The sequence below is a fragment of the Dietzia psychralcaliphila genome (assembly GCF_003096095.1).
In the GTDB taxonomy this organism is placed as follows: domain Bacteria; phylum Actinomycetota; class Actinomycetes; order Mycobacteriales; family Mycobacteriaceae; genus Dietzia; species Dietzia psychralcaliphila.
On sequence record NZ_CP015453.1, the window covers coordinates 975842 to 1031766 of the forward strand.

Here is a 55925-nt window from a genome sequence, read left to right on the forward strand (position 1 = left end):
ATGCTCCTACTCGGGGAGGCCAACTGGTGGGCGCCGCGGCCGCTACGGGTCGTCTTTGACCGACTGCGGATCCGGGAGAGCTGATCGCGGGGGACCCCGTCCCATACACCCGCGCCCCAGCGACTGTTCGCCGTAGGTTCGGGGCATGATCCTGGACGACCTCCGTGCCCGCCTCCACAGTGCCTCCGTGCTCACCGACACGGACGTACTGGAGGGATACCGCCAGGACTGGGCCAAGGCCCCTGATCCGGGGATGCCACTGGCCGTGGTGCGGGCACGGTCGACCGAGGACGTGCAGGAGGTCATGCGCTGGGCGAGCGCGCACGGCGTGCCGGTGGTGCCGCGGGGAGCCGGTTCGGGACTGTCCGGGGGAGCGACGGCGGTAGAGGGCGGGATCGTGCTGTCCACCGAGCTCATGCGCGACATCGACGTCAACCCGGTCACCCGAACCGCCACCGTCCAGCCGGGTCTGCTCAACGTCGAGGTCAAGCAGGCCGTCGCCGAGCACGGGCTCTGGTATCCGCCGGATCCCTCGTCCTACGAGATCTGCTCCATCGGCGGCAACATCGCCACCAACGCCGGCGGTCTCTGCTGTGTGAAGTACGGAGTGACCACCGACTACGTGCTGGGGTTGACGGTGGTGTTGGCCGACGGCACCGCGGTACGCCTGGGCGGCGCGCGACTCAAGGACACCGCCGGATTGAGCCTGACCAAGCTCTTCGTGGGCAGCGAGGGCACGTTGGGGATCGTCACCGAGATCATCGTGCGGCTCATCCCCGAACAACCGCCGCGCTCCACCGTGGTGGGGATCTTCCCCGACGTGGTGGCGTGTAGCGACGCCGTCCTGGCCATCACGCGCCGGATCCGCCCGGCGATGCTCGAGTTCATGGACAACGTCTCGATCCGGGCCGTGGAGGCGGACCTGAGGATGGGGCTGGACATCTCTGCCGGCGCGATGCTGCTGGCCCAGTCCGACTTGACCGGACCCGATCGCGCGGCCGAGACGGAGTTCATGGCGGAGGCGTTCCGTACCCACGGCGCCACCGAGGTGTTCGCCACCGACGATCCCGACGAGGGGGAGCAGTTCACGGTCGCGCGTCGGGCCGCGTTCACCAGCCTCGGCAAGACCGGAACCCTGCTTCTGGAGGACGTCGGCGTACCACTGCCGGCGCTGCCCGATCTGGTCGCCGGGATCGAGGAGATCTCTGCCCGACGCGACGTGCCGATCGCCCTGGTCGCCCACGCCGGCGACGGCAACACTCACCCGATCATCGTGCTGGAGGACGACGACCCGGACCGCGCCCAGCGCGCCCAGTCGGCATTCGGCGAGGTGATGGAGCTGGCCATCGGCATGGGCGGGACGATCACCGGCGAACACGGCGTGGGACGACTCAAGGCGCCGTGGCTGCCCGCCCAGTTGGGTGAGGACGTGATGGAGTTGAATCGCCGCATCAAGACCGCGCTGGACCCACAGGGGATCCTCAACCCGGGGACGATGTTCTGACGGAGCTAGTGCGTGACCTCGTCGTCGTCGTTGGTCGGGACACGGACCCGCACCGCCGCCGCCACCGGTGTGCCGACCGGCACCACACGTCCGTCCAGGGCCACGGTGATGATCCCCAGCTCGACCTGTCGGGAGACCACCTCGACCGGCGAGTCGGGCCGCAGGCCGATCTCGGCCAGGTGCCGCAGGACGGAGTTGTCCCGGTCGGACACCCGCGTGACGACGCCGGTTCCGCCCTCGGGAACGCGGTCCAGGGGAACGTCGGCGAGCTGGTCCAGGCGCCCGTCGCGGGTGGGGATGGGATCGCCGTGCGGGTCGCGGCGCGGGTGGTCGAGGAAGCCGTCCAGGGCGTCGACGAACCGGTCGGAGACCACGTGCTCCAGGGCATCGGCCTCGGCGTGGACCTCGTCCCACGGATACTCGAGACAACGGGCGAGGAACGTCTCGAGGATCCGGTGACGGCGGACCATCGCCACAGCGAACGACTGCCCGGTCTCGGTGAGCTCGACGGGAGCATAGGGGCGGTGCTGCGCCAGCCCCATGGCGGCGAGCTTGCGGACGCCCTCGGTGACGGAGGAGGGGGAGGCGCCGAGGCGGTCGGCCAGCGCGCCCGGGGTGACGGGCTCGCCACCGGCACCCAGGTGGTGGGCGGCCATGAGATAGGCCTGGATGGTCGGGGAGAGATCGGCGAGGCCTCGGGGGGTATCAGCGCGGGGTGTATCGGCGCGGGGTGAATCAGCGCGGGGTGAATCAGCGCGGGGCGGGTCGACGCTCATGCCGCCATCATCCCCGATCGCCGTGCCCGGGCGCCCGCCGCGGCCCGCGGGATCACGCCGCGCCGGGGGGCGAACAGCTGCGCCGCGGTGAAGATGACGGCCTGCGCGAGGACCACCACCGGACCCGGGGGGAGGTCGGCGTAGTAGCCGGCGTACAGGCCTGTGACGCCACCGACCAGGGCGACGACGACGGCGAGGATCATCGTCCCCCGCATGGTGTCGGCTACCAGTTGGGCGGTCGCGCCGGGGATGATGAGCGTGGCCACCACCAGGATCACGCCCACCGACTGGACTCCCGCCACGGTCGCGGTGGCGAGGGTGGCGAGCAGCAGTCCGGTCAGCGCTCGCGTCCTCAGCCCCATGGTGTGGGCGTGCAGCCGGTCGAAGGCCAGCATGATCAGGTCGCGGCGGAAGACCAACAGCACGATCACCGTGAACGCCGAGACCGCCAGCACCTGGACGAGGTCGGAGTCGCGCACCCCGAGAACGCTGCCGAACAGGATCGAGTGCAGGTCCTGTTGGCTGGGGAACCGGGCGATGAGGACCAGGCCGAGCGAGAACAGTGCGGTGAACACGATGCCCATGGCCGCGTCCTCCCGCACCGTCCCGCTCTCTCGGACCGCGCCGATCAGCGTCACCGCGACCAGGGCGGCGACGAGAGCACCGACCGCGAACGGGATGCCGATCAGGGCGGCGATCACCACACCGGGCAGGACGGCGTGGGAGACGGCGTCACCCATGAGAGACCAACCCATGTGGACCAGCCAGCAGCTCAGCAATGCGCCGGCCACACCAGAGGCGGCCACCACGAGCAGGGCACGCCGCATGAACTCGTAGCTCATGGGTTCGACGAGCAGGTCGATCACGACAGGACTCCCAGGGTGGCCGCGCGGCCGGTGGTGGGGTCGGGGTCACCGGGCAGGCGCGCCCCGAGCAGGGTGGACAGGATCTGTGGGGTGGTGGTCTCGGCCACGGGGCCGTGCGCCACCAGCCGGCCGTTGAGCAGGGCGACAGAGTCCGCGAGCCGTTCGACCGTGGCCAGGTGGTGCGTGGAGACCAGCGCGGTCCGCCCCGAGGCGGTGAGGTCGCGCAGCACGTCGATGTAGACCTCCTCGCTGCCGGCGTCCATGCCACTGAACGGTTCGTCGAGCAGCAGCAGCTCGGCCTCCTGGGCCAGGCAGCGGGCCAGCAGGACCCGGCGGCGTTGCCCGCCCGAGAGCTCGCCGATGCGCCGTCCCGAGATCGCGGACAGCCCGACCCGCTCCAGGGCGTCGTCGACGGCCAGACGGTCGGTGGCGGACGGGCGGCGCCACGGTCCGGTGAAGCGGCGGCGGCCCTGCATGACCACCTCACCCGCGGTGACCGGGAAGCGCTCGTCGAGTCCGTCCGACTGGGGGACCGCCGCCACCCGGCCGGTGCGCAGCGCGCGGCGCACCGGGGAGCCGAGGAGGCGCACCGAGCCGGCGGTCGGGGTGACCAGCCCGAGCAGTGACTGCAGCAGGGTGGACTTCCCGGACCCGTTGGGGCCGAGGAGAACGGTGATCTCCCCGGTCGGCACGGACAGGGACACCGAGTCGAGGGCGCGGATCTGGCCGCGGTCGACGGTGAGGTCGGTGACGACGACGGCGGGGGGTCCGGTGTGCGCGGAGAAGGGCAGTGGCCGGTCGGTCATGACGTCAGCTCCCGGGTGATGATCTCGAGGTCGTGGTCGAGCAGATCGAGGTAGGTGGGCACCGGACCGCTGGGGGCGGAGAGGGAGTCGACGTACAGCAGCCCGGCGACCCTGCTGCCGGTCTCGGACGCGACCTGCTGCATCGCCGCATCGGAGACCGTCGACTCGCAGAAGACGGCGGGGATCTCGCGATCGCGCACCTCGTCGATCAGGGCGGTGACCTGACGCGGGAGCCCCTGGGACTCGCTGTTGACCGGCCACAGGTAGAGCTCCTCCAGGCCCAGGTCGCGGGCCAGGTAGGAGAACGCGCCCTCGCACGTGACCAGGACGCGGCGCTCCTCCGGGACCTCCGCGACGGCCGCACGGGCACGGGAGGCCAGGTCGTCGAGTTCGGCCACGTAGGTCTCGGCGCGGTCGAGGTACTCGTCGGCGCCGTCCGGGTCGAGGTCGGCCAGAGCGAGCGCGATCGTCCGGATGTATCTCGTTCCCTCGTCGGGCGACATCCACGCGTGGGGGTTGGGCCGGCCGGTGTAGTTGCCGGAGCGCACAGGTAGGGGGTCGACCCCCTCGGAGGTAACAACGTGTCGTGCGTCGGTCCCGTCGATGAAGCGCAGCAGCCAATCGTCCATGCCGAGGCCGTTGCTCACCACCAGGTCCGCGCCCTCGACGCGCTTGAGGTCATCGACCGACGGTTCGTACTGGTGCACGTCCGCGCCGGGGGTCGTGACCGACTCCACGCGCACGCGGTCCCCACCGACCCGTCGCGCCATGTCCGCGAGGATGGTGAAGGTCGTGGCCACCACGACCCTGTCGCCGGCCTCCTGGTCGGCGAACCGGGGCCGGTCGTCCACGGCAGCCGCACCCGTGAGTCCGGTGGTGCACGCGGCCGTCACGATCGCCGTCGCGAGGGTCACGACGATCGCGGTCACGGGGGCGACGGACCTTCGGCGCCCGCCCCGGGGATTGCGGCCGCCGACCGGATGAGATTTCGGCATACCGAAATATTAAGTCAAGATGTCGGAATTTCCATACCGCCTGGGTAGCCCTGCTGTCTCCAGGCCTCGTAGACCGCCACGGCTGCGGCGTTGGACAGGTTCATCGAGCGACGGCCGGCCAACATGGGGATGCGCACCGTCGCCGTCACACGCTCGTCGGCCAGCACGTCCTCGGCCAGGCCGGTGGGCTCGGGGCCGAACAGCAGGACGTCACCGGGGGAGAACCTCACCTCGGGCAGGGAGAGGTCGGCCCGTACGGTGAACGCCCACACCCGCGCCGGGAGCAGTCGCGCGTACGCGGCCTCCAGGTCCTCGTGGACCTCCACGTGCGCCAGATCGTGATAGTCGAGCCCTGCCCGCCGCAGCTGCGGTTCGGTCAGGTCGAATCCCAGTGGCCCGGCCAGATGGAGCTCGCACCCCGCGCCCGCGGCCAACCGGATCGCGTTGCCGGTGTTGGGCGGGATGCGGGGACGGTCGAACAACACACGCACGCCGGCTCCGGTCATGGCGGCCATTCTCGCAGTGCGCTGGCGACGTGGCCGCTCCGGAGTGGGATACTGGCGCCCGTGACCGCTATCAAGCTGGACGGAAAGCTCACCCGCGACGAGATCGTCGCCGACCTCACCGACCGGGTCGCCGCGTTACGCGACAAGGGCATCACCCCGGGACTGGGGACGGTCCTGGTGGGCGACGACCCGGGCAGCCACTCCTACGTCAAGATGAAGCACCGCGACTGCGAGCAGGTCGGCATCGCCTCCATCCGTCGTGACCTGCCCGCCGAGACCGATCAGGCCGAACTCGAGGCCGTGATCGACGAGCTCAACGCCGACCCCGCGTGCACCGGGTACATCGTTCAGTTGCCCCTGCCGAAGCACCTCGACGAGAACGCGATCCTCGAGCGCATCGACCCGGCCAAGGACGCGGACGGGTTGCATCCCGTCAACCTCGGCAAGCTGGTCCTCAACGCGACTGCCCCGCTGCCGTGCACCCCCAATGGCGCCATCCACCTCCTGCGGCGATTCGGTGTCGACCTCGACGGCGCGCACGTGGTGGTGATCGGCCGCGGGGTGACCGTGGGGCGGCCGATCGGGCTGATGCTCACCCGCCGCAGCGAGAACTCGACCGTCACCCTGTGCCACACCGGCACGCGTGACCTGGCCGCCGAGACGCGGCGTGCCGACGTGATCGTGGCCGCCGCGGGCGTCGCCCACATGCTCACCCCGGACATGGTCAAGCCGGGCGCCGCGATCCTCGACGTGGGGGTCTCCCGGCTCGACGGGAAGCTCGCGGGGGACGTCCATCCCGACGTCTGGGACGTCGCGGGCGCGGTGTCCCCGAACCCGGGCGGGGTCGGTCCGCTCACGCGGGCGTTCCTGCTGGCCAACGTGGTCGAGCGGTGCGAGCGACTCGCGGCCGACACCTGAGGCCGATATGACCCACCCCGCCCCCGACCGGCCCCGGCCGACCGACGCCCGGCCGCGACGCACCAGGCCCGCACGGCTGCGGTGGTCGCAGATCCGGGCCCAGTGGCCGCTCGCGCTGGTGCTCGCCGGGTTGGCGGTGGCGCTGGGGTTCGTGATGTTCGAGCGGTGGCGCCGCGGGGCGTTCCTGCTGGGGCTCATGGCCCTGGCCGCCGGGGTCCTGCGGGGCGTGGTTCCGGACGAGCGCGCACGGCTCCTCGGCGTGCGGAGCAAGGGCTTCGACGTGGCCTTCTACGTGGCGATCGGCGCGGTCGTCCTGTGGCTCGCGACGTCCATCGACTCCCTCGGGACGGGCTGAGCGCGAGGGGCTGAACGCGACGGGCTGTGCTCGGGACGAGAAGAGCTCGGGACGGGCTGATGACGGCCAGTCGCGCGCCGGACTAGTTCAGTCGCAGCGGCACGCCCTCGCGGACGTGCTCGCGGACGCCGCTCGATGCGAGCAGCACGCCCATCGCCACCAGTGCGCACAGGGAGAGCACGCTACCCAGCACCGAGATGAACGTGACGCTGTCCACCACCATCCGGGCGATCGAGCTCATGACCAGTAGCGCCACCGCCACCCCGATGACGACGCGGGCCGCTCGGTGGGCGCGCCAGAGCAACACCGCGCCGGCGATCAGCAGCAGCCCCAGCACGAGTGACGACACGGCGGTGACCGCCATCGGGCCGTAATCGGTGGTCTCGTCGCCTCCGCTGGCGGTGGCGGTGAGTCCCAGCAGCGTGGCGAAGCCGATGGACACACCGATGATGCCGAGCCCCACTGCCAGTCCCGTCAGGCCGAGGGCAGCGGGCCGGGGGGTGTGGTCGTGGTCCGTCATGCGTGTCCTCGTGTTCGGTCAGGGGAGCCCTGCGCGGCGAGTTCCATGGTCCTGACGAGCATGGGGCCCACCACGTCGGACTCGGTGAGGAATCCATCGTGGCCGGCCGGGCTGTCGATCACCACGAGTGGATCGGCGCCGGGGAGGAGCTCGGCGAGTTCCTCCTGTTGACGCAGGGGGTAGAGGCGGTCGGTGGTCACACCACCGATCACGCACGGGACGGGACACGAGCGCAGCGCCTGCTCGACCCCGCCGCGGTCCAGACCGACGTCGTGGCGGTTGAGCGCGTCGGTGAGCAGGACGTAGGTGCAGGCGTCGAAGCGTGAGACCAGCTTGCCGGCCTGGTGGTCGAGGTAGGACTGCACGGCGAACCGCCCCGACATCGACAGGTCTTCGCCCCGTGGGTCCTCCCCGGGCTGCGGTCGGTTGGCGAAGCGCTCGTCCAGTTCCAGCTCGCCCCGGTAGGACAGGTGCGCGATGCGCCGGGCGATTCCCAGACCGGCGACGGGGGTGCGACCCGTGCCGTGGTACCCCCCCTGCTGCCAGTGCGGGTCGGAGGTGACGGCCATGATCTGCGCCGTCTGGACGCCGATCTGGTCGGCGGAGGCGCGAGCCCCGACCGCCAGTACACAGCCCGCCCGGACGCGTTCCGGGTAGGTGACCATCCATTCGAGCGTCCTGGCCCCGCCCATGGAGCCGCCGATCACCGCCGCCCAACTCCCGATCCCCAGCAGGTCGGCCAGTACCCGCTCGGCCTCGACCATGTCGCGGACGGACACGGCGGGGAAGCGGGCGCCCCAGTAGTGGCCGTCGGGATGGAGTGAACTGGGGCCCGTCGAACCGCGGCATCCTCCGAGCACGTTGACGGACAGGACGCAGTAGCGGTCGGTGTCCAGCGGCAGTCCGGGTCCGACGAGTCCGTTCCACCATCCGGGTGTCGGGTGCAGCGAGTCGACGGAGCCGACGACATGCGAGTCGCCGGTGAGGGCGTGCTCGACCAGGACGATGTTGGACAGATCCTCCGCGAGCCGTCCCCACCGCTGCACCGCGAGGGTCACCCCCGGGAGTACGACACCCGTGACCAGCGTGAGGTCGCCGATGGCGACGCGGCCGAGGGTGCCGTCGCCCGGGGGCAACAGCGCGAGTGGATCGGTGGGGCGGATCATGCGGTCGGGCGTCAGGAGAGCGCGGCGAAACCGAGCTCGAGGTCGCCGATGATGTCATCGACGGCCTCGATGCCCACCGACAGGCGGATGGTCGCGATGGTGACCCCCGCGATCGCGTTGGCCTCGGGGGTGCCCTGTGAGTGGGTGGTGGTGGCCGGGTGGCACACCAGCGAGCGGACGTCACCGATGTTGACCAGGCACGAGTGCAACTTGAGCGCGTCGATGAACTTCCAGGACTGCGCCTTGACGTCCTCCTCGGAGGCGCCCTGCGGCACCGCGAGGTCGAACGTGACGATCGCGCCGGCACCCTTGGGCGACAACTTCTTCTGCAGCCCGTTGTAGGGCGAGGAGGTCAGGCCGGCGTACTGGACGGCTGCCACGTCCTCGCGCGCCTCGAGCCACTCGGCGACCCGCTGCGCGTTGGACACGTGGCGCTCGATCCGCAGGCTCAGCGTGTCGATGCCCTGGACCAGTGTCCAGGCGTTGAACGGGGACGCGGCCGCACCGGTGTCGCGAAGGAGCGTCACGCGGGCCTTGAGCGCCAGCGCGGGCGCTCCGAGATCGGCGTAGACGAGGCCGTGGTACGCGGGGTCAGGGGTGGTGAAGGACGGGAACACATCCTCACCGTCGCGCTGCACGCGCCAGTCGAACTTTCCGCCGTCGACCAGGACGCCACCGAGGGAGGCTCCGTGGCCGCCGAGGTACTTGGTGGCCGAGGAGACCACGACGTCCGCGCCCAGCTCCAGCGGGCGGATGAGGTACGGGGTGGCCACCGTGTTGTCGATGACGAGCGGAACCTGGTTGTTGTGCGCGACCTCGGCGATGGCCGGGATGTCCAGGATGTCGTTCAGCGGATTCGAGATGGACTCGCCGTAGAACAGCTTCGTGTTCGGTCGCACCGCTGCCTGCCAGGAGGCGGGGTCGTCCGGGTTCTCCACGAACGTGGTCTCGATGCCGTACTTGGGCAGCGTGTGCCGGAGCAGGGTGTCGGTACCGCCGTAGAGGCGGGGGGAGGCCACCACGTGGCCGCCCGACTGGGCGATCGCCTGGATGGCGGCGGTCTCGGCGGCCTGGCCGGACGCGAACAGCAGACCGGCGACGCCACCCTCGAGCGAGGCGATGCGATCCTCCGCCGCGGCGACCGTCGGGTTGGTGATCCGGGTGTAGATCGGACCCATCTCGGCGAGCGCGAACCGGTCCGCAGCCTGCTTGGCGTCCGCGAAGACGTAGGAGGTGGTCTGGTAGATCGGCAGATTGCGAGCTCCGGTGTCGGAGTCGACGGGCTGCCCCGCGTGGATCTGACGGGTCTCGAAGGCCCAGTCGGGATTGCTGTTGTCGTACGTCATAGGGGCGGAGCCCCTCCTCTCGTCAGAAGGGTCCGGCCGCTTGACGACAGCGGACCCGCGCTTGCCTGTCACCCGGGTGGGTGGTGGCCAGGTCGTCTCCCGGGGCACCCCACCGCGGTGGAGGGTTGCCGTCCAACGAGCCGGGGCTTGTCGCTGGAACTCATGACCTGGGGAGAGGTTAGCCTAAGCCGCTCGGCGGCGGCAACGAGGGGTAACGGGATCGAGCGGCCCCTGACGGACCGGACGGGTCCGTAAGATGAGGCGTACGTCACAATGTTCGCCGACAACGCCGGCCCCAGCAGGGCGAGCGGAGAAAGAGGGCCCGATGTCGAAGATCAAGGTCGAGGGGACGGTCGTCGAACTCGACGGCGACGAGATGACCCGCATCATCTGGAAGTTCATCAAGGACGAGTTGATCCATCCCTACCTGGATGTGGATCTCGAGTACTACGACCTCGGCATCGAGAACCGTGACGCCTCGGACGACCAGGTCACCGTGGATTCCGCCAACGCCATCAAGAAGCACGGCGTGGGCGTCAAGTGCGCCACCATCACTCCCGACGAGGCTCGCATGGAGGAGTTCGGACTGAAGCGGATGTACCGCTCGCCGAACGGCACCATCCGCAACATTCTCGGCGGGACGATCTTCCGCGCACCGATCATCATCTCCAACGTCCCCCGCCTGGTGCCGGGCTGGACCAAGCCGATCATCGTGGGCCGCCACGCCTTCGGCGACCAGTACCGCGCCACCGACTTCAAGGCTCCCGGCGCCGGCAAGGTCACCATCACGTTCACGCCGGCCGACGGTTCCGAGCCGATCGAGCACGAGATCGTCGAGATGCCGGAAGACGGCGGCGTGGTCATGGGCATGTACAACTTCACCAAGTCGATCGAGGACTTCGCACGCGCCTCGTTCAACTACGGGCTGCAGCACGACTACCCGGTGTACCTGTCCACCAAGAACACCATTCTCAAGGCCTACGACGGCGCCTTCAAGGACATCTTCCAGGACGTCTTCGACCGCGAGTTCAAGGCCGAGTTCGATGCCGCCGACCTGACCTATGAGCACCGCCTCATCGACGACATGGTCGCCTCCGCGCTCAAGTGGGAGGGCGGGTATGTCTGGGCCTGTAAGAACTACGACGGCGACGTGCAGTCCGACACGGTGGCCCAGGGCTTCGGTTCGCTGGGCCTCATGACCTCCGTCCTGCTCACCCCGGACGGTAAGACCTGCGAGGCCGAGGCCGCCCACGGAACCGTCACGCGCCACTTCCGGCAGCATCAGCAGGGCAAACCCACCTCCACCAATCCGATCGCCTCGATCTTCGCCTGGACCCGTGGGCTCGAGCACCGGGGCACGTTGGACAACACCCCAGAGGTCATCGAGTTCGCGCACCAGCTCGAGGACGTCGTCATCACGACCGTCGAGGGTGGCCAGATGACGAAGGATCTGGCCCTCCTCGTCGGGGAGGACCAGGACTACCTCACCACGGAGGACTTCCTGGCGGCACTGGACGAGAACCTGAAGCGCGCTCGCGCCTGAGCCGGGATCCCCGCAGCCTGAACCGTGGCCCCCGCGCCTGGACGGTGTGGGGGCCGCGGCCGTCGCCGGTGGGATAACGTGACCGGACAGTGGTCCAACTCACATATGGACCGGCCCCCGTTCGCCCGATGACCCCAGGAGCCCCTCGTGGACCAGAGTCCCCTGATCGATATCGGCCTACCGGTCGCCCTGGCCATCATCATGATCGGCATCGGACTCAGCCTCACCAGGGAGGACTTCGCGGTCCAGGCCAGGTCGCCGTGGGCCACGATCGTCGGACTGTTCGGCCAGCTGGTCCTGGTGCCGTTGATGGGTGTGGGCGTGGCCCTGTTGTTCGGGCTCTCCCCGATGTTGGCCCTCGGTGTGGTGCTCGTGGCGGCGACGCCCGGAGGGGCGACGTCGAACCTCATCACCTACCTCGCCCGTGGCAACGTCGCGTTGTCGGTCATCCTCACCGCACTCACCTCCGTGGCCGTCATCCTCACCCTCCCGATGTGGTTCGGCATCGGCGCGCGGATCATCCCGGGAGCCGCCGACGCCGAGGTCACCGTCCCGCTCGGCCAGACCTTCGGGCTCCTGCTGGGGGTCATCCTCATCCCTGTGCTCCTCGGCATGGTCCTCCGTGCGCGGAAGCCCGCACTGGCCGCCCGCATCGAGCGCTTCGTCGGCATCGTCGGGCTCGTCGTGCTGGTGTTGCTCATCGTGGGCATCGTCCTCGGCGAGAGGGACCGGATCGTAGACCTCATCGTGGCGGTGGGGCCGGCGGTGGTCGTCCTGAACCTGGCACTGATCGTGGTGGGTGGACTGCTCTCCTGGGTGTGCCGTCTGCGCCGTGCCGAGCAGATCGCAATCGCGGTCGAGTTCGGCATCAAGAACACCACCCTGACCCTGCTCATCGCCTTCACCGTGATCGGCGACGAGGAGGTGGGCCTGGCGGCCGCCGTCTACAGCATCGTGATGTACGTCACCGCGTTCCTGGTGGTCTACATCGGCCGGCGCCTCATGCGCACCGCCCCCTGATCGGGCCGGGAACGGCAGGCCGTCTCCGGGGTGGGCGTAGCCTGCTCCGGTGACCACGAGCCCCACTACCGGTGCCGCGCCCACCGCCCGGCGCGTGCAGATGGCCATCCTCGCCCTGGCGCTCGGCGGGTTCGGCATCGGCGTCACCGAGTTCGCGGCGATGGGGCTGTTGCGGTCGATCGCCGACGACTTCGGGCTCACCGAACCACAGGCGGGACACGTGATCACCGCCTACGCCCTCGGGGTGGTGGTGGGAGCCCCGCTGCTCACCGTGTGGACCTCCCGGTGGCGCCGCCGCACCCTGCTCCTCGTGCTCATGGCGCTGTTCACCGTGGGCAACACCGCCGCCGCCTTCGCTCCCACCGCGGAGATCCTGGTCGCCGCCCGGTTCGTCGCGGGAATCCCGCACGGCGCCTACTTCGGCGTGGCCTCGCTGGTGGCGGCCTCTCTCGCCGGCCAGGGACGGCAGGCGCGGGCGGTATCCCTGGTCCTGCTGGGTCTGTCGGTGGCCAACGTGATCGGTGTCCCGGCCGCCACCTGGCTGGGCGAGGCCGCAGGCTGGGAGGCGGCGTTCCTCGCGGTCGGGGTGATCGGAGCTCTCACCGTGGCCGCGATCTTCGTCGTCGTCCCCGAACCGGCGGGCGGGGTGGTGGTCAGGGCGCGCGAGGAGCTGGCCGCGCTGGCCCGACCCCAGATCCTGGCGACCCTCGCCGTGGGCTGCGTGGGATTCGGTGGGATGTTCGCCGTCTACACCTACATCCAGTGGACGATGGTCGACGTCGCCGGGATCGACCGCGGCTGGATGCCCGCGGTGTTGGCCGTCTACGGTCTCGGCATGGTGACCGGCAACCTGCTCGGGGGCGTGGTGGCGGACCGGGACCTCGACCGCGGGTTGGTCGCGATCGCCTCGGCCATGACCGTGGTCCTGGCGCTGTTCGCGGTGGCCGCGCATCATCCGGTCACGGCGCTGGTGGGTTTGTTCCTCGTGGGGATGACGGGGTCCGCGCTCGTGCCCGGTCTGCAGGCCCGACTGATGCAGTACGCGGGCAGGGGTCAGACACTGGCGGCGTCCCTCAACCACTCCGCGCTCAACGCCGCCAACGCCCTGGGGGCGTGGCTCGGCGGAGTGGTGATCGCGCTGGGCTTCGGTTACACGTCCCCGGCGCTCGCGGGAGCGGCCCTCGCGGCTGCCGGTCTGGCGATCCTCGTGGGAGCGGTCTGGACGGCGCGTCGGTCCACCCGCGACGAACTCAGGACCGGGTGAGCGCCGGAACGAGCCACCGTTCGAGGAGCGCGCGGACCTCGTCCTCCGGTCGCGGCACCTCGGTGGAGGAGTCCAGCAGGGAGATGAGTAGTCGCATGATCATCTCGGCGAGGCCGTCGAGGTCGTCGTCGGAGACCCCGGCGTCGGCCCAGTCCACGGGGAACCTGCGCAGCATCGCGGAGCCGTACCCGAGCATCACCGGGGAGGTGGCGGCCCGGCTGAACGTGGCGGTGTCGCCGAGCTGCAGCAGCAGGTTGAGTCGTGGGTCGTTCGGCACCGTGCGCAGGCAGAACAGGATGCCTTCGACAACGGCGTCCGCGGGGGAGCGGCTGCCCTCGAGGTGGGAGACCATCCGGTCGACGAAGTCCTCGGCACCCCGGGCCGCCACGACGCTGACGATCTCGCTGATGCTCCCGAGGTGCCGGTACACCGTCTGCCGGGTCACCCCGAGTTCGGCCGCGACGTCGGAGAGGGTCGTCTTGGCGACCCCGTGACGGTCGATCAGGCCGGCGGTGGCGTCGATGATGCGCTGACGCGCCTCCTCCTCGTTCGCCGGGGGCCGCCCGCCCCACCCGTGTCTCGCCATCGGATCAGGGTGTCACATCGGCCTCGCGCGTCTGCGGATCCCCGGTGTCGGTGGGAGCGCCGCCGGGAGTGCCGGTGGCGGTGCCGCGGGCGCCGGTGGGGGTCCGGGTCGCCAGGACCGCCGCGACGACGAACCAGGTGGCGACCGCGAAACAGGCGAGCGCGTACCACCCGCTGCCGATCGGGGTGCCGCCGGCGGTGACCCCGTCCGTCGCGCCCAGGAACGCCGGGAGTGCGGCGATCCAGAACAGTGCGTGCGCACCCACGTAGGTGGCGGGATACACCCGGACGAAGGCGGGCGAGTCGAACGGTTCCGCGGAACCCCTCCACGTCCGACGGGTCCCGTCCGCCAGCAGCCACAGGCCCACGAGCCACAGGATCCCGAGGAACGTCCACAGGATGACCTTCTGGAGGGTGCCCTCGCCCTCGGCGTCGACCCCCACCCTGGTGGGAGCGGCCAGGATCACCATGAGCACCGGGGTGAGCACGCCGGCGAGCACGGTGCGCCAGGCCAGCGATCCGCCGCCCATCGGGGTCCCGGTGCGCCCGGGCCCGCCGAGGAGCTTGACGACGAGCCACACCATGACGCCGAACGACACCGAGGCGAACACCCACATGCTGTTCATGGGGACGGAGGCGAACATCGGGGTGTTGATCATGTTCTCCGGGTTCCACGCCCACCACTTGAGCTGGGGTCCGAGCTGATCGAAGATCTCGTAGAACACCTGGCTGGCGAACGCCGTGGCGATCGCCCCGATCGCCGCACCACGCCGTGTGAAGATCCCCAGTGCGCGGACGAGCTCGTAGGTGATCTGTGAGATCACCGGGTAGAACGCCACGATGTACAGCGGGAGCCGGTCGAACATGAACTGCACCGTGAAGACGTTGTGCGAGAAGATGAAGCCCACGTAGTCCTGCAGGCCGAACCACTCGGGGAAGTACAGCGGCGGCTCGATGACGGCCAGGTAGATCAGCGAGGCGAACCACAGTCCGAGGTTCACCGGGTCGCCGTCGCGCCGCCAGCGCCGCCACGCGTGGACCAGTGCGAAGACCGCACCGGCGATGATCAGCACCTCGAGCAGGGGCATGGTCCAGTGCTCGAGCGCGAACGGGGAGCGCACGGCGCCGACGGGGTGAGCGTCGTCGCAGGCGAAGCCGAGGAAGTCCGCGACCTGCCGGGCATGCGGTTCACAGGAGTACGCCATGGTTCAGCCCCTCGTCCGACGGGTCGCGGTCCGCGGCGTGGCAGCCGCCGGCTCGACGGGGTTCGCGGGATCGGAGTAGTCGGTTCCCGGCGGGTCGGACCGGATGTCGAACCCGGCGGGGACCCGGGTGCGGCCGAGCGCCTCGCGGATCTTGTGCCGCAGCAGCCCCGAGACGAAACGCGGGTCCGTCATCATGTCGCGCAGCGACTTGTCCAGGTTGAACACCGCCGTGAACGTCTGCTCCACGTAGTCGTCCTCGCGGGCGGCGGCGGTGATGGCGTTGAACACCGGCCACGACACCTTCGCCATGATCTTCCGGCGCCACGCCGGGGCGACCTCCGTGCCCTCGGCGAAGTCGTACCCCTGGTCGCGGGCCATGGCGAGCATCCACGGCACCTCCAGGGACGCCCGCTGTCGGTCGAGGAAGTCGCGGGTGAAGGACGTGTCGAGTGAGCGGTACTCGCTCAGCACGTCGGAGAGCACGACAGCCGAGCGGGCGGCCGAGCTCATCCCCTGGGCGTAGAACGGGTTGAAGGCACAGACCGCGTCGCCGATCGAGACGAGGCCCAGCGGGGGGTGGTCGATCTCGTCGTAGCGGCGCCACTTGTTTCCGGTCGATCGAGTGAGATGCACCTCCGAGACCGGGGTGCTCGCGCGCATCGCTGCGGCGAAGGTGGGTGCGCGGAGACGGTCGGCGGCGGCCTCGAACGTCTCGGGTTTCCGCGGCATCTCCAGGCCCCAGGAGCCCATGCACGAGATCGCGCGGTCACCCTCGATCGGGAAGAAGTTGGACAGGTACTCGTGCTCCTGTGGGTGGGGGCCGTTCTCCTGGGTGGGGGTCAGCACCAGGTGCTTCCACCACCAGCCCGGCGGCCTCTCCGAGGGGGCCGGGAGCTGGTACCAGCGGGACGTGTAGGTGACCTTGGCGTCGAGGGTCTTCTCGGGGACAGAGGGCCATCCGGCGGCGGCGAGCCAGTCGCGGACCGAGGACCCGCGGCCCAGGGCGTCTACCACGAGATCGGCCTCGATGGTCCTGGTCTCGCCGCCGGCGTCCCGGTACTCGACCCCGGTGACGCGACCGGTGACCGTGCCGCCACCGGTGGTGGCCAGGCCGGACACGGCCGTGCCCTCACGGATCTCGACGCCTGCCAGTGTCCGGACCTTGTCCCTGAGGACGCGTTCGATGAGGACCCTGGAGGAGTAGATCATCGTCATGGTGCTGGACTTGCGCGGTCCCCACCCGTCGTTCTCGCCGTAGGCGGCCTCCATGGACGGCATGAGCAGCAGCCCGCCCGCCTCGATGAGTGACTCCTCGAACCCCGGGAAGATCGTGCCGATCGCGCGGCGCCCGGCGTTGAGGACGAAGTGCGGGTGCTTGCTCTGGGGGACTCCGCGCCGGTGCTCGGCACCGGGCGGCAGTTCGTCCCGCTCGAGGACGACCACCCTGTCGAAGTGCGGTGCCAGTACCCCGGCGGAGCACAGGCCCGCCACGCTCCCGCCGAGGACCACTGCTGTCGCTCCGTGCATCCCGAGATCCCTTCATTCATACATTGATCGTCCTAATGTATGAATGTATGCCCGGTGTGTCAACGGTCACCCTCCGGAGGGTCGGTAGCCTGATCGTCGTGAGCCTCACCGTCAGCACCGTCAACGTCAACGGGATCCGCGCCGCCGTCAGGCAGCGTTCGGAGACCAACCTCGGATTCCTGCCCTGGCTGGAGAGCAGCGGGGCGGACGTGGTCGCCCTCCAGGAGGTGCGTGCCGACGAGGACCAGGCCCGCAAGGCCCTCGCCCCCGCGCTCGACGCCGGGTGGTACCTCATCGGTTCGGCGTCCTCGCTCAAGGGCCGGGCCGGGGTGGCGATCCTCTCCCGGCGGGAGCCCACCGAGGTGCGCATCGGACACGGCGATCCCGAGTTCGATGAGTCCGGCCGTTACATCGAAGCCGTGTACCCCGGTGCCGTGGACGGCGAGACCGTCACCGTCGCCAGCCTCTACCTGCCCTCCGGCACGGCTGAGACTCCCAAGCAGGACGAGAAGGACCGCTTCCTGGCGAGTTTCCGGGAGCACCTCCACGCGAGCGCCGAGACCGTCGGCGCCCGTGACGGCCACGAGATGATCATCTGTGGCGACTGGAACATCGCCCATCGCGAGGAGGACCTGAAGAACCACAAGGGCAACCACAAGAGCTCCGGCTTCCTGCCACACGAGCGGGAGTGGATGTCCGACCTGTTCGCCGACGCCAGCGGGTGGACCGACATCGTCCGGCATCGTCGCCCCGACGAGATCGGCCCGTACTCCTGGTGGAGTCAGCGGGGCAAGGCCTTCGACAACGACGCGGGGTGGCGTATCGACTACCACGTGGTCTCCGACGGTCTGGTCGATCGCGCCGTGTCCGACCGGGTGGACCGCGCGAGCGCCTACGACATGCGGTGGTCCGACCACGCTCCGGTCACCGTTGTGTATGAGTGACCCGGTCTGCGGGTGAGGGTCCGTCACCGTCGGTGACTGGGTCTCGCGGAGGTCGGTGACGACGACGAGGGTGGCCGCTCGCCTCGGGCCCGCGGTCGCGGATGCCGCGTGGGGGACGGGTCCGTAGCCTCGGCACCATGACCAAGTACGCGACCGCCGAACGTCCCGATCGTGCCGGCCTCGAGGAGTTCCTCCGCCCCCGGCACCGGGCTGTCCTCATCACCCGGCGAGACTCGGGAGGGCTCCAGTCCTCTCCGGTGACCTGCGGTCTGGACGGGGCTGGCAGGCTCGTCGTGGCGACCTATCCGCAGCGCGCGAAGGTGCGCAACATCCGCCGTGACCCGGCCGTCAGCGTGTGCGTTCTCTCTGACGACTTCAACGGCCCGTACGTCCACCTGGACGGCACCGCGGAGATCGTCGATCTTCCCGAGGCCGTCGAGCCGCTGGTCGAGTACTTCCGCAGTGTGGCCGGCGAGCACGACGACTGGGACGAGTACCGCGCGGCGATGGCCAGGCAGGGCAAGTGCCTCATCCGGGTCGCGATCGACGACTGGGGCCCGGTCGCCACGGGCGGATTCCCGCCGGAGTCGGCGTCGCCCGCCGACGGCTGACGGTGCGGTGACCGCTGACGGTGCGGTGACCGGCCGTGCGAGGGCGTGACCGGCGGTCCGACGGCACCGTGGGATGATGGTGGCCATGTCTGAGCAGTCCACCTCCGCAGTTCCCACGCCCGCATCAGGGCCGGCCGACGCGCAGGCGCCGGCGAAGCGCCAGCGCGTCCTGTCCGGCATTCAACCCACCGCCGACTCCTACCACCTCGGCAACTACCTGGGCGCCGTGCGGCAGTGGGTCGACCTGCAGGACGACTACGACGCCTATTACTTCATCCCCGACCTGCACGCGATCACCGTCAAACAGGATCCCAAGGAGCTGCGCGAGCGGGTGTTCCGCGGCTGTGCACAGTTGCTGGCCCTGGGTGTGGACCCGGACCGCTCGGTGCTGTTCGTGCAGTCGCACGTCCCCGAGCACGCCGAACTGGCCTGGGTGCTGGGGTGCATCACCGGCTACGGCGAGGCCGCCCGGATGACCCAGTTCAAGGACAAGTCGTCTAAGCAGGGCACCGACGGGACCACGGTGGGACTGTTCACCTACCCGGTCCTCATGGCTGCCGACATCCTGCTCTACCGCCCGCACCTGGTGCCCGTCGGCGAAGACCAGCGTCAGCACCTCGAACTCACCCGCGACCTGGCGATGCGGTTCAATTCACGATTCAAGAAGACCTTCGTGGTTCCCGAGGGCAAGATCCTCGAGGGCTCGGCAAGGATCTACGACCTGCAGGACCCCACGGCCAAGATGAGCAAGTCGGGGGAGAACCCCAAGGGCATCGTCAACCTGTTGGACGACCCCAAGGTCTCCGCCAAGCGGATCCGCAGCGCGGTGACCGACTCCGACGGTGACATCCGCTTCGACCGCGAGATGAAGCCGGGAGTGTCCAACCTGTTGACCATCCAGTCGGCGTTCACCGGACGGGCGGTCGCCGACATCGTGGCCGACTACCAGACCGCGGGTGCCGGTTACGGTGCGCTCAAGACCGACACCGCGGACGCCCTCGAGGCGTTCGTGACCCCGTTGCGCGGTCGGTTCGACGAGTACATGTCCGACCGGGGCCAACTCGAACGGGTGCTGGCTGACGGCGCGGAGCGCGCCCGGGCGGTGGCCGGGCCGGTGCTCTCGCAGGTCTACCAGGCGGTCGGATTCACGGCGCCGCGTCGCGGCTGAGACACCGGGGGTCCGGAGGAGTTCTGTGAAGAAAAATCTATACAGATGTATCCTTGCCTCCCCGAAGCCCTATTTCACGGCAGCGACCGAGGGATGAAACACCTCGGTCACACTACGTCTCTAGAGTCGGTGCCAGCTTGACGGGGAGAGGAACCCGCCGAGCATCACATCACCTGTAGGGAGTCGCAACATGGGTCTAGTCGCCGGTCTGATCGGAATCGTTGGGGATCTGCTCCACCTGCTGCTGGGCGGCCTGTAGGCCCCGCGCCACGGTCGAGTAGCGGCGCCCCTCACCAGACGTGGTGGGGGGGCGCCGTTCCCCGTGTGCGGAGTGCTGCTCGCGCTGCCGTCCGAGGGTCAGGAGCTCAGGCCTCAGGCGTGCCCTGCTGGAAGGTCTGGCGCCAGGAGCCGCGGGACCGCACCCACACCGAGCTCCGCAGGATCGAGCTGTTCCGTGAACGCTCGCGCCAGACGAGCAGAATTGTGTCGGAACCCAGTTCGCGCGCGTCGATGACCTCCATCGCGCGGTCTCCGGTGCCACGGTCGGGTGACTCGGCGGCCGCGAGCCTGTCCTCGCGCGACCACACTTCTCCACGGGCACACACGTGGTTCCACGACGGGTCCAGGAGCGCATCGAGCCGGCGACGGTCGCCGCGGACCGTGTCGGTGAGCAGTGACCGCTCCAGTTCCACGACGAGATCCACGGCCGGCGCGGACGGCGTAGATGACGCGGACGGCGCCGAGGCGGATCCCGACTCTTCGAGGGTGAACAGATCCGGCTCGGCGTCCGCGGGACCCGCCGCGGCACCGGGCGTGGCCGTGGCAGCGGGCGTGGCGGTGGCCTTCGTGGGCCGCGCGCCACCGTCGGCGGCCGGGGGGACCGCCGGGTCGTCGCCCGCACCGACCGACCGGGCTCCCGGGAAACCGGGGCCGGCGTCGGGCTCCCGGCGCGACGCATGGGCCTTGGCAGCTCCGTTGGCCAGGACGTCGGCCTTCTCGTTGAGCTCGTGGCCGGCGTGGCCCTTGACCCACTCGAAGGTGACCTCGCGGCCCCGCATCGCCTCGTCGAGCGCCTTCATGACCTCGACGTTCAACACCGGCTTACCGTCGGCCTTCTTCCAGCCCTTGCGCTTCCAGCCGGCCATCCACTTGGTCACCGAATTGATGACGTACTGCGAGTCGCACAGGATGTGGAGTGGCTCCGGGGAGTGCGCGGTCTGACGCAACAGGTCCAGGACCGCGGTGAGTTCGCCCTGGTTGTTGGTACCACGTTTCCAGCCGCCGCAGCGCCATCGGGATTCGTCGATGTACCAGGCCCAACCGGCGGGGCCGGGGTTCCCGAGCGCGGAGCCGTCCGCGGCGGCGATGATCGTCACGTCGAGCGATCCTGCCACCGAGGCCGGGGGGAGATCCCACCGGCCACGGTCATCGGGTCACCACAGGCCTCATCCCTGCAGTTCGCCGTCCTCGATGCCGTCCAGTTCGATCTCGGGGGAGCTCTTGCGCTCGTCGAGCCGGGCCGCCCGGGCGGCCTCCCTCATCTCGATACCGTCGGTGACGAAGTCGCCGACCTCCTTGGCGATGGAGCCGATCGCGTCGGTGATGATCACGGTGATCCGGCCGACCAGCGACGCCCCTGCCTGGACACCTGCCTGGACCTGGTCCTTGTTGCGCTCGAAGTCGCCCATGGGACTGCTCCCTCCATCGGTGGTGTCCACGAAGGTACCCCGGCTCAGGCGGCCGGTGTCATCTTCCTTCGCTCGATGAGGACGGCCGGGGTGTCCGCCGGGGTGGGCGGCAGCGGCAGGGCGAGTCGGAACATCTTGGACCACACGTTCGCCACCTGCTTCCACAGCGGGCCGGTGGTGTACGGCAGACCGTGCTCCTCGCAGAGCGCCCGCACCTCTTCGGCGATCTCCGGGTAGCGGTGCGCGGGCAGATCGGGGAACAGGTGGTGCTCGATCTGGTGCGACAGGTTGCCGGTGGCCAGGTGCATGAACGGGCTGCCCGAGATGTTGGCCGAGCCGAGCATCTGGCGCACGTACCACTCTCCGCGGGTCTCCTCGGCCGTCTCCTCCTGCGTGAAGACCTGGGCACCCGAGGGGAAGTGGCCGCAGAAGATCACCGAGAACGCCCAGACGTTGCGGACGAGGTTGGCGGTGAGGTTGCCGGCGAACGTGAGCGGGAACAGTGGTCCGGTGAGTGCCGGGTGGACGATGTAGTCCTTGGCGACCTGGCCGCGCATCTTGCCCCACCAGCCGGCGAGGAGACCCTTGACGTCAGACCACTTGCGCTTGCCCTTGAGCACGTTGTCGTACTCGAGGTCGTGGAGCATGACCCCCCACTCGAACGCCATCATGAGCCCGAAGGCGTACAGCGGATTGCCCAGTCGCAGCGGGTTCCACGGCTGCTCGTACTCCATGCGCAGGATCCCGTACCCGATGTCCCGGTCGAGGTCCAGGATGTTGGTGTGCGTGTGGTGCATGTAGTTGTGCGAGTGCCGCCACTGGTCGGAGGGGCACACGTTGTCCCACTCGAAGCTGGAGGAGTGGAGCATGTCGTCGCGCATCCAGTCGTACTGGCCGTGCATGACGTTGTGGCCGATCTCCATGTTGTCGAGGATCTTGGACGCGCTCAGCGCGGCCACCCCGGCGAGCCAGGCGGGGGGCAGGAAGCCGAGGAACATCAGGGCACGGCCGGTCAGCTCGAGCCGTCTCTGGGTGCGGACCACGCGCAGGATGTAATCGCGGTCGGCGGTGCCCAGATCCGCGACCACCCGGTCGCGGATCGCGTCGAGTTCACGGCCGATGATCTCCACCGACTCGGCGGACAGCACCACCGGATCGGGGGCGGTGGCGGCCGTCTTCTCGGCCTTCGGCTTCTTGGAGCGGATGGTGGGGAGCTGCAGGAGAGTCATGATGGAGGTCCTTCCGGGTGTTCCGGTGGGCTTACGGGTGCGTGGTGCGCTGTGGTGTGTGGTGCCGGGGTCGTCTAGATGTCGATCTCGACATCACCCACGGGTGCCGAGACACAGATCTGGACGAGGCAGCCGGGTTCGGTGTCGACCTCGCCCGTCCTGAGGTCGCGGGTGGCCCCGGAGACGCGGACGGCGGTGCAGGTGTGACAGATGCCCATGCGGCAGCCGTGCTTCGGGGACAGCCCCGCTGCCTCCGCACCCTCCAACAACGTGGTCCCGGCATTGTGGGCGGATACGCCGCTCTTGACGTGGGTGACGGTGCCGCCGTCGCCCTCGGGCACGGGGCCGTTGGAGGCGGTGAATCGTTCGCGGAGGACGTCTGCGTAGCGTTCGGCTCCGAGCGCGTCCGCCAGCCCGTCGGCCAGGCCCTCGGGGCCGCAGAGAAAGACGGTGGCGTCGGCGTGCCACGGAGCCACCTCGTCCAGGTGGCCGGCGGTGAGGTGGCCGGCCGGGCCCCGGGGCGACGGGTCTGACGAGTCCGAGAGGTCTGACGAGTCTGACGGGTTCACGTCGGCGGTGGGCACAACCCGGACCTCGACCCCGGCGCGCGAGAGCTCGCGGATCCGGTCGCGGAACGGCACGTCCTCGACCCGGCGGGCGTAGTGCAGCCAGGCGACCCGGCCCGCGGACCCGTCGCCGCAGTGGCCCTCCCCGGCCAGGGTGGAGGCGATGGAGAGCATCGGGGTGATGCCGCTGCCGCCGCTGACCAGCAGCACGTCGGTCGGGCGGGCCTCGGGCAGCGTGACCTCCCCGACGGGGTTCCCGAGCAGGAGACGCATCCCGGGGCTGGCCTCGGACCACAGGTGCTCGGAGACCACGCCCCCCGGATGGCGGCGGACGGCGATCGTCGCCAGACCGTCGGATCGGGAGGCGGAGTCCACGGGGGAGTAGTGGCGGCGGTGTACGACGCCGTCGACCACCACGCCGATCTCGAGCGCGGCACCGGGAGCGGGTCGGTCGACCCCGGCCGGCAGGCGGAGAGTGATGACTGTGACGTCGGCGACGGGTCGGTCGACGGCCACGACGGTAGCGCCGGTCGGGTCGTCGGACCACGTCACTCCGAGCGAGCGGACGTAGTGCTCCACCGGGTGTGGGGTGAGGAGGGTGCGGGTGATCCCGCGGGAGAAGAGTCGGCTGATGGTCGGGGCGGTCATGAGGACCTCCGGAAGGTAGCGGTCGGTGTGGTCGGGAGCCGTCGGACGCGGCCTACTGCCGTGATGTGCGGCCCGGACCTCACGGTCGCGGTCGCACGACGGGGGTGTATCCGTCCGGGTCGACCACCGGACAGGTTTGAGTGTACATACGTTCTCTCAAATGAGAAGGGGCCTCGCTCTGTCTCGTGGGTCACACTCTGTCAGGGGGTCCCCCACGTGCGGATATGCCAGTCAGGCGATAGCATCACGGGCGTGGCGACACCAGGTACCCGGGCGGAACAGAAGCGGCACACACGTGCACTCATCGTCGCCGCGGGCCGCCAGGCGGTGGCCACACGGGGTTTCGCGGGCCTGGCCGTCCGCGAACTCGCACGCGAGGCGGGCATAGTCCCCACCGCGTTCTACCGGCACTTCGAGTCGGTAGACGCCCTGGCCTCCGAACTCGCGGCGGGGGCGGCCGAGGCGCTCGGACGCCTCGTCGACGACCTGGTCACCGAGCCTGCATCGGACCCCGTCGTGGACTGGCCCGGCCGGGCCTCGGCCGCCGCCGTCCGTGATCCACAGACCTGGTCGGTGCTCGCCCGCGGGCTCGTCGACACCACCCACGCCGACCACCGGGTGCTCTCGGCGGCGGTCGACTCCGCACGCCGCCGTCTGGGGATCACCCTGGGCCGGCTCGAGACGCTCTCCGGCGCAGACGGAAACGCGATCGACATCGCAGCCGACCTCGTCGTCGTGGTCCTCCTCCGACTCCTCGTGGAGGTGGCGGTGGGCTACGACGCGCGAGCTGCCGTCGAGGAGTGCACCGGACGCCTGAGGGTGATCCTCGCCGGAGCCGGCACGGTCTCCTGACACCACGTCGCCCCCCCCACCCAGCCATCAGGCCCACAGCCAGATCCACCACCCGGGACACGACCGGACCCACGCCCCGGGACACCGCCCGGGAGTGCGTGAGACACGTGGCGTGTACTTCAGCGGCGCGACCGCAGGGCCATCACCGCGCCGGCCAGCACCACCAGCCCTGCGGCACCGACGGCCAGCCACGGGCCGTGCCGCACGAGCACGGACCCGCTCGCGGCAGACGATTCGCGCTGGCCGGCGGTCCCGACCGCACCGAGGGGGCCGGAGGCCAGGTGCTCGGTCCCCGCTCCGGGCCCGGTCGGCGGACCCGTCACCAACCGCCCCACGGAGTCGTCGGTGTCGAATCCGGCGTCGAGGAGTTGGCCCGCCTGGTCCCACGGTGACGTGGGCACACGGGTGCCGTCGAGCAGAACCACCGCCAGGCGCCGACCATCCCGCTCGGCGGCACCGATGAACGTGTGTCGGGCGTCGTCGGTGAAGCCTGTCTTGCCGCCGATCGCCCCCGGGTAGTTGTAGAGCAACTGGTTGTCGTTGGCCAGCACGAACCCGGGGTTGACCGGGGTTCCGTCCGCGCGCGCGGTCGGGCCGGTGTGAGCCGGCGCCGAGGCGGGATCGGGTGCGTCCGCGCCCTCGCCCGCGGGATACCCGGGGAACCCGGACATCTCCGTGCCCACGATGCTGGCGAACTCGGGGCGAGTCATCGCGTCGCGGAAGATGAGCGACATGTCGTATGCCGACGACATCATCCCGGGCCCGTCCAGTCCGTTCACGGTGGGGGCATGGGTGCTCAACGCGCCGAGCCCGGCCGCGTGGGCGTTCATCGCCTCCAGCGTCTCCTCGATCCCGCCCATCCGGCGCGCGAGCACCACGGCGGCGTCATTGCCCGACGACATGAGCAGGCCACGCAACAGGCGGTCGACCGTGTACTCACCGCCCGGGCCGATGCCCACCAGGCTGCCCTCTGCGCCCCGGAGGTCCTCATCGGTCACCTCGATGACGCGGTCTGCCTCCAGGGTGTCCAGGACGACGGTGGCGAGCAGGGTCTTGATCAGGCTCGCCGGGCGGTAGCGGCCGTGGGGATCACGGGCGGCCACCACCTCGCCCGTGTCCAGATCCGAGATCATCCAGGCGCTGGCGGTGACGTCGCGGGGCACCTCGAACCCGTCCGGCGCCACGACGTCGCACCCTGCCAGGGCATCGCCGCCGGCGGGCGTCCCGGGAACCGGGGGAGGGGCGGGGGAGGTCTGACCGGGCAGCGGGACCTCGGACTCGTCGACGGGAGCCGGCGGTGCGGTGCGGTACGGGCACCCGGTGAGGTCGCGGGGGGTGTCGAAGTACTCGGGCGAGGTGGTCGACGGCAACACCGCGGGGGGCGGAGGCTCGGTGAGCGCGGTTTCCGGGGCCGGCTCGACGGCCGTCGCGGGACCCGCGACGGCGAGCGGCGCCAGCCCGACTAGCGCGGCCGTGACGACGCCGATGACTCTGTGCGCGGGACGTCGACGGGTGCGGGTCACGGGTCCCGAGTCTACGTCCGGGCTCGGCGGTTCCGGACGGGACCCGCCCGGGGGGTGTGGGCCATGTCCGGTCCGGACTCTCCAGGCGGGCAGGCGCGGGAGCGGATGCCGGAGAGGCGGGCAGGCGCGGGATCTGATACCGGAGACGCGGGCAGGCGCCTCTCCGCGAATGCCGGCGGGGCCGCACCCTCCACAGGAGGAAGGTGCGGCCCCGCCGGGCGAGTCGTCGGACGGTCAGCGCGCGAACAGCAGTGCGCGCTTGACCTCCTGGATCGCCTTGGTCACCTGGATGCCACGGGGGCACGCATCGGTGCAGTTGAAGGTGGTGCGGCAACGCCAGACACCCTCGGCGTCGTTGAGGATCTCCAGTCGCTCGGCCGCGCCCTCGTCACGCGAGTCGAAGATGAACCGGTGCGCGTTGACGATCGCCGCCGGGCCGAAGTACGACCCGTCGGCCCAGAACACCGGGCACGAGGTCGTGCAACAGGCGCAGAGGATGCACTTGGTGGTGTCGTCGAAGCGGGCCCGGTCCGTCTGGGACTGGATCCGCTCGGCCGTCGGCTGGTTGCCGGACGTGATGAGGTACGGCATGACGTCACGGAACGACTTGAAGAACGGCTCCATGTCGACGTACAGGTCCTTCTCCACCGGCAGCCCGCGGATCGGGGCGATGGTGATGGTGATGGACTTGCCGTCCTTGGGGAGCATGTCCTTCATGAGGACCTTGCACGCCAGGCGGTTGACGCCGTTGATCAGCATGGCGTCCGAACCACAGATGCCGTGCGCACACGACCGACGGAACGCGAGGCTGCCGTCCATGTAGTTCTTGACGTACATCAGGAGGTTGAGCAGACGGTCCGACGGAAGGGCCGGGACCTCGTACTCCTTCCAGCCCGCCGAGTCCGGATCCTCCGGGTTGAACCGGGCGATCTTGAGCGTGACCATGGTGGAACCGGGCGGCACCGGACGGTTGGAGTTGGGGTCCTTGCCGTCGTTGGCCTTGGTGGTGTCGACTGCGGTGGTCATCAGTACTTACGCTCCATCGGCTCGTAGCGGGTCTGCACTACCGGCTTCCAGTCCAGCCGGATCTCGGAGAGAAGACCGAGGCCGTCCTTGAACGCCATCGTGTGCTTCATGTACTCGTCGTCGTTGCGGTCCGGGTAGTCCTCGCGGGCGTGTCCGCCACGGGACTCCTTGCGATTGAGGGCACCCACAACGGTGACCTCCGCCAACTCCAGGAGGAAGCCCAGCTCGACGGCCTCGAGGAGTTCGGTGTTGAAGCGCTTGCCCTTGTCGCTGACGGTCACGTCGGCATAGCGCTTCTTGAGCACGCGGAGCTCGTCGCGGGCCTCGGTGAGCGACTGCTCGGTGCGGTACACCGACGCCTTGTCGTCCATCATGGCCTGCATCTCGGTCCGGATGTCATTGGCGTTCTCGGTGCCGTGATCCGCGAGCATGCTCTCCATCCACTCACGGACCATCTTCTCGGGGTCCTCGGGGAGCTCGACGAAGTCGTGGCCCGCGGCGTAGTCGGCGGCGGCGATACCCGCCCGGCGGCCGAACACGTTGATGTCCAGGAGCGAGTTGGTGCCCAGACGGTTGGAGCCGTGCACCGAGACGCACGCGCACTCCCCGGCGGCGTAGAGGCCGGGCACCACGTCGTCGTTGGTGCGCAGCACCTCGCCCTTGACGTTGGTCGGGATGCCGCCCATGACGTAGTGACACGTCGGGAACACCGGGACGAGCTCGGTGACCGGGTCGACACCGAGGTAGGTCCGCGAGAACTCGGTGATGTCGGGCAGCTTCTCCTCGAGCACGTCCGCGCCGAGGTGGGTCACGTCGATGTAGACGTAGTCCTTCTCGGGCCCGGCACCGCGGCCCTCGCGCACCTCGAGCACCATCGAGCGGGCGACGATGTCACGCGGTGCGAGGTCCTTGATGGTGGGGGCGTAGCGCTCCATGAAGCGCTCGCCGTCGGCGTTGCGCAGGATGCCGCCCTCGCCGCGGACGGCCTCGGAGATGAGGATGCCCAGGCCCGCGAGACCCGTCGGGTGGAACTGGTGGAACTCCATGTCCTCCAGCGGCAGGCCCTTGCGGAAGACCACGGCCATGCCGTCCCCGGTGAGGGTGTGGGCGTTGGAGGTGGTCTTGTACATCCGCCCCGAACCGCCGGTCGCGAAGACCGTGGCCTTGGAGTGGAAGACGTGGAGGTCGCCGGAGGCGAGCTCGTACGCGACGCAGCCGGTGGCGACGGGGCCCTCGGGGGTCTCCGTGAGGCAGAGGTCCAGGACGTAGAACTCGTTGAAGAACTCGACGTTGTGCTTGACACAGTTCTGGTAGAGCGTCTGCAGGATCATGTGCCCGGTGCGGTCGGCCGCGTAGCAGGCCCGGCGCACGGGAGCCTTGCCGTGGTCACGGGTGTGACCACCGAAACGGCGCTGGTCGATCTTGCCCTCGGGCGTGCGGTTGAACGGCAGGCCCATGTTCTCCAGGTCGATGACGGCGGTGATGGCCTCCTTGGCCATGATCTCCGCGGCGTCCTGGTCGACGAGGTAGTCGCCGCCCTTGACCGTGTCGAACGTGTGCCACTCCCAGTTGTCCTCCTCGACGTTCGCGAGGGCGGCGCACATGCCGCCCTGGGCGGCGCCGGTGTGGGAGCGGGTGGGGTAGAGCTTGGTGAGGACGGCGGTACGGGTACGCGGGCCCGACTCGATGGCCGCGCGCATGCCTGCGCCGCCGGCGCCGACGATTACCACGTCGTACTGGTGCTGGTGGACCTGACGATCGGTCATGGGATTCTCAGTGCTCGCTTTCGAAGTGGAACGGTCCGCAGGCGTCGATCAGACGTCGTAGGCGAGGCCGAAGATGGCGTAGGTGCCCAGGACGAGGACGAGGACGGTCGCGGCGATGAGGATCGCGTTGAGCCAGAACCGCGTCGAGTCCTTGCGCGAATAGTCCGCGATGACCGTCCGGACGCCGTTCGCGCCGTGGAGCTGGGCGAGCCAGAGCATGAGGAGGTCCCACGTGGCCCAGAACGGGCTCTGCCAGCGATCCGCGACGTAGGCCCAGTCGATGCGGTGGACACCCTCGTCGATCATGAGGCCCACGGTGAGGTGGCCGATCGTGAGGATGACCAGTGCGACGCCCGAGGCGCGCATGAAGATCCACGCGGTGCGCTCGAAGTTGCCGCGCGAGCGCAGGCGCGGCGAGCGCGGCTGGGCGAGCGAGGCGGGGCGATCGTAGGACGTCTGGAGAACAGGTGCGTCTGCCATGGTGATCGTTCTCCTTAGATGTGCTGGAAGAGAAGGAAGAGGAGGCGGGCGGTGGCCGCGGCGAAGACCACGACCCAGATCGCCAGGACGGCCCAGAGCATCTGGCGCTGGTACTTCGCACCCTTGGACCAGAAGTCCACGGCCACGATGCGCAGACCGTTGAGCGCGTGGAAGAGCACGAGCGCGACGAGGCCGATCTCCATGAGGCCGACGATCGGGGTCTTGTACGTGTCGATGACGGCGTTGTAGGACTCCGGGCTCACGGTGACGAGCGCGGTGTCGAGCACGTGCACGAAGAGGAAGAAGAAGATCGCGACGCCCGAGACACGGTGCGCGACCCACGACCACATCCCCGGGTCACCCTTGTAGATGCTGATCTTCTTTGCCGGACGCGCCGGCGCCTGCGCAGTACTCATGGGCTTGTCGTGCCTCCGAATCGTCTGGGCGTAGTGCCATCGGCGCGCGGTTCCTGCCCGAGAGCACAGCGGGCGCCTACTAGGACTTTAGACCTGAGAGGACACGGACGAGAAGCTGGGTGGGTAGCGTGGTCCGAACGGGTAATGCCTGTTAGGGGACCCTAATTGAAGTTACCGAAGGGTAGAAAAGGGTGTCTGTCAACGAAACCGCAGCACAGAGGAATGCGCCCCGCAGCGGTTTGCGGGAAGCCGCGCTGGCGGCCGCCCGGAACGCCTACCGGCCGTACTCGGGGTTGGGGGTGGGGGCCGCCGCTCTGGCGTCCGCACCCGGCGGCGACGAGTGCAGGATCGTGACCGGGTGCAACGTCGAGAACGCGTCCTACGGACTCACCCTCTGCGCCGAGTGCTCGCTCGTCTCCGACCTCCACCGCACGGGTGGCGGGCGACTGCTCGAGCTCGTCGTCGTCACCCACGACGGGGACCCACTGTCACCGTGCGGGCGGTGCCGCCAACTCCTCCACGAGCACGGTGGCCCGGACCTGGTGGTCCACACCGCCCGTGGCCCCGTGCGCCTCGGCGAACTCCTGCCGGACGCCTTCGGGCCGGAGGACCTGACGTGAACCGGTCGCTGGACGCCGTGCGGATCATCGAGGCCAAACGGGACGGGAAGGAGCTCGACGACGACGAGATCGACTGGATCGTCGACGGCTACACCCGCGGGGTCGTGCCCCCCGAGCAGATGTCGGCGTTGGCGATGGCGATCTACTTCCAGGGGATGACCGACCGGGAGATCTCCCGCTGGACCGCCGCGATGGTGGACTCCGGTACCCGGTTGGACCTGTCCGGGCTGACCCGGGCCGGCCGGCGCGTGCCCACGGTGGACAAGCACTCGACCGGAGGGGTGGGCGACTCCGTGACCCTCGTGCTGACGCCCCTGTTGGCCACCTGGGAGCTGGCGGTGCCCCAGCTCTCCGGGCGAGGGCTCGGCCATACGGGCGGCACGCTCGACAAGCTCGAGGCGATCCCCGGCTGGCGCGCCGACCTCGACGCCACCGCCAGGCGCCGGATCCTCGAGCAGACCGGCGCGGTGATCTGCGCGGCCGGTGCCGACCTCGCGCCCGCCGACCGGGCCCTCTACGCCCTGCGGGACGTCACCGGGACCGTCCCCTCCATCCCCATGCTGGCGGCCTCGATCATGAGCAAGAAGATCGCCGAGGGCACCGGCGCGCTGGTGCTCGACGTCAAGTGCGGATCCGGGGCCTTCCGGCCCGATCGCGCCGATGCCGAGGAGCTGGCCCGGGTGATGGTGGGGATCGGTACGGCGGCCGGGGTCCGGACCAGCGCGCTGGTGACCGCCAACCACACCCCGCTGGGCCGGGCGGTGGGCAACGCTCTCGAGGTGGCGGAGTGCGTCGAGATCCTCGCCGGGGGCGGCCCACCCGACATGGTGGACCTGACCTGCGCACTGGCGAGGGAAGCGCTGGACGCGGTGGGGATCGACGGTGACCCGCGTGAGCGCCTGGGCGACGGGCGGGCGATGGACTCCTTCCGCGCGATGGTCGCGGCGCAGGGAGGCGATCCCGGTGCCGCGCTGCCGTTGGCCGCGCACACGGAGGAGGTGCGGGCCCCGGAGTCGGGGGAGGTGAGGTGGGACGCCCTGGCCGTGGGCCGCGCATCATGGCTGGCCGGTGCCGGGCGCACCCGGCCGGGCGAGTCCGTGGACCCGACAGCCGGAGTGCTGCTACATCGCGTCGAGGGTGACGCGGTGCGGGCCGGCGAGGTGGTCGCGACAGTCCATGCCGGGGACCCGGGGCGAGTGCCCGCGGCACTCACCGAGCTCGTGTCCGCGCTGGACATCGGTGGACCGGGTACGGCGCGGGGGCCGGCCGGGGTGGTGCTGGGCCGACTGCGCGGCTGGTGACGCACCAGTCCGCCGAGCAGCCCCTCGAGTTCCTCGAGCAGCCCTTCGAGAAGAGTGTTTCGACCGCATCGCCCGAGTGGAGATGTGCGAAACGCTCTTCTCGATGAGGACAGGCGGGACAGGCTAGGACAGGCGGGACAGGCTAGGACAGGCGGGACAGGCTAGGACAGGCGACCTCAGGCGATGTCGGGGGTCGTCATGAGGCGTTCGACGTCGTCGACCAGGTCGCGCCACTCGCCGGCCTCGTCGTCGAACGGCGCACTGGGCTCGAGCAGCTTGGCGTCGTCAGGGTTGAGGACGAAGTGCAGGAAGCGGCGCATCGATGAACCGCGGCCGGTCACCGCCGCCTCGAGCTCGGAATCGCCCACGTAGTTGGCGAGGTCGGTGACCAGTTCCACGGCCAGCCCGAGCTGCTCCGAGTCGACCATGCCGGGGCCGACCTCGATGTCTCGGTCGAGGCCGGCGAAGACGTAGGTGTTGTCCTCGGTCACGTGGACGTCCAGGCTGCCGTCGGTCGCGGCGATCTTGACGCGATCGTAGGTCGCCACGTGGCTGAGCGTCTCGTCGTCGTTGTCCGCCAGGTACCGGGACAGGCCCCGGGGGCTGGTGAAGACGAACGCCTGGTCGCCGTCGCCGAGGAACACCGGCTTATCGCCGAGGTAGCACCGCAGGCTCAGGTACTCCTGGTCGGCGAAGATGATCTTGACGGGGTCGATCCCGACCGTCTCCCAGATCGACCCCTCCGGGTATCCGGTGGGGGCGGCCTCGGGCTCCGGCTCGGGCTCGGGGAGGGCGGCCTCGGCGGTCTCCAGGTCCACACGGGCGCGATCGACCTCGGCGGGATCCACCGTGGGCGTGGTCATGACGTCCTGGATCGCGTCGAGGACGTCGTCCCAGCCCTTGGCGACGGTCTTACGGATGTTCTTCCACAGCTTCAGCCCGTCCCGCCCGTAGAACTCGTCCATGCCCCGGGTGACGGCCGCGAGGATCGGGTTCCCGTTGAAGAACTTGGTGACGGTGTCCAGCTCGCACACCTCGCCGATCGACCGGGCGATGGTGAAGGACTGGTCGATCTCGTCGACCGACGACTCGGTGGGGTTCTCGCCGAGCAGCTCGAGGACGCCGACGAGGTCGTAGCAGTTGTCGTCCGCCGCACGGAACGCCAGGACGTCCGAGCCGGCGAACTCTGCCCAGGACGGATGATCCTGGAGGTCGTGCTCGGCGCCGCTCCGGACCAGGGCCAGGAGTTGGGCGGTCGAGTCGAACGCGTAGAGGTCCTCGTCGAGGCCCAGGAACGCCTCCCAGTCGTCGTTGTCCTCCCGCCAGCTGGGTGCCCAGAGGGTCGTGACGTCTCCCTCAGGGAGACCGAGCTCGATCGGGACTATGTCCTTGGCCATGCCGGTCAGCATATCCACGGCCCGTCAGCCGGTGCCACGGCCCGCCGACGGGACGCCGGCTGAGTCGCTCCCGGCGGCCTCAGCGGCCTGCCTGCGGCCGCTCACCGCCAGTGCCACCGACCCGGAGACCAGTTCGGCACGTCGGGCATTGGCCTGCTCGACCGCGCTGGACGTGGCCTCGAGGATGGCGGAGGCCACCGTGTCGCCCCCGTGTCTGCGCAGTCCGGCCGCCAACACGAGGTCGATCACCGCACCACCGGAGTCGGCGGTGGCGGTGGCGATCCGGTCCGGACTCGAGGCCACCACGCGGAGGGTCTCCAGCTGGTCGTGCGCGGACTCCCACTCGGTCGCGATCCCGCGCAGTCGGTCCAGGAACGCCTCGACGTCCAGCCCGCCGCCGCTCACGAGGTGCCGCCGATCGGCCCGTCGTCGATTCCGGCCCGGCTCTGATCTGGATAGTTCTGCTCCGGGTCGTCCCACTCCGCTCTATCCCAGTCCTGCCCGTCCCACTCCTGCTCGGCGAGCCGGTCGAGGAGGTCGCGGGCCTCGCACGCCGCTGCGGTGAGGGTGCGAAGGACCGCCCGCGCGACGTCGGTGGGTGCGCGGTCGAGGATTTCCTCCGGCAGGGCCAGGCCCACCGGGACGCCGTCGGTACCGACCTCGGCGACGATTCCGGTCATCGGGTCGGTATGGCGGCAGGTGTCGGACGTCATCCGCCTGTCGGACGGTAGAACCCGTGGAAGGACATGCCGATATTGTCGGTGCGCAGGCCCGACACCGCTACGGGGTCCCCGGCCTCGACGAGCTGACCGTTGCCGATGTACATCGCGACATGGCCGTCCCACACCGCCAGATCGCCCGGCATGAGGTCTGAGCGCGACACCTGCGCGCCCACGCCCTGCTCCTGCGCCAGACGAGGGATCTCCACCCCGGCGTCCCGGTACGCCCACTGGGTCAGGCCACTGCAGTCCAGGCCCTGGCCGGGCGTGGTCCCGCCCCACACGTAGGGCACACCCTGCTGGCTGAGAGCGTTGCGGACTGCGCCGGCGGCCTGCTCGTTGGGGGCGGTGGCCACGGACCCGTCGGGCAGGACCACGTCGACGCCGCCCCCCATGACCCCCGCCCCGGACCCTGCGTTCCCTCCCACTCCGCTCGCTGACTCCCCGGCTCCGCCCGAGCCCCCCGCTCCGCTCGCTGACTCCCCGGCTCCGGTCGCTCCGACGGAGATCGCGCCCGCGGTTCCCGTCGCGTCGGCCGAACCCGGTCCGGAGCCTGTGTGGGCGACGGTCGAGGCGTTGATCGCGCCGCCCGCGCTTGACTCGGCGACGACACCCGGCATCCGGGGGGCGTCGGGGATGCCGGCGGCGATGGCGCGCAGTTCGGCGGTGGGCCCCTTGAGTTCGAGCTGTACCCGTTCCGCCACCTGGATGCCGCGTGCCAGGTGTTCGGTGGCCAGGCCGAGCAGGGTGACCTGGCCGGGCGGGGTCATCAAGGTGGGCCCCAGCGCCGCGGCGCGGGCGATGAACTGCTGCACGATGCCGATCACCTCGATCGTGCCGCGGACCACGATGTCGGCCGCTACGGCGGTGACCCGCGCGATCTCGGTCGCCGACTCGGTGAGCGCCCCCACCGTCCGACCGATCGCGGCCACCGAGTGGGCGGCGCCCAGAGAGGCCAGCGACTCCCAGGTCTCGGAGAGCAGTCGCTCGAGCGGTGGGCCCAGCCGCTGTGCCACCTCCAATCCGTCGCTGACCGGGCGCATGACGTCCCGGGCCGGTTCGGGGACGAACTCCTCGGCCGAGAGCAGATCGAGGATCTGCCGGATGGGCCCCGCATAGGCGAGCGCGTCGGCGATCATCGGGCCGGACCCGGCGTACCGACACCGCCCGTACCGCCGATACCGTTTCCGGCGGCGCCGATGGCGTCGGCACCCGCGTCGTCGGACTCGGCGTACACCCGGCCGGTCTCCAGGACCAGCTGCCCGGCGGCATCGCTGACCCGGGCAACCCCGGCGAGCACCTCCCGGTGCCGCGCGGTGGCCGAGAGCAGCGCCGCCATGAAGTCGGCGCCGACCGGCCCGAGGACCGGTGCCACCGCATCGAGGGGAAGCGCGTCCACCGCCCCGAGCGTTCCCCCCAGGGCATCCGCCAGCGTGGTCAGCCCCGTACCCAACTCCCGCAATCCGTCCACGTGGACGTCGATCGCTCCGTCCGCCATTGCCTCGCCCCTCGTCGCCTCTTGTCCCGTCACAGGGTTCGACGCCTCGGGGACTCAGCGCGGTTCCACCCGATCCGCGATTTCTCCGCTGTGGAATCCTGTCGGGCATGGACATCATCGTCGTGGACCACCCGCTGGTCGGAGACCGGCTCCGTACGCTGCGGGACTCCGCCACCGACACCGCCGGATTCCGGGCCGCGATGGACGCGCTCGGCACCATGCTCTGCTACGAGGCCTTCCGCTCGATCCCCACCACCGAGGTGCCCGTGACGACCCCCGTGGCCGAGACGACGGGTGTCGCGGTGGACGGCGTCCCACTGGTGGTGCCGGTCCTACGGGCGGGTCTGGGTCTGTTGGATCCGGCCACCCGGCTGCTCCCGGGGGCGCAGGTCGGGTTCGTGGGCCTGGCGCGCGACGAGGAGACCCACGAACCGGTCTCCTACCTCTGCTCCCTGCCCGACGACCTCTCCGGCCGGCACGTGGTGGTGTTGGACCCCATGCTCGCCACGGGCGGCTCGCTGGTCTCGACTCTGGAGACCCTGGCCGAGCGCGGCGCGACCGGGGTCACCGTGGTCTGTGTCCTGTGCGCGCCGGAGGGGATCGAGACGGTGCGGTCGTCGGGGCTGGCGGCCAGGCTCATCACCGCGACGATCGACGACAGGCTCGACGACGACGCCTTCATCGTCCCCGGGCTCGGCGACGCCGGCGACCGCCTGTTCGGTCCCCGCTGACCGGGCCCGGGACGCGACCACCCATAACCCGCCGCTCAGAACGCGACGGCGGCGGCGACGGAATCGGCGAGAGCGACCAGCCGTCGCGCGGCGTCCTGCCGGTCGCGCGCTGACGGTCGTGCGGGGGTCCACGCCTCGACGTAGGTCTTGAGCAGGGGCTCGGTCCCGGACGGACGGATGACGGCCCGGGCGCCCGGGATCGTCACGCGGAACCCGGCCGTGCCGTCCAACGGGGTCACCGTGCCGGTCGAGACGAGCTGATCGGCCGCCCGCCGCAGCGCCGCGGCGGGGTCGGAGCCGTGCTCGAGCGGCAGCGGGACGTTGCTCCGCAGGTGGGCACCGAACTCCTCGGCGAGCGCGTCGAGACCCTCCCCGACCGACCGTCCGCCGGAACCGACCGTCGCACACCACGCGCCGGCCGCGGAGATCCCGTCCTTGTCCGCCACCACCTCCGGCAGTACGCAGTGCCCGATCGCCTCCTCATAGGCGTAACGCAGTGGTTGCCCGGCCCGGACCAGCCACTTGAACCCGGTGAGCGTCTCCACGTGCCGGCCACCCCGGGCGGGGACCAGGAGCGAGGGCAGTCGCGAGGAGACGATGGTCGAGGCCACGACCGGTGTGCCGGGACCGTTCCCCGTTGTCCGCACCGAGCCGGGCAGCGGCGAGGTCAGCAGGTGGTCGGCGAGCAGCGACCCGGTGTCGTCGCCGTCGAGCATCCGCCACCGGCCGTCTGCGCCCACGAACCCCATGGCGCAGCGATCGGCATCCGGGTCGAGCGCCAGCGCGACGTCGGCACCGATCTCCTCGGCCACTCCGAGCAGTCGCATAGTGGTGCGGGGCCGCTCCGGATTGGGGGAGTCGACGGTGGGGAAGTCCGGGTCCGGGTACGCCTGCTCGGCCACCAGCGTGACGTCGTCGACCCCGATCCCGGCCAGGACGCGGCGGCAGATCTCGCCACCCACGCCGTGGACGGGGGTCAGGGCCACGCGCGGGGGCCGGGCGGGAGTGGGCAGGCCGGCCACGACGGAGGCCACGTAGTCGTCGACGAGGGTGGGGTCCACCCGCGCGCCCGGGGCTCCGGCGTCGGGAACGGCGACCCCCTCCCGCGCCGCGGCCCGCAGGTGCTGCTCGATCTCGGAGTCCGTGGGTGGCACGATCTGCGCGCCACCGGGGCCGTAGACCTTGATCCCGTTGTCGGTGGCGGGGTTGTGCGAGGCCGTCACCATCAGGCCGGCGACCGCGCCCCGCGCCCGCACGGCCGCCGCCACGACGGGTGTGGGGACGGGCGCCCCGGGGACGACGACGAGGAGACCGTGCGCCGTCAGGACCGCAGCGGCCACGTCCACGAACCCCGCGGACCCGTGCCGGGCGTCGCCGCCCACGATCACGGTCGAGCCGGCGGGTTCACGCATCCGCAGGTGGCGGGCGACGGCGGTGGCGACCAGGGCCACGGTCCCGTCGTTCATCCGGTCCGGCCCGGGACCCAGCGGCGCCCGGACGCCGGCGGTGCCGAAGCTCAGGGTCACGGGGCGCTCCCGGACACGGCCTGCTCAGCCCCTCGCGACGGCGGGGACGAGTGCACGCAGGGCGTCGGTGAGCCGCTCGGCTCCGGCGGCTCCCGCGGCCAGTACCTCGGCGTGGTCGAGGGGCTGCCCGGTGACCCCGGCGGCGAGGTTGGTCACCAGCGACGCCGCCACCACCTCGAGCCCGAGCCCCCTGGCGGCCACCGTCTCCGGGACGGTGGACATGCCCACCAGGTCCGCGCCGAGGGTGCGCAGCATCCGGATCTCGGCCGGGGTCTCGTACTGCGGTCCGGGCATCGCGGCGTAGACGCCCTCGGCGGGCCGGGACCCGGTGACCGCCTGCAGCGCGTCCGCGGCGGCGCTCCGCAGGCGGGGCGAGTAGGCGTCCACGAGGTCCACGAAGGCGGGGCCGGTCAGCGGGGACCGGCCGGTGAGGTTGAGGTGGTCCGAGATGAGGACCAGGTCACCGACGGCGAGGTCCGCCCGCAGCCCGCCGGCGGCGTTGGTGAGCACCAGGACGCCGGAGCCGACCGCGGCCGCGACGTGGGCGGGGTGCACGACCGGATCGGTGCCCAGGCCCTCGTAGAGATGGCTGCGCCCGGCCACGGCCAGCAGCGGCACCCCGTCGACCAGGCAGCTGGTGACCGTCCCACGATGACCGGCGGCCGACGGGGGGACGAACCCCGGCAGGTCGGACACCGGGATGGTGACCGCGGTTCCCGGGTCGGCCAGTTCCACGACGACCTCGGACCAGCCGGAGCCCAGGACCAGGGTCACCTCGTGGACGGACCGGCCGCTCGCGCGGGCGACGGCGTCGGCGGTCGCGCGGGCGTCGGGGGTGGGGATGAGGAGCGGAGGCTCGACTGGGGGCGGCACGGTGGTGGGCGGCTCTGTAGTGGGCGGCACGGTGGTGGGCGGCTCTGTGGTGGGCGGCTCGGTGGCGGGAGGCACGGCGCTAGGCGCCGGGGCCCACGTTGCGGGACTCCCGCGTGCGCAGGTGCCGCACGTAGGCGTCGGGGGCGCCGGCGCACTCGGCGGCGTCGGCCAGCAGGCCGAGATATCGCGCCGACGGCAGGCCGCCCTCGAAGGCGTCCATGACGTACAGCCAGACCAGCACCGTGCCCTCCGCGACGGTGGGGGAGGACGGCGCGACCGCGAACTCGGACTCCTGGGCGCCGACCGGGGGGCCGGGGGGAACGGTGGGACGCCGCTCCACCCGCACCCGGATCTTGCGGGCCGGGATCAGGTCGGTGCCCTCCCATCGGTCGAGGGCGCGGGCGTCCTCGTCGGGCACGTCGTAGAGCACCACGAACACCCTCGAATCGGGGTCCTCGACCACGGTGGCCACGGCACCCTCCCACGTGGGGTCTTCGCCCGCGAAGGTCAGGCGCCAGCCCTCCAGCCAGCCGGTTCCGGCGAACGGAGAGTGCGGCGCGCGGGCGTTCATCTGTTCGGGATGCATGTTGGTCCCGTACGCGGCGTAGAGAGGCACGGCGACCAGAGTAGTCCCTCCGCCGGGTGTGGCCCCGGCGTCCTCCGGCCGCGTGCCGCCGGTTCGACTACCGTGTACGGCGGACGCGACGCGGTCCACCACAGTGGAGCGCGGCGCCCGGCCCCGAACCCCGTGACCCGTGGAGGACCACCTGTGACCCAGCGCATCATCATCATCGGCGGCGGCCCCGCCGGTTACGAGGCCGCGCTGGTGGCCGCGCAGTACGGTGCGGACGTCACGATCGTGGACGCCGAGGGGATCGGCGGCAACTGCGTGCTGACCGACTGCGTGCCGTCCAAGACGTTCATCGCCACGACGGGGGTGCGCACCGACATGCGCCGCGCCGAGGAGATGGGCGTCGAGATGCACTTCGACCCCACCGCGTACCGGCTCGGCCAGGTCAATGGTCGGGTAAAGTCGCTGGCCCGCGCCCAGTCCGCCGACATCCGGTCCCAGCTCCAGCGCGAGGGGGTGCGCCTGCTGTCGGGGACCGCGCGCCTGCACGACTCCAAGCCCGGCATGGCCTCGCACCGCGTCCTCGTGTCCCTGGACAGTGGTCAGGAGAAGATCCTCGACGCGGACGTGGTGCTGGTGGCCACCGGGTCCAATCCGCGGATCCTCTCCGGCGCCGAGCCGGACGGTGAGCGGATCCTGACCTGGCGGCAGCTCTACGACCTCACCGAGCTCCCCTCCCATCTGGTGGTCGTGGGTTCCGGTGTGACCGGCGCCGAGTTCGTCTCCGCCTTCACCGAGATGGGCGTCAAGGTCACCATGGTGTCCAGTCGCGACCGCGTGCTCCCGCACGAGGACGCCGACGCCGCGCTCGTGCTGGAGGAGGCGCTCAGCGAGCGTGGTGTGTCGCTGGTCAAGCACGCGCGGGCGGACGCGGTCGAGCACCACGAGGACGGCATCATCGTCCGACTGGGCGACGGCCGCACGGTCAAGGGTTCGCACGCCCTGATGTGCGTGGGTTCGGTTCCCAACACCGGTGACCTCGGGCTGGAGAGCGCCGGCATCGAGGTCCAGCGCAGCGGGCACATCAAGGTCGACCGCGTCTCGCGGACCACTGCTGCCGGAATCTATGCGGCCGGAGACTGCACCGACCTGTTCCCGCTCGCCTCCGTGGCGGCGATGCAGGGCCGGATCGCGATGTACCACGCGTTGGGTGAGGGGGTCAGCCCCATCAAACTCCGCACCGTGGCCTCGGCGGTCTTCACCCGGCCCGAGATCGCCACCGTCGGAATCTCCCACGCGCAGATCGAGAGCGGCGAGGTCCCCGCCCGCGTCGAGGTGTTCCCGCTGGCCGGCAACCCGCGGGCCAAGATGCGCAGTCTGCGCCGCGGGTTCGTCAAGCTGTTCTGCCGTCCCGCCTCGGGTGTGGTGATCGGGGGAGTGATCGTGGCGCCCACCGCCTCCGAGCTCATCCTGCCGGTGTCCGTGGCGGTGCGGAACCAGCTCACCGTCGGCGACCTCGCGGGGTCGTTCTCCGTGTACCCCTCGATGACCGGCTCGATCACCGAGGCCGCCCGTCAGCTGATGCGGCACGACGACCTGGACTGATCCCGGGGCCTGATCCCGGGCACGCACCGGGGTGAGCCCGCGGATAAGTTTAGGCTAAGCTCACCCCCGGTGCCCATGCCGCGGCACCGGGACTGTGAGGGAGGAACCGTGAAGATGCGACGCCGTCTGGCCGCGATCGCCGCAGCCGGTTCGCTCGTGGTGGGTCTGTCGGCCTGCACCACGGACGGCGCCGGAGACGACTCGGATGCGTTGGTGGTCTACTCGGGCCGCAGCGAGAATCTCGTCGGACCGTTGTTCGAACAGATCGAGGAATCCACCGGGCTGGACCTCGAGGTGCGCTACGCGAGCACCCCGGAGATGGCCGCCCAGATCGCGGAGGAGGGTGAGGCCAGCCCGGCCGACCTCTTCTTCTCCCAGGACGCCGGTGCGCTGGGTGCGCTCTCCAAGGAGGGTCTGCTGACGGAGCTCGACGACGGGACGATCGACGTCGTCCCTGCCGAGTACCGTGCCACCGACGGGACCTGGGTCGCGACCAGCCTGCGCGCCCGCGTCCTCGTCTACGACAGCGAGGTGCTGGAGGAGGCCGACGTCCCGGACACGATCGATGCGCTCACCGCCCCCGAGTGGCGGGGCAAGGTCGGTTACGCCCCGACCAACGCGTCGTTCCAGTCGTTCGTCACCGGACTCCGGGTGGACCGCGGGGACGAGGCGGCGGAGCAGTGGCTCCGTGACTTCCTGGCCAACGAACCGAAGACGTACGACAACAACGTGGCGCTCCTCGAGGCCGCTGACACCGGGGACGTCGAGCTCGGACTCACCAACCACTACTACTGGTACAACACCGCCGAGGAGAAGGGCCCCGAGAACATGCGGGCCCGGGTCCGCTACCTGGCCCAGGGTGACCCCGGCGCGCTGGTCAACGTGGCCGGGGTCGGTGTGCTGGCCTCGACGGAGCGCCCGGACGACGCCCTGCGCGTGGTGCAGGAACTCCTCGGTGAGCAGGCACAGCTCTACTTCCTCGAGGAGGCCAGCGAGTACCCGGTGGTGCCCGGCATCGCCTCGGACGCCGTCGATCTGCCGCCCCTCGAGACGCTCGGGGGCCCCGACATCGATCTGGGGGACCTCGACGGACTCGAGCAGACCCAGCAGATGCTCACGCGCGTGGGCATGATCTGACGAGACCGTCATAGACCTCCGGACCCGTCTGCGTGGCGGCCGCCCCCTCCTCGGGGCGGCCGCCACGCTCGCGTGCTCCGCGGCGCTGATCCCGCTGGTCTACCTGTTCATCCGCGCGGGCGAGCGGGGACCCGCGCACGCGATCGACGTGGTCCGTTCGGGACGCTCGGCCGAACTGCTCGTCAACACCGTCGTGCTCGTCGTCCTGGTCACCGCGTTGAGCGTGGTGGTGGGTGTCGCGCTCGCGTGGCTCACCGTGCGGACGGACCTGCCCGGGGCGCCGGTGGTCGGCGCCCTGCTCTGCGTGCCACTGGCGATGCCCTCCTACGTCCTGGGCTACCTGTGGGTCGCCGATTTCCCCCAGGTCATGGGCCTACCGGGGTCGGTCATCGTGTTGACGATCTCGTGCTACCCGTACGTCTTCCTCCCCGCCGCCGCGGCACTGCGGGCCGTGGACCCGGGTCTGGAGGAGGTCGCCAGGACCCTGGGGCGCGGGTCCGTCAGGGCGGTGCTCGGGGTGACCCTGCGTCAGATCCGGCCCGCCGTCGCCGCCGGGGCGCTCCTCGTGGCTCTGTACACCCTCTCCGACTTCGGGGCGGTGGCCATGCTCCGGTACGAGGCGTTCACCGTGGGGATCTACCACAGCTACCGCGCCTCATTCGACAGGGTGCCCGCAGCGGTTCTGGCCTGCGTGCTCATCGTGGTGGCGCTCGTGGTGATGGTGGGCGAGCGACGGGCCCGGCGGGGTGAGGTGGCCAGGGTCGGCGCGGGTGTGGACTCCCAGCCCGACCGGCTCCCGCTCGGGCGGCTGAGGCCACTGGCGCTCGCGGTGGTCGGACTCGTCCTGGCCGGTGGTGTGCTCGCCCCGCTCGTCGGGTTGCTCCGATGGGTGCGGGCCGCCGCCGAGGTGGACGTGTCGTGGGGCCCGGTCCTCGCAGCGGCGGCCACCACCGCGGGCGTCTCCGGCCTCGCGGCGCTCGTGACGATCGTATTGGCCCTGCCCATCGGGATCCTCGCCGCCCGGTCGAACGGTCCGGTGGCCCGGTCCACCGAGGCGGTGGCCCAGATCGGCTTCGCTCTCCCGGGCATCACTGTCGGACTGGCCGTGGTGTTCGTGGGGATCCGGCTGGTTCCCGGCCTGTACCAGCAGGTGCCGATGCTCGTGTTCGGGTACGTCGTGTTGTTCCTCCCGCTCGCCGTGGGGGTGGTCCGGTCCGCGGTCGGGGCGATCCCCACCGCGCTCGAGGACGCCTCCGGGGCCCTGGGATCGGGCCGGATCCGGACCTTCGTCCGCGTCGTCGCACCGCTCGCCATGCCGGGCGTCCTCGCCGGGGCGAGCCTGGTGTTCCTCAGCGTGGCCAAGGAGCTCCCCGCCACCCTTCTGTTGCGCCCCACCGGGACCGAGACCCTCGCCTCCGCGATGTGGGCGCAGACAGAGGTGGCGGCCTACTCCCAGGCGGCTCCCTACGCCGCGATGCTCGTGGCCGTGGCGGTGATCCCCGCCGCGGTGCTCGGCAGGTCGTTCGGGTGGGGCGCCGGCGGGTCCGGGCGAGGCGTCCCGGCGCGGACCGCAATCGCCGCACGTTCGGAGGAGACACAGGTGGGTGCCACATGACGGCGAGAAGACGCCCCGGCGGCGAGCTAGAGCTCTGCGGGGTGACCGGCGGGTACGGCGGGACCACGGTCGTCCGGGACCTCGATCTGAGAGTGGGCTCCGGTGAATCGCTGGCCGTTCTCGGGGCTTCCGGATCGGGCAAGACCACCGTGCTCCGCATGATCGCCGGCCTCCACCCGGTCTCGGCGGGCCGCATCCTCGTCGACGGCCGGCGCGTGGACCCCCTGCCCGCCCAACACCGCGGTATCGGTCTCGTCCCCCAGCAGGGCGCGCTCTTCCCCCACCTGACCGTCGCCCGGAACGTCGGATTCGGTCTCGTCCCCGTCGATCCGGTGGCCCGGTGGCGCAGTCGCGCCGAGAGGGCGGCCCGTGTCCGCGAGGTCCTCGAGTTGGTCGGGTTGGAGGATCGCGCGGACGACCGTCCTTCGCGACTCTCCGGCGGCCAGCAACAGAGAGTCGCGCTCGCACGTGCGCTCGCCCCGGGCTCGGGGCTCATCCTGCTCGACGAACCGTTCAGCGCGCTCGACGCGGCACTCCGGGGACGGGTCCGCGCCGAGGTCTCCGCGCTGCTCGCGGAGTCCGGTGCCACGTCCGTGCTCGTCACCCACGATCGCGCGGAGGCGCTGGCCACCGCGGATCGCGTCGCCGTGCTCATCGACGGCCGCCTCGCCCAGGTCGACACCCCGGAACGGCTCTACAACCATCCCGTGAGCCGTGAGGTCGCCCAGCTGGCAGGCGAGGTGGTGCTGCTCCCGGCCACGGCGGACGGCGAGGTCGCCCACACCATCATCGGTACGGTCCCGCTGGACACGCCCGCGCACGGGGTCGGCACGGTCCTGTGGCGCCCCGAGAGCCTGTCGGTCCGTCGGGTCGGGCCGGAAGGGCACGGCGTGTGCACCGGCGTGGAGTTCGTCGGTGCATCGACGCTCATCCGGATGTGGTTCGACGGTACCGATCAGAGCTTCGCGGTCCCGGTCTCAGGTGGCGAGGTGTTCGAGGTGGGGGCCCGGGTCGAGGTGACGCCGTTGCGCCCGGCCGTCTTCCACCCCGGGGCCTCGGCGCCGGGCTGATCGGCGCTCGGTGCCGAAGTGATCAGCTCTCGGTGGCGGCCCAGCCCAGGGTCCGTTCGACGGCGTCGTTCCAGCGGCCCCAGAGACGGGCGCGTTCCTCCTCGCCCATGCGGGGCTCCCACCGCCGGTCCTCTCGCCACAACTCGCGGAGCCGGTCGGGGGAGTCCCACTGGCCCACCGCCAGGCCCGCGGCGAACGCGGCACCCAGGGCCGTGGTCTCGGTGACCTCGGGGCGGATCACGTCGATGCCCAGGATGTCCGCCTGGAACTGCATCAGGTAGTCGTTGACCACCATCCCGCCGTCCACGCGAAGCGCCTCGGCGGTCTTGCCGGCGTCAGCGGCCATCGCGTCGGTCATCTCGCGGGTCTGGAACGCGGTTGCCTCGAGCGCCGCCCGCGCCAGGTGCGCCCGGGTGTGGAATCTGGTCAGGCCCACCAGGGTGCCGCGCGCGTCCGGGCGCCATCGAGGGGCGAGTAGTCCGGAGAACGCGGGCACGAGGTAGCAGTCACCGTTGTCCTCCAACGAGTTCGCCAGTTCCTCGGTCTCCTCCGCGCTCGAGATCACCCCGAGGTTGTCCCGCAGCCACTGCACCAGTGAGCCCGCCACCGCCACGGAGCCCTCCAGCGCGTACACGGGATCGGCGTCACCGAGCTGGTAGCAGATGGTGGTGAGCAGCCCGTTCTCGCTGAACTGTGGTGTGGTGCCGGTATTGAGCAGCAGGAAGGCGCCGGTCCCGTAGGTGTTCTTGGCGTCGCCGGGGTCGAAGCAGGTCTGACCGAACATGGCCGCCTGTTGGTCACCGAGGATCCCCGCGATCGGGGTCCCGCCGAACATGCGCCGCTCGGTCACGTGCCCGACCACCCCCGAGGACGGCACGATGTCGGGCAGCATCGCCCGCGGTACCCCGATCTCGCCGCAGAGCTCGTCGCACCACTCCAGGGTCCGCAGATCCATGAGCAGGGTCCGGGAGGCGTTGGTGACGTCGGTGACGTGGAGCGCGGGCTCACCGTCGGTCCCGCCGCGGCGACCACCGGTCAGGTTCCACACCAGCCACGAGTCGATCGTCCCGGCCAGCAGTTCTCCGGCCTCTGCCCGCTCGGTGCCGCGCAGGCCCTCGGAATCGAGGTGGTCGAGGATCCACCGGATCTTGGGACCCGCGAAGTAGGTGGACAGGGGTAGCCCGGTGGCGTCCCGGAACCGGTCGTCGCCGTCGGGGTGTTCCGCCGCCAACCGGGCGCAGATCCCGGAGGTCCGGGTGTCCTGCCAGACGATCGCGTTGTAGACCGGGTCGCCGCTCTCCCGCTCCCACACCACCACGGTCTCCCGCTGGTTGGTGATGCCGATCGCGCTCACCAACGCCGGTTCGAGGTCGGCGTGACCGGCCACCTGGGCCATGGCGGTCCGCACGTTCTCCCAGATCTCCAGGGGGTCGTGTTCCACCCACCCGGCCCGGGGCAGGATCTGCCGGTGTTCGACCTGCGCGGTGGCCGCCGGGACAGGCAGACCGTCGTGGTCGAAGAGGATGGCCCGTGAGGACGTGGTCCCCTGGTCGATCGCGAGGATGAAGGTGTTACGCGTCACGTCGACAGACTACGTCCGGCCGGGCGTAGAGTCGGGCGCGACCGGCCGGAATCCGATGCCCGGCCTCGGAGGGAGCGCGATGCCCACGATCAGATCACGGTCCGTACTCGGCCCCGAACGCCGGGCCGAGGCGTGGCAGAGATTGTCGGAGGAGTCGTTCGACATCGTGATCGTGGGGGGTGGTGTCGTGGGCACCGGCAGCGCCGTCGACGCGGCCACGCGCGGCCTGAGCGTCGCGGTGGTCGAGGCCCGGGACTTCGCCGCGGGAACCTCCTCGCGCAGCTCCAAGATGTTCCACGGTGGGCTCCGGTACCTGGAGCAGCTCGACTTCGGACTCGTCGCGGAAGCCCTCCACGAGCGCGAGCTGAGCATGACCCGACTCGCCCCGCACCTGGTCAAGCCCCTCAAGTTCCTCTTCCCGCTCACCCGTCGCTTCTGGGAACGTCCCTACATGGCCGCGGGATTCGTCCTCTACGACCTGATGGGCGGAGCCAAGAGCGTCCCGCCGCAGAAGCACTACAGCCGCGCCGGCGCGCGCCGCGTGGCCCCGGGTCTGCGCGAGGACGCCGTGGTGGGCGGGATCCGGTACTGGGACACGCTCGTCGACGACGCACGGCACACACTCACGCTCGCCCGCACCGCCGCCCTGCACGGCGCGGTGGTCGCCAACTCCACCCAGGTGATCGGGTACCTGCGGGAGGGCGAACGGGTGACCGGCGTGAGGGTCCGCGACGCCGAGACCGGCCGGGAGACGGACGTGCGCGCCGGGGTGGTGCTCAACGCGGCGGGCGTGTGGACCGACCACCTGCAGGAGATGCTGGGCGAGAAGGGCGGCTTCACGGTCCGCGCCTCCAAGGGCGTGCACATCGTCGTGGACCGCGACAAGGTCGACTCGGAGGCCGCTCTCATCCTGCGCACCGAGAAATCCGTGCTCTTCGTCATCCCCTGGGGCGAGTACTGGATCATCGGCACCACCGACACCGACTGGCAGCTCGATCTGGCCCACCCGGCTGCGACGGGGGCGGACATCGACTACATCCTGGGGCACGTCAACGCGGTGCTCACGACCCCGATCGTGCGGGACGACGTCCGCGGCGTGTACGCGGGGCTGCGCCCGCTGCTCTCGGGCGGGGCCGATTCCACCGCCAAGCTCTCACGGGAACACGCCGTGATGACCGTGGCTCCGGGTGCCGTGGTGGTGGCGGGCGGCAAGTACACCACCTACCGGGTCATGGCGGCGGATGCGGTCGACGCGGCGGTCAACGAACTGGGGGAGCGTGCCGCGACGGTGCCCGCCTCCACCACGGAACACATCCCACTCCTCGGCGCCGACGGATACCCGGCCATGGTCAACCGCGCCGACCGGATCGCCGACCACTACGAGATCCGCGAGGAGCAGGCCCAGCATCTGCTCGGTCGTTACGGGTCGCTCCTCGAGAACGTTCTCGACCTGGCCTCGGGCCGCCCCGATCTGCTGGAGACCCTCGGTGGCGCCGAGCGCTACCTGCGAGTCGAGATCGTCTACGCCGCCCTCGCGGAGGCCGCACTGCACCTGGAGGACGTCCTGGTGCGCCGGACCCGGATCTCCATGGAGTACCAGCACGGAGGCGTGGCGTGCGCACGCGAGGTCGCGCAGCTCATGGCGGAAGTGCTGGACTGGGATACCGATCGCGTCGAGCGCGAGATCGAGATGTTCGAGCAGCGGGTCGCAGCCGAGCTGGCCAGCCAGGTGACGGAGTCCGACGACGAGGCGGACCGATTCCTCCGCGGCGTGCCCGAGGTCCGCGAGTTCCTGGTGGAGGCGGCCTTCGATCCCGCGAGCGCCCAGCCGGTCGTCGACCACCCGGTCGAGCAGGGGGCCTGAGGCCCTACGACGGACGGCCCCGGTCGTCGGCGGACCCCGAACCGGACCCCGAACCGGACCCCGAACCGTTCCTGCCCGTTCCCGCCCCGCCCGAAACCAGAAATCCGCTACCGTCCTGTCCGACCCGCCACCCCGATACGGGTAGCTGATCGTGCGGGAGAGTAGCGGATTCCGGGAGGGGTGGACGCGACGACGGCGCCGACCGGGTGGTCGGCCCCGTCAGCGGGTCACTTGATCTCGCAGAGCACTGCACCCTGGGTGACCGCGGCACCGGCGTCCACGGACAGGTCGGTGATGACGCCGTCCTTGTGCGCGGTGACCGGGTTCTCCATCTTCATGGCCTCGAGCACGGCCACGAGCTCGCCGGTCTTGACCTCCTGGCCCTCCTCGACGGCCACCTTCACGACGGTGCCCTGCATGGGGGCCGACACGGCGTCACCGGACGCGGCCGCACCGGCGGCGCCGCCACGGGTCCGGGCCTTGGCCTTACGGCGGACGGTGCCGCCGTCGTGCGATCCGCCGAAGGCCAGATCGCCGGGCAGCGAGACCTCGACGCGGCGGCCGTCCACCTCGACGACGACCTTCTTGCGCTCGACGGGCTCGTCATCGTCGGCCGGGGCGCCGGTCGCGGTCCACGGCTCGATCGGGTTGTCCCACTCCTCCTCGATCCACTTGGTGTAGACGTCGAAGCCCTTGCCGTCGCCGACGAACGCGGGGTTGGTGACGACGTGGGCGTGGAACGGCAGGACGGTGGCCATGCCCTCGATCTTGTACTCGGCGAGCGCGCGCGCCGAGCGGGCGAGCGCCTGGTCGCGGTCCTCGCCCCAGACGATCAGCTTGGCGAGCATCGAGTCGAACTGGCCGCCGATCGTGTCGCCCTGCTCGACGCCGGAGTCCATGCGCACACCCGGGCCGGTGGGCTCCTGGTAGGTGGTGATGGTGCCGGGGGCCGGGAGGAAGCCGCGGCCGGCGTCCTCGCCGTTGATGCGGAACTCGAACGCGTGGCCACGGGGGGCCGGGTCCTCGGTGAACTCGAGCACCTCGCCCTCCGCGATCTTGAACTGCTGCAGCACGAGGTCGATTCCCGCGGTCTCCTCGGTGACCGGGTGCTCCACCTGGAGGCGGGTGTTGACCTCGAGGAAGGAGATCGTGTCGCCCTGGACCATGTACTCGACGGTGCCGGCGCCGTAGTAGCCGGCCTCCTTGCAGATGGCCTTGGCCGAGTCGTGGATCCGCTTGCGCTGCTCGTCGGTGAGGAACGGCGCCGGGGCCTCCTCGACGAGCTTCTGGAAACGGCGCTGCAGGGAGCAGTCGCGGGTGCCGGCCACGACGACGTTGCCGTGCTGGTCGGCAAGTACCTGGGCCTCGACGTGGCGGGCCTTGTCGAGGTACTGCTCCACGAAGCACTCGCCGCGGCCGAACGCGGAGATGGCCTCACGGGTGGCCGAGTCGAAGAGTTCGGCGACCTCGGACATCTCGTGCGCGACCTTCATCCCGCGCCCGCCACCACCGAAGGCGGCCTTGATGGCGATGGGCAGGCCGTACTCCTCCGCGAACGTCACGACCTCGCTCGCGTCCTTGACCGGGTCCTTGGTGCCGGCCGCCATCGGAGCCTTGGCGCGCTCGGCGATGTGGCGTGCGGTGACCTTGTCGCCCAGGTCGCGGATGGCGCTCGGCGGCGGGCCGATCCAGATCAGCCCGGCGTCGATGACGGCCTGCGCGAAGTCGGCGTTCTCGGAGAGGAAGCCGTACCCGGGGTGGATGGCGTCGGCGCCGGACTTCGCGGCGGCGTCAAGGATCTTGTCGAAGACCAGGTAGGACTCCGCGGACGTCTGGCCCCCGAGGGCGAAGGCCTCGTCGGCCAGCTTGACGAACAATGCATCGGCGTCGGGCTCGGCGTACACGGCCACGCTGGCCAGACCGGCGTCCTTCGCCGCGCGGATCACACGTACAGCGATCTCGCCGCGGTTGGCGACGAGGACCTTGGTGATGTGAGAGCTGGCATGACTGGGCACTCAGGGCCTCCTGGTGATGGACGTCTCTTAGACCGGTGCGCCCGGTAGGGGCACCGATATTCTCCAGCAGTCTAATGAGAGGCCCCCCTCATGTGTGGGATTGGGGGTCCAAGGGTTGCCCGACGGGGGCGGGCGGGACGACCCTCCGCCTCTCTGACCTGCTCGTCAGGTGCGGAGTCCCGGCCGCCACAACTCGTGCGCGTGGAGACCGGCGTCCTCGAGGAGGCGCCGAAGGAGCGGCAGGCTGAGCCCGATGACGCTCGACGGGTCGCCGTCGATCCGGTCGATGAACCAGCCGCCGAGGGACTCGATCGTGAAGGCGCCGGCGCACTCCAGCGGTTCACCGGTGCGGAGGTACACGTCCAGGTCGGCGTCCGAGGGGGCGCCGAAGTGCACGGTGGTGTCGGAGGTGTCGGTTCCCCTGTTCGTGACGACGAGGGGGTCGTCCCCCGTGAGGTCGGCGACCATCAGGGAGTGACCGGTGATCAGGACCCCGTGGCGACCGCGCATCTTCTTCCACCGCGCCATGGCCCGCTCGTAGGTGTGCGGCTTGCCCTCGAGCCGTCCGTCCACGAGGAGCATCGAGTCGCAGCCCACCACGATGAGCGTGTCGGCGCCCGCCGCACGTGCCTCGGCCGCGAGTGACCCGCCCTCCCGCTCGAGGACGTCCTCCGCCTTCGCACGGGCCAGTTCCTCCACCACGCGCACATGCGGGGTGCCCGTGGGGAGTGCGGCCTGCAGGGCGTCCTCGTCGACCTGTGGGTGTCTGACGAGCGGGTCCACGCCGGCCTGCTGGAGGATCCGCAGGCGGGAAGGGGAGGCGGAGGCGAGGACGAACGTGATCATGGGCCCAGCGTAGCCAGGGCCTCAGGCCCGCGGCAGCAGCATGGTCACGGTGAGCGTGGTGCGTTCGAGCGCGCGCACCGAGTGGCGCAGCATCGGGGTGAGGTGGAGCATCTCGCCGGGCAGCAGGTCCACGGTGCGGTCCGGGAGTCCGAACTCCACGCGGCCACGGAGTACCTGGACGAGGATCGGGTGGTGGGCCGCGTGGTCGCCAAGCTCGTGGCCCTCTCCGAATTCGAACGCCACGATCTTGGCGGTCTCGTCCTCGTGGACGACGGAGGCCCGTGGACGGTTTTCCATCGGTTCGGCGCGGCCGATGATGTCCGCCAGATGGGTGGCGGTGCCCTCGGTGGTGCCGGCCCGGCTGCCGTGCGAGCGCCGGTCCCGGGTCGCGGGGTCCGAACCGCCCTGCGAGCTGTCCTCCGGGGTCGCGGGGTCGTCGGACATGTGGTTCCTCCTGTGGGGGTGTACACGGACACCACAGCCGCCCCTGGCTCCGCACTCACGCCCGCGCTTCGGTGCGCGCGGGCGTGCGGGGACGGGGGCGGCTGTGTGGTGCTGCCGGGTGTCGGCCGCCTCAGTACTGGCGGCGGTTGAGGAACGAGGTGGGGTTGTATCCGAACGGCGACCGCAGCCGGTCGTCATATGAGCCCCAGTCGTCCTTGATCCCCGTGGGGAACTCGCCCTCGTGGACCGCGTTCCCCTGGGCGGTGGCCAGGACGGCGGACAGGATGCCCACCTCGACCGCGGTCGGGTTTCCGCGAACCACCTGGAAGAACGGTGCCTCGGTCTTGTTCTCCCCGCCCGCCTTGTCCGCGTCCGGCTGCTGCTCGCCGGCCGTCACAGCGGGATGTTCCCGTGCTTCTTGGCGGGCACCTCGACGACCTTGCGGTCGAGCAGGCGGAGCGCCTGAGCCACCTGCAGGCGGGTGTGCGACGGCGGGATGACGGCGTCGACGTAACCCCGCTCGGCGGCGACGTACGGGTTGACGAGGGTGTCCTCGTACTCGGCCTGCAGCTTCAGGCGCAGCGCGTCGACGTCCTCGCCGTTCGCGGCGGCGGCCTTCAGCTGCTCGCGGTAGACGAACCCGACGGCCCCGGAGGCGCCCATGACAGCGATCTCGGCGGTCGGCCACGCCAGATTGATGTCGGCGCCCATGTGCTTGGAGCCCATGACGTCGTACGCCCCGCCGTAGGCCTTCCGGGTGATGACGGTGACCTTGCCGACGGTGGCCTCGCCGTAGGCGTACAGCAGCTTGGCGCCCCGGCGGATGATCCCGTCGAACTCCTGGCCGGTGCCCGGCAGGAAGCCGGGGACGTCGACCAGGGTGAGGATCGGGATGTTGAAGGCGTCGCACGTGCGGACGAAGCGAGCGGCCTTTTCGGAGGCCTTGATGTCCAGGCAGCCCGCGAACTGGGTGGGCTGATTGGCCACCACGCCGACGCTGCGGCCCTCGACCCGGCCGAAGCCGACGATCACGTTCATGGCGTACTGCGCCTGGGTCTCGAGGAACTCGCCGTCGTCGACGATGTGGGAGATGACCTCATGCATGTCGTACGGGCTGTTCGAGGAGTCCGGGATGATCGTGTCGAGCTCGTGGTCCTCGAGGGTGAGGTTGTCCTCGATCGCGCCCTCGCTCGGCGGGACGGGGAAACGAGGGGCCTCGGCCCGGTTGTTGCTGGGCAGGTAGGACAGCAGGTCCTTGACGTAGTCGAGGGCGTCCTGCTCGTCGTTCGCGGTGTAGTGGGAGACTCCCGACTTGGTCATGTGCGTGTTGGCGCCGCCCAGTTCCTCCTGGCTGACCTCCTCGCCGGTGACCGTCTTGATGACGTCCGGGCCGGTGACGAACATCTGCGAGGTCTTGTCGACCATCACGGTGAAGTCGGTGAGCGCGGGGGAGTAGACGTGGCCGCCGGCGGAGGGGCCCATGACCAGCGACACCTGGGGGATGACCCCGGAGGCCTGGACGTTGCGGTGGAAGATCTGCCCGTAGAGACCGAGCGAGACCACACCTTCCTGGATGCGGGCACCCGCGCCGTGGTTGATGCCGATCATCGGGCGGCCGGTCTTGAGCGCCAGGTCCATGACCTTGACGATCTTCTCGCCGTAGACCTCACCGAGGGAGCCGCCGAAGACGGTGGCGTCCTGCGAGAACACGCAGACGCTCCGACCGTCGATGGTGCCGTACCCGGTGATGACACCGTCGCCGAGCGGTCGACGCTCGGCCAGACCGAAGGTCGTGGCCCGGTGGCGGGCGAGTGCGTCGATCTCGACGAACGAGCCCGGATCGAGAAGGTTCTCGATCCGCTCGCGAGCCGTCATGAGGCCCTTGTCGTGCGTCCTGTCGATCGCGGCCTGCCCCATCGGGGCGCGGGCTTCGTCGAGTCGCCGACGCAACTCGGACAGCTTCCCGGCGGTCGTGTGGATGTCGGGCGTCGCAGCGTCGGTCTGGACGTCGTCACTCACGTCCGGTTCTGAGGCAGTCGTCATGTTGCAAGACTCTAACGACTCGACCGGCTCCGTGGCGACGTGACCCGGCCGACTCCCCCGACACCGACCCCGCCGTCGGTCGGAGTTCGGACCTACTCTGGACGTCGTGCACGCAGACCCCGGAACCGATTCGCCGCGCCCGCTCGACGCCGACGCGCTCCGCCGAGCGCTGGTAGAGGGGCCGGATGCGCCGTACACCTCGCTCGAGATAGTGGAAGAGATCGGGTCGACCAACGCGGAGTCCATCAGGCGGGCGGCACTCGGGGCGACAGACCGAAGTGTGCTCCTGGCCGAGTACCAGGCCTCCGGGCGCGGGCGACTCGGACGGACGTGGACCGCGCCGCCACGGACGCAGGTGGTGGTGACCGTCCTGCTGCGGCCCGGCGCGGTCTCACCCACCCTGTTCGGTTGGCTGCCGCTGGTCACCGGGCTGGCCATCCGTGACGGGCTCGTGGCGGCGGGCGGGGTGGACGCCACGCTCAAATGGCCCAACGACGTCCTCGTCGACGGGCGCAAGATCGCCGGGATCCTCTCGGAGATGACCACCGTCCCCGGGGACGGGGACTTCGAGCTTCGGCTTCCGGCCCTCGTGGTGGGAGTGGGGATCAACGTGAGCCTGACGCAGGAGCAGCTACCGATCCCGCACGCGACCTCGCTCGCCCTCGCCGGCGGGACGACCGACCGGGACGCCGTCGCGCTGGCCGTGCTCGAGGCGCTGGCCCGGCGGCACGCCCAGTGGCGCCGATGCGAACGCGGGAGTGGTTCGTCGGTCTCGGACGAGCTGATGACCGAGTACTCGGAGGCCTGCTCGACACTCGGCGCCGAGGTCCGCGTCGAGCTCCCGGGGGGCATCGTGCGGACCGGGCGGGCGGATCACGTGGACAGGGAGGGTCGCCTCGTCGTCGTCACACCGGACGGGGAGTTGTCGGTGGCCGCCGGGGACGTCACCCACGTCCGCCCCGCCGGCGGCCGGTGGGGCGGCTGACCAGTGGGGTTCGTCCGTTCGGTCATCGCTCCGGGGGAGACGCTGATCGTCCACAGTCACCCGCACTGGCGCGCACTCGTGCGTCCGGGGTTGGTGACGGTGATCGGCGCCGGGCTCGCCGGGATCGCCGGGGGGTTCATCGAGACGCAGGTCGTGCACCCGGGCGACCGGGCCGCGACCTGGGCGATGGTGGCGGGGGTCTACCTCCTCGTGGTCCTGCGCTTCGGCCTGTGGCCCGCGCTCCGGTGGGCGCGCACCGACCTCGTGGTGACCGACGAACGCGTGCTCTACCGGCCGGCGGGGTCATCGCGACGGTGCGTCGACGTGCCGCTGCGCCGGGTCAGTGCCGTGCGGTTCCGGCACACGTTGACCGACCGGGCACTGGGCACGGGTTGCCTCATCCTGGAGTGTGGACACCTGCCCCCGGTAGAGATTGACCACGTGCCCGGTGTGGCGCGCGTCCACGCCACGGTCTACGAAGAACTGCTCCGACTGCCCCCGCCGCCCCCTCCCGGACCGATCGCTCAGGTGCCCCGCTTCCGCTGGGGGCTCCCGGGGCGACGGTGACCGGCGCGCCACACGTGAGAACATGGGCCACGTGAACGACGACTCGCGCATTCGCCGCAATCCGCTCGGCACGCCCGTCGTGGCGATGATCGGGGGCGGGCAACTCGCCCGCATGACCCACCAATCGGCCGTGGCACTCGGTCAGACTCTGCGCGTCCTCGCCGCCGACCCGGAGGATCCGGCCGCTCAGGTCACCCCCGACGTCGTGTTGGGCGCCCACGACGACCCGGACGCGGTCCGGCGCGCCGCTGCAGGTGCCGACGTGATGACGTTCGACCACGAGCACGTCCCGCCGGAGATCCTGCTGGAGCTCGAGTCCGCCGGCGTCGCGGTGCGGCCCCGGGCCTCGGCGCTCATCCACGCCCAGGACAAGCTGGTCATGCGCCGTGCGCTCGCCGAGATCGGCGCACCCGTCCCGCCGTTCACGGCCGTCGACTCCCTCGACGACGTCCGGCGTTTCCACGGCGAACAGGAGGGACGGATCGTCCTCAAGGCCGCGCGTGGTGGATACGACGGTCGCGGCGTGTGGATGCCGGACTCGCTCGAGGAGGCCGAGCGGATCGCGACCGAGCAGCTCGACGCCGGCGTGCCGATGATGGCCGAGGCGCGGGTGCCGTGGACCCGGGAGCTCTCCGCGCTCGTGGCCCGCTCGCCGTTCGGCCAGGGAGCGGTGTGGCCGGTCGTCGAGACGGTCCAACGCGACGGCATCTGCGCGGTCGTCGTGGCACCCGCCACCGGGTTGCCCGACGACCTGCGCTCGGCCGTCCAGGCCACCGCGCTGCGACTGGCCGAACACCTGGACGTGACCGGGGTGATGGCGGTCGAACTCTTCGAGGTCATCGGCTCCGACGGCCGCCCGGGAGTGCTGGTCAACGAGTTGGCCATGCGTCCGCACAACTCCGGCCACTGGACCATGGACGGCGCCACCACCAGTCAGTTCGAGCAGCACCTCCGGGCCGTGCTCGACTACCCACTGGGCTCCACCGTCCAGACCGCCCCGGTGACGGTGATGGCCAACGTGCTCGGGGCGGCGGAGGCTCCGGCGATGAGCATGGACGAGCGGGTGCACCACCTCGGCGCCCGGTTCCCGCACGCCA

At 70.6% G+C, this 55925-nt stretch carries 56 protein-coding genes and 1 riboswitch (2 of these 57 running past the window's edge); of the genes, 22 read left to right on the plus strand and 34 right to left on the minus strand.

From position 1 onward, the window contains the following. A protein-coding gene (locus A6048_RS04345; protein WP_107748624.1) for an MMPL family transporter crosses the window boundary here: on the plus strand, positions 1 to 84 show its end. Its footprint begins 2040 nt before the window's first position; 84 of the gene's 2124 nt are visible here — the last part of the coding sequence; its start codon lies off the left edge, out of view; its stop codon occupies positions 82 to 84. A 61-nt stretch (positions 85 to 145) separates the two neighbouring features. Further along, positions 146 to 1504, plus strand: a complete 1359-nt coding sequence (locus A6048_RS04350) for an FAD-binding oxidoreductase (protein ID WP_107748623.1) — start codon at positions 146 to 148, stop codon at positions 1502 to 1504. A 5-nt stretch (positions 1505 to 1509) separates the two neighbouring features. On the opposite strand, the gene A6048_RS04355 is transcribed toward A6048_RS04350, so the two are convergent. The 5 genes from A6048_RS04355 to A6048_RS04375 are packed head-to-tail and all read right to left on the minus strand — an operon-like array spanning position 1510 to position 5453. Then, the gene (locus A6048_RS04355) at positions 1510 to 2280 is read right to left on the minus strand and encodes a metal-dependent transcriptional regulator (protein WP_107748622.1); all 771 of its coding nucleotides are present in this window, start codon (positions 2278 to 2280) and stop codon (positions 1510 to 1512) included. Continuing rightward, entirely contained in the window at positions 2277 to 3146 is an 870-nt protein-coding gene (locus tag A6048_RS04360; RefSeq protein WP_107748621.1) for a metal ABC transporter permease, read from the minus strand. Before A6048_RS04360 ends, A6048_RS04355 begins: the two co-directional genes overlap by 4 nt. Beyond that, complete coding sequence (locus tag A6048_RS04365) at positions 3143 to 3952, minus strand: metal ABC transporter ATP-binding protein (protein ID WP_107748620.1); 810 nt, start codon at positions 3950 to 3952, stop codon at positions 3143 to 3145. Before A6048_RS04365 ends, A6048_RS04360 begins: the two co-directional genes overlap by 4 nt. Further along, positions 3949 to 4947 carry a metal ABC transporter substrate-binding protein gene (locus tag A6048_RS04370; RefSeq protein WP_107748619.1) on the minus strand — a complete coding sequence of 333 codons (999 nt, stop codon included), beginning with the start codon at positions 4945 to 4947 and terminating at the stop codon, positions 3949 to 3951. The genes A6048_RS04365 and A6048_RS04370 overlap by 4 nt, the downstream gene beginning before the upstream one ends. A 14-nt stretch (positions 4948 to 4961) precedes the next feature. Next, positions 4962 to 5453 (minus strand): tRNA (cytidine(34)-2'-O)-methyltransferase, encoded by a 492-nt coding sequence (locus tag A6048_RS04375; RefSeq protein WP_107748719.1) that lies wholly within the window; start codon positions 5451 to 5453, stop codon positions 4962 to 4964. 60 nt (positions 5454 to 5513) lie between these two features. On the opposite strand from A6048_RS04375, the gene A6048_RS04380 reads away from it, so the two are divergent. Together A6048_RS04380 and A6048_RS04385 are read left to right on the plus strand one after the other, a co-directional pair. Next, positions 5514 to 6371 carry a bifunctional methylenetetrahydrofolate dehydrogenase/methenyltetrahydrofolate cyclohydrolase gene (locus tag A6048_RS04380; protein WP_107748618.1) on the plus strand — a complete coding sequence of 286 codons (858 nt, stop codon included), beginning with the start codon at positions 5514 to 5516 and terminating at the stop codon, positions 6369 to 6371. A 7-nt stretch (positions 6372 to 6378) separates the two neighbouring features. After that, positions 6379 to 6726, plus strand: a complete 348-nt coding sequence (locus tag A6048_RS04385; protein ID WP_107748617.1) for a DUF3017 domain-containing protein — start codon at positions 6379 to 6381, stop codon at positions 6724 to 6726. An 82-nt stretch (positions 6727 to 6808) separates the two neighbouring features. On the opposite strand, the gene A6048_RS04390 is transcribed toward A6048_RS04385, so the two are convergent. Genes A6048_RS04390 through A6048_RS04400 form a run of 3 tightly spaced genes read right to left on the minus strand, consistent with a single transcriptional unit; the run spans position 6809 to position 9758 of the window. After that, positions 6809 to 7246, minus strand: a complete 438-nt coding sequence (locus A6048_RS04390) for a hypothetical protein (protein ID WP_107748616.1) — start codon at positions 7244 to 7246, stop codon at positions 6809 to 6811. Next, complete coding sequence (metX, locus tag A6048_RS04395; RefSeq protein WP_107748615.1) at positions 7243 to 8412, minus strand: homoserine O-acetyltransferase MetX; 1170 nt, start codon at positions 8410 to 8412, stop codon at positions 7243 to 7245. Before metX ends, A6048_RS04390 begins: the two co-directional genes overlap by 4 nt. 11 nt (positions 8413 to 8423) lie before the next feature. Further along, a complete protein-coding gene (locus A6048_RS04400; RefSeq protein ID WP_107748614.1) occupies positions 8424 to 9758 on the minus strand; it encodes an O-acetylhomoserine aminocarboxypropyltransferase/cysteine synthase family protein in 1335 nt (444 codons plus the stop codon). 52 nt (positions 9759 to 9810) lie between these two features. Continuing rightward, positions 9811 to 9926: riboswitch (SAM riboswitch) on the minus strand. Positions 9927 to 10083: 157 nt separating this feature from the next. On the opposite strand from A6048_RS04400, the gene A6048_RS04405 reads away from it, so the two are divergent. From A6048_RS04405 to A6048_RS04415, 3 genes are all read left to right on the plus strand, one after another. Further along, the gene (locus tag A6048_RS04405; protein ID WP_107748613.1) at positions 10084 to 11301 is read left to right on the plus strand and encodes an NADP-dependent isocitrate dehydrogenase; all 1218 of its coding nucleotides are present in this window, start codon (positions 10084 to 10086) and stop codon (positions 11299 to 11301) included. A gap of 147 nt (positions 11302 to 11448) precedes the next feature. Further along, entirely contained in the window at positions 11449 to 12321 is an 873-nt protein-coding gene (locus A6048_RS04410) for a bile acid:sodium symporter family protein (RefSeq protein WP_107748612.1), read from the plus strand. Positions 12322 to 12421: 100 nt separating this feature from the next. Continuing rightward, a complete protein-coding gene (locus tag A6048_RS04415) occupies positions 12422 to 13585 on the plus strand; it encodes an MFS transporter (RefSeq protein WP_235027381.1) in 1164 nt (387 codons plus the stop codon). Here the strand turns inward: A6048_RS04415 and A6048_RS04420 are convergent. The 3 genes from A6048_RS04420 to A6048_RS04430 are packed head-to-tail and all read right to left on the minus strand — an operon-like array spanning position 13572 to position 16902. Next, positions 13572 to 14171, minus strand: coding sequence for a TetR/AcrR family transcriptional regulator (locus A6048_RS04420; protein WP_107748610.1), 600 nt, complete (start codon positions 14169 to 14171; stop codon positions 13572 to 13574). The genes A6048_RS04415 and A6048_RS04420 overlap by 14 nt on opposite strands. Before the next feature lie 4 nt (positions 14172 to 14175). Further along, positions 14176 to 15375 carry a hypothetical protein gene (locus tag A6048_RS04425; RefSeq protein ID WP_200837320.1) on the minus strand — a complete coding sequence of 400 codons (1200 nt, stop codon included), beginning with the start codon at positions 15373 to 15375 and terminating at the stop codon, positions 14176 to 14178. Between the two features lie 3 nt (positions 15376 to 15378). After that, positions 15379 to 16902: an FAD-dependent oxidoreductase gene (locus A6048_RS04430; RefSeq protein WP_107748609.1), complete on the minus strand. Its 1524-nt coding sequence runs from the start codon at positions 16900 to 16902 to the stop codon at positions 15379 to 15381. A 98-nt stretch (positions 16903 to 17000) separates the two neighbouring features. On the opposite strand from A6048_RS04430, the gene A6048_RS04435 reads away from it, so the two are divergent. The 3 genes from A6048_RS04435 (at position 17001) to trpS (ending at position 19625) form a co-directional block, all read left to right on the plus strand. After that, positions 17001 to 17846, plus strand: coding sequence for an exodeoxyribonuclease III (locus A6048_RS04435; RefSeq protein ID WP_107748718.1), 846 nt, complete (start codon positions 17001 to 17003; stop codon positions 17844 to 17846). Between the two features lie 137 nt (positions 17847 to 17983). Continuing rightward, on the plus strand, positions 17984 to 18457 hold the full coding sequence (locus tag A6048_RS04440) for a PPOX class F420-dependent oxidoreductase (RefSeq protein WP_107748608.1): 474 nt from the start codon (positions 17984 to 17986) through the stop codon (positions 18455 to 18457). 85 nt (positions 18458 to 18542) lie between these two features. After that, positions 18543 to 19625, plus strand: coding sequence for a tryptophan--tRNA ligase (gene trpS, locus A6048_RS04445; protein WP_235027378.1), 1083 nt, complete (start codon positions 18543 to 18545; stop codon positions 19623 to 19625). Positions 19626 to 19990: 365 nt separating this feature from the next. On the opposite strand, the gene A6048_RS04450 is transcribed toward trpS, so the two are convergent. The 4 genes from A6048_RS04450 to A6048_RS04465 all read right to left on the minus strand — a co-directional run bounded on the left by A6048_RS04450 (position 19991) and on the right by A6048_RS04465 (position 23756). Then, positions 19991 to 21001, minus strand: coding sequence for a ribonuclease HI family protein (locus A6048_RS04450; protein ID WP_107748607.1), 1011 nt, complete (start codon positions 20999 to 21001; stop codon positions 19991 to 19993). A 69-nt stretch (positions 21002 to 21070) separates the two neighbouring features. Next, complete coding sequence (locus tag A6048_RS04455; protein WP_425320805.1) at positions 21071 to 21343, minus strand: hypothetical protein; 273 nt, start codon at positions 21341 to 21343, stop codon at positions 21071 to 21073. Positions 21344 to 21357: 14 nt separating this feature from the next. After that, positions 21358 to 22542, minus strand: coding sequence for a fatty acid desaturase family protein (locus A6048_RS04460; protein WP_235027633.1), 1185 nt, complete (start codon positions 22540 to 22542; stop codon positions 21358 to 21360). A 74-nt stretch (positions 22543 to 22616) separates the two neighbouring features. Next, positions 22617 to 23756, minus strand: coding sequence for a flavin reductase family protein (locus A6048_RS04465; protein WP_107748605.1), 1140 nt, complete (start codon positions 23754 to 23756; stop codon positions 22617 to 22619). Between the two features lie 252 nt (positions 23757 to 24008). Between A6048_RS04465 and A6048_RS04470 the strand changes: the two genes are divergently transcribed. Beyond that, positions 24009 to 24608: a TetR family transcriptional regulator gene (locus A6048_RS04470; RefSeq protein WP_107748604.1), complete on the plus strand. Its 600-nt coding sequence runs from the start codon at positions 24009 to 24011 to the stop codon at positions 24606 to 24608. Between the two features lie 119 nt (positions 24609 to 24727). On the opposite strand, the gene A6048_RS04475 is transcribed toward A6048_RS04470, so the two are convergent. From A6048_RS04475 to sdhC, 5 genes are all read right to left on the minus strand, one after another. Next, positions 24728 to 26131 carry a D-alanyl-D-alanine carboxypeptidase family protein gene (locus A6048_RS04475; protein WP_107748603.1) on the minus strand — a complete coding sequence of 468 codons (1404 nt, stop codon included), beginning with the start codon at positions 26129 to 26131 and terminating at the stop codon, positions 24728 to 24730. A 234-nt stretch (positions 26132 to 26365) separates the two neighbouring features. Further along, positions 26366 to 27157 (minus strand): succinate dehydrogenase iron-sulfur subunit, encoded by a 792-nt coding sequence (locus tag A6048_RS04480; protein ID WP_107748602.1) that lies wholly within the window; start codon positions 27155 to 27157, stop codon positions 26366 to 26368. Then, on the minus strand, positions 27157 to 28923 hold the full coding sequence (gene sdhA / locus A6048_RS04485) for a succinate dehydrogenase flavoprotein subunit (RefSeq protein WP_107748601.1): 1767 nt from the start codon (positions 28921 to 28923) through the stop codon (positions 27157 to 27159). The genes A6048_RS04480 and sdhA overlap by 1 nt, the downstream gene beginning before the upstream one ends. Positions 28924 to 28971: 48 nt before the next feature. After that, positions 28972 to 29403, minus strand: coding sequence for a succinate dehydrogenase hydrophobic membrane anchor subunit (locus A6048_RS04490; RefSeq protein WP_107748600.1), 432 nt, complete (start codon positions 29401 to 29403; stop codon positions 28972 to 28974). A gap of 14 nt (positions 29404 to 29417) precedes the next feature. Then, positions 29418 to 29819 (minus strand): succinate dehydrogenase, cytochrome b556 subunit, encoded by a 402-nt coding sequence (gene sdhC / locus A6048_RS04495; protein WP_107748599.1) that lies wholly within the window; start codon positions 29817 to 29819, stop codon positions 29418 to 29420. Positions 29820 to 30010: 191 nt separating this feature from the next. Between sdhC and A6048_RS04500 the strand changes: the two genes are divergently transcribed. Further along, positions 30011 to 30439, plus strand: a complete 429-nt coding sequence (locus A6048_RS04500; protein ID WP_107748598.1) for a cytidine deaminase — start codon at positions 30011 to 30013, stop codon at positions 30437 to 30439. Next, positions 30436 to 31740, plus strand: a complete 1305-nt coding sequence (locus tag A6048_RS04505) for a thymidine phosphorylase (RefSeq protein WP_107748597.1) — start codon at positions 30436 to 30438, stop codon at positions 31738 to 31740. The genes A6048_RS04500 and A6048_RS04505 overlap by 4 nt, the downstream gene beginning before the upstream one ends. Before the next feature lie 176 nt (positions 31741 to 31916). On the opposite strand, the gene A6048_RS04510 is transcribed toward A6048_RS04505, so the two are convergent. From A6048_RS04510 to A6048_RS04530, 5 genes are read right to left on the minus strand one after another with little or no spacing between them, the layout of a single operon-like run. Further along, positions 31917 to 33137 carry a primosomal protein gene (locus A6048_RS04510; protein WP_200837393.1) on the minus strand — a complete coding sequence of 407 codons (1221 nt, stop codon included), beginning with the start codon at positions 33135 to 33137 and terminating at the stop codon, positions 31917 to 31919. Between the two features lie 24 nt (positions 33138 to 33161). Then, positions 33162 to 33542 (minus strand): YbaB/EbfC family nucleoid-associated protein, encoded by a 381-nt coding sequence (locus tag A6048_RS04515; protein WP_107748595.1) that lies wholly within the window; start codon positions 33540 to 33542, stop codon positions 33162 to 33164. After that, positions 33539 to 33850 carry a hypothetical protein gene (locus A6048_RS04520; protein ID WP_235027566.1) on the minus strand — a complete coding sequence of 104 codons (312 nt, stop codon included), beginning with the start codon at positions 33848 to 33850 and terminating at the stop codon, positions 33539 to 33541. Before A6048_RS04520 ends, A6048_RS04515 begins: the two co-directional genes overlap by 4 nt. Then, a complete protein-coding gene (locus A6048_RS04525; RefSeq protein WP_107748594.1) occupies positions 33847 to 34995 on the minus strand; it encodes a C40 family peptidase in 1149 nt (382 codons plus the stop codon). Before A6048_RS04525 ends, A6048_RS04520 begins: the two co-directional genes overlap by 4 nt. Then, positions 34992 to 35354, minus strand: a complete 363-nt coding sequence (locus tag A6048_RS04530; protein ID WP_107748593.1) for a type VII secretion target — start codon at positions 35352 to 35354, stop codon at positions 34992 to 34994. Before A6048_RS04530 ends, A6048_RS04525 begins: the two co-directional genes overlap by 4 nt. A gap of 107 nt (positions 35355 to 35461) precedes the next feature. Here A6048_RS04530 and upp point away from each other — a divergent pair, with 107 nt between their 5' ends. Further along, positions 35462 to 36085: a uracil phosphoribosyltransferase gene (gene upp / locus A6048_RS04535; protein WP_107748592.1), complete on the plus strand. Its 624-nt coding sequence runs from the start codon at positions 35462 to 35464 to the stop codon at positions 36083 to 36085. A gap of 35 nt (positions 36086 to 36120) precedes the next feature. On the opposite strand, the gene A6048_RS04540 is transcribed toward upp, so the two are convergent. From A6048_RS04540 to A6048_RS04550, 3 genes are all read right to left on the minus strand, one after another. Then, complete coding sequence (locus tag A6048_RS04540) at positions 36121 to 37611, minus strand: phosphohexomutase domain-containing protein (protein WP_107748591.1); 1491 nt, start codon at positions 37609 to 37611, stop codon at positions 36121 to 36123. 24 nt (positions 37612 to 37635) lie between these two features. After that, entirely contained in the window at positions 37636 to 38454 is an 819-nt protein-coding gene (locus A6048_RS04545; RefSeq protein ID WP_107748715.1) for a purine-nucleoside phosphorylase, read from the minus strand. Between the two features lie 109 nt (positions 38455 to 38563). After that, positions 38564 to 39100 (minus strand): gamma-glutamylcyclotransferase family protein, encoded by a 537-nt coding sequence (locus tag A6048_RS04550; RefSeq protein ID WP_107748590.1) that lies wholly within the window; start codon positions 39098 to 39100, stop codon positions 38564 to 38566. Positions 39101 to 39253: 153 nt separating this feature from the next. Between A6048_RS04550 and A6048_RS04555 the strand changes: the two genes are divergently transcribed. The 4 genes from A6048_RS04555 (at position 39254) to A6048_RS04570 (ending at position 44482) form a co-directional block, all read left to right on the plus strand. Further along, positions 39254 to 40660, plus strand: coding sequence for an NAD(P)H-quinone dehydrogenase (locus A6048_RS04555; protein WP_107748589.1), 1407 nt, complete (start codon positions 39254 to 39256; stop codon positions 40658 to 40660). A gap of 114 nt (positions 40661 to 40774) precedes the next feature. Then, the gene (locus tag A6048_RS04560; protein ID WP_107748588.1) at positions 40775 to 41797 is read left to right on the plus strand and encodes an iron ABC transporter substrate-binding protein; all 1023 of its coding nucleotides are present in this window, start codon (positions 40775 to 40777) and stop codon (positions 41795 to 41797) included. 148 nt (positions 41798 to 41945) lie between these two features. Continuing rightward, complete coding sequence (locus A6048_RS04565; protein ID WP_235027419.1) at positions 41946 to 43412, plus strand: ABC transporter permease; 1467 nt, start codon at positions 41946 to 41948, stop codon at positions 43410 to 43412. After that, the gene (locus A6048_RS04570; protein WP_107748586.1) at positions 43409 to 44482 is read left to right on the plus strand and encodes an ABC transporter ATP-binding protein; all 1074 of its coding nucleotides are present in this window, start codon (positions 43409 to 43411) and stop codon (positions 44480 to 44482) included. The genes A6048_RS04565 and A6048_RS04570 overlap by 4 nt, the downstream gene beginning before the upstream one ends. Positions 44483 to 44504: 22 nt before the next feature. Here the strand turns inward: A6048_RS04570 and glpK are convergent, their stop codons facing one another. Then, positions 44505 to 46064 (minus strand): glycerol kinase GlpK, encoded by a 1560-nt coding sequence (gene glpK, locus A6048_RS04575; RefSeq protein ID WP_107748585.1) that lies wholly within the window; start codon positions 46062 to 46064, stop codon positions 44505 to 44507. A 79-nt stretch (positions 46065 to 46143) separates the two neighbouring features. Between glpK and A6048_RS04580 the strand changes: the two genes are divergently transcribed. Next, positions 46144 to 47928 (plus strand): glycerol-3-phosphate dehydrogenase/oxidase, encoded by a 1785-nt coding sequence (locus A6048_RS04580; protein WP_107748584.1) that lies wholly within the window; start codon positions 46144 to 46146, stop codon positions 47926 to 47928. 227 nt (positions 47929 to 48155) lie between these two features. Here A6048_RS04580 and A6048_RS04585 read toward each other — a convergent pair whose 3' ends face one another. The 5 genes from A6048_RS04585 to A6048_RS04605 all read right to left on the minus strand — a co-directional run bounded on the left by A6048_RS04585 (position 48156) and on the right by A6048_RS04605 (position 53276). Further along, positions 48156 to 49943 (minus strand): acetyl/propionyl/methylcrotonyl-CoA carboxylase subunit alpha, encoded by a 1788-nt coding sequence (locus A6048_RS04585; protein ID WP_107748583.1) that lies wholly within the window; start codon positions 49941 to 49943, stop codon positions 48156 to 48158. A 165-nt stretch (positions 49944 to 50108) separates the two neighbouring features. Further along, a complete protein-coding gene (locus A6048_RS04590; protein ID WP_107748582.1) occupies positions 50109 to 50789 on the minus strand; it encodes a Maf family protein in 681 nt (226 codons plus the stop codon). Between the two features lie 21 nt (positions 50790 to 50810). Beyond that, entirely contained in the window at positions 50811 to 51233 is a 423-nt protein-coding gene (locus A6048_RS04595) for a cupin domain-containing protein (RefSeq protein WP_107748581.1), read from the minus strand. 130 nt (positions 51234 to 51363) lie between these two features. Continuing rightward, the gene (locus A6048_RS04600) at positions 51364 to 51630 is read right to left on the minus strand and encodes an acyl-CoA carboxylase subunit epsilon (RefSeq protein ID WP_107748580.1); all 267 of its coding nucleotides are present in this window, start codon (positions 51628 to 51630) and stop codon (positions 51364 to 51366) included. Then, positions 51627 to 53276: an acyl-CoA carboxylase subunit beta gene (locus A6048_RS04605; protein ID WP_107748579.1), complete on the minus strand. Its 1650-nt coding sequence runs from the start codon at positions 53274 to 53276 to the stop codon at positions 51627 to 51629. Before A6048_RS04605 ends, A6048_RS04600 begins: the two co-directional genes overlap by 4 nt. Before the next feature lie 106 nt (positions 53277 to 53382). Here A6048_RS04605 and A6048_RS04610 point away from each other — a divergent pair, with 106 nt between their 5' ends. The 3 genes in view from A6048_RS04610 to A6048_RS04620 are tightly spaced (at most 22 nt apart) and all read left to right on the plus strand, a layout consistent with a single transcriptional unit that may run on beyond the window. Beyond that, positions 53383 to 54261 (plus strand): biotin--[acetyl-CoA-carboxylase] ligase, encoded by an 879-nt coding sequence (locus A6048_RS04610; RefSeq protein ID WP_107748578.1) that lies wholly within the window; start codon positions 53383 to 53385, stop codon positions 54259 to 54261. Positions 54262 to 54264: 3 nt separating this feature from the next. Further along, complete coding sequence (locus tag A6048_RS04615; RefSeq protein ID WP_107748577.1) at positions 54265 to 54828, plus strand: PH domain-containing protein; 564 nt, start codon at positions 54265 to 54267, stop codon at positions 54826 to 54828. 22 nt (positions 54829 to 54850) lie between these two features. Next, positions 54851 to 55925: the 5' portion of a 5-(carboxyamino)imidazole ribonucleotide synthase gene (locus tag A6048_RS04620; RefSeq protein WP_107748576.1), read on the plus strand. 212 nt of this gene lie beyond the right edge of the window; the window shows 1075 of its 1287 coding nt (coding positions 1–1075); the start codon lies at positions 54851 to 54853; its stop codon lies off the right edge, out of view.

Excerpts from the sequence above, each read along its gene's own strand:
- A6048_RS04350 (WP_107748623.1), top strand. The coding sequence starts at position 146 with ATGATCCTGGACGACCTCCGTGCCCGCCTCCACAGTGCCTCCGTGCTC.
- A6048_RS04355 (WP_107748622.1), bottom strand. The coding sequence starts at position 2,280 with ATGAGCGTCGACCCGCCCCGCGCTGATTCACCCCGCGCTGATTCACCC.
- A6048_RS04365 (WP_107748620.1), bottom strand. The coding sequence starts at position 3,952 with ATGACCGACCGGCCACTGCCCTTCTCCGCGCACACCGGACCCCCCGCC.
- A6048_RS04370 (WP_107748619.1), bottom strand. The coding sequence starts at position 4,947 with ATGCCGAAATCTCATCCGGTCGGCGGCCGCAATCCCCGGGGCGGGCGC.
- A6048_RS04375 (WP_107748719.1), bottom strand. The coding sequence starts at position 5,453 with ATGACCGGAGCCGGCGTGCGTGTGTTGTTCGACCGTCCCCGCATCCCG.
- A6048_RS04385 (WP_107748617.1), top strand. The coding sequence starts at position 6,379 with ATGACCCACCCCGCCCCCGACCGGCCCCGGCCGACCGACGCCCGGCCG.
- A6048_RS04390 (WP_107748616.1), bottom strand. The coding sequence starts at position 7,246 with ATGACGGACCACGACCACACCCCCCGGCCCGCTGCCCTCGGCCTGACG.
- metX (WP_107748615.1), bottom strand. The coding sequence starts at position 8,412 with ATGATCCGCCCCACCGATCCACTCGCGCTGTTGCCCCCGGGCGACGGC.
- A6048_RS04400 (WP_107748614.1), bottom strand. The coding sequence starts at position 9,758 with ATGACGTACGACAACAGCAATCCCGACTGGGCCTTCGAGACCCGTCAG.
- A6048_RS04405 (WP_107748613.1), top strand. The coding sequence starts at position 10,084 with ATGTCGAAGATCAAGGTCGAGGGGACGGTCGTCGAACTCGACGGCGAC.
- A6048_RS04415 (WP_235027381.1), top strand. The coding sequence starts at position 12,422 with ATGGCCATCCTCGCCCTGGCGCTCGGCGGGTTCGGCATCGGCGTCACC.
- A6048_RS04420 (WP_107748610.1), bottom strand. The coding sequence starts at position 14,171 with ATGGCGAGACACGGGTGGGGCGGGCGGCCCCCGGCGAACGAGGAGGAG.
- A6048_RS04425 (WP_200837320.1), bottom strand. The coding sequence starts at position 15,375 with ATGGCGTACTCCTGTGAACCGCATGCCCGGCAGGTCGCGGACTTCCTC.
- A6048_RS04430 (WP_107748609.1), bottom strand. The coding sequence starts at position 16,902 with ATGCACGGAGCGACAGCAGTGGTCCTCGGCGGGAGCGTGGCGGGCCTG.
- A6048_RS04440 (WP_107748608.1), top strand. The coding sequence starts at position 17,984 with ATGACCAAGTACGCGACCGCCGAACGTCCCGATCGTGCCGGCCTCGAG.
- trpS (WP_235027378.1), top strand. The coding sequence starts at position 18,543 with ATGTCTGAGCAGTCCACCTCCGCAGTTCCCACGCCCGCATCAGGGCCG.
- A6048_RS04460 (WP_235027633.1), bottom strand. The coding sequence starts at position 22,542 with ATGACTCTCCTGCAGCTCCCCACCATCCGCTCCAAGAAGCCGAAGGCC.
- A6048_RS04465 (WP_107748605.1), bottom strand. The coding sequence starts at position 23,756 with ATGACCGCCCCGACCATCAGCCGACTCTTCTCCCGCGGGATCACCCGC.
- A6048_RS04480 (WP_107748602.1), bottom strand. The coding sequence starts at position 27,157 with ATGACCACCGCAGTCGACACCACCAAGGCCAACGACGGCAAGGACCCC.
- sdhA (WP_107748601.1), bottom strand. The coding sequence starts at position 28,923 with ATGACCGATCGTCAGGTCCACCAGCACCAGTACGACGTGGTAATCGTC.
- A6048_RS04490 (WP_107748600.1), bottom strand. The coding sequence starts at position 29,403 with ATGGCAGACGCACCTGTTCTCCAGACGTCCTACGATCGCCCCGCCTCG.
- sdhC (WP_107748599.1), bottom strand. The coding sequence starts at position 29,819 with ATGAGTACTGCGCAGGCGCCGGCGCGTCCGGCAAAGAAGATCAGCATC.
- A6048_RS04510 (WP_200837393.1), bottom strand. The coding sequence starts at position 33,137 with ATGGCCAAGGACATAGTCCCGATCGAGCTCGGTCTCCCTGAGGGAGAC.
- A6048_RS04520 (WP_235027566.1), bottom strand. The coding sequence starts at position 33,850 with ATGACGTCCGACACCTGCCGCCATACCGACCCGATGACCGGAATCGTC.
- A6048_RS04525 (WP_107748594.1), bottom strand. The coding sequence starts at position 34,995 with ATGATCGCCGACGCGCTCGCCTATGCGGGGCCCATCCGGCAGATCCTC.
- A6048_RS04530 (WP_107748593.1), bottom strand. The coding sequence starts at position 35,354 with ATGGCGGACGGAGCGATCGACGTCCACGTGGACGGATTGCGGGAGTTG.
- upp (WP_107748592.1), top strand. The coding sequence starts at position 35,462 with ATGGACATCATCGTCGTGGACCACCCGCTGGTCGGAGACCGGCTCCGT.
- A6048_RS04560 (WP_107748588.1), top strand. The coding sequence starts at position 40,775 with ATGCGACGCCGTCTGGCCGCGATCGCCGCAGCCGGTTCGCTCGTGGTG.
- A6048_RS04570 (WP_107748586.1), top strand. The coding sequence starts at position 43,409 with ATGACGGCGAGAAGACGCCCCGGCGGCGAGCTAGAGCTCTGCGGGGTG.
- A6048_RS04580 (WP_107748584.1), top strand. The coding sequence starts at position 46,144 with ATGCCCACGATCAGATCACGGTCCGTACTCGGCCCCGAACGCCGGGCC.
- A6048_RS04590 (WP_107748582.1), bottom strand. The coding sequence starts at position 50,789 with ATGATCACGTTCGTCCTCGCCTCCGCCTCCCCTTCCCGCCTGCGGATC.
- A6048_RS04595 (WP_107748581.1), bottom strand. The coding sequence starts at position 51,233 with ATGTCCGACGACCCCGCGACCCCGGAGGACAGCTCGCAGGGCGGTTCG.
- A6048_RS04605 (WP_107748579.1), bottom strand. The coding sequence starts at position 53,276 with ATGACGACTGCCTCAGAACCGGACGTGAGTGACGACGTCCAGACCGAC.